The sequence below is a fragment of the Anabaena sp. FACHB-1237 genome (genome assembly GCF_014696225.1).
Taxonomy (GTDB): domain Bacteria; phylum Cyanobacteriota; class Cyanobacteriia; order Cyanobacteriales; family Nostocaceae; genus FACHB-1237.
The window spans coordinates 1-57,671 of the sequence record NZ_JACJPV010000019.1; the positions used below are offsets into that span (position 1 = coordinate 1).

The following is a 57,671-nucleotide window of genomic DNA, read 5'->3' on the forward strand; positions in this document are numbered from 1 at the left end:
CTAGAAGATACTCGGCAATAAACAACCACTTTTCGTTTTGACTCTATAGGTTTTAACCCTTGAGTAATCAATAAATCATCTTAGGTGTAAAAACGATGCCCCGACAAAGTCCTCTTGGCTGGAAGTTCCCCTTCTACATCCCATCTCTGCAAGGTCTTAACTGAAACTCCAATCTTTTTAGCAAATTCATGAGGCTTAAACATAAAATCACCCCTAGGTTTGTCTATGAGTGTACAGGTTTGCCTATTAAATTGTCAACTTAGGACAATCTCATTCGATGGATTGTCTTGATTACTTCTTGTTAATAAGTACCTAGCTGCTGCTGGTGCTTGACTTTCTTTTAAAGTCGTCAGTACCATTAACCCTACCCAGACAGGTAATTGTTGAATATCTGTACTTCGCAGAAATAAACTGTACCAGGACTGTGATTTTCTGGAGGTAAAAACACCCCATCAATTTCAAATTTAGGTTCTTTAACTGCTACAGAATCAAATCTATAAGCATCTGCATTTTTCGGCGGTTTATCTAATAGTTGAAATAATACAAATGGATATTGTTGAAAGAGTTTATAAAAAATAGAATCTCTACGCATTTAGCACCCCCTATCAAGTGAAAAATAGTGAAAAATCAACAATTATAAATCAATTTTCACCAATTCATCTGCAAGCTGAATATTTTCTAAAGTCTCATGTAAAATTACTAATGCTATTATTACAATATCCCCAATCTACAATTTTTATTTTACAACAAATTGCCAGGGTAAAATAACAATTTTCCCTGTATCTTCATCATCGAAAATTTGCTTATTTACTTTATACTGTGTAATATACCCTAATATATTGGATAGCTATGTTCCATGATTATCTACTACTTCTAACAAACTACGTAACATCCAATAAGCAGATGTACCTCCAGGATCCTGATGCCCTATACTGCGATCGCCTAAATAACTGGCTCTCCCCTTTTTTGCTACCATTGGGATAGTATCTTTAAGTCCCTGTTCTGCTGCCGCTACAGCTAATCTCAAAGCTCCCACAGTATCTATATTATTTTCCACACCTTGCTCAAAAGCAACCATCGCAGGATACAATACATCCACCATTGTTTTATCGCCTAAGTTGGTCTTACCACGTTCCATAACCCCTTCTAATCCTGCTTTAAATAAAGCTGATATATCTTCATTTATTAATATTTGTTTATTTGTAGTAATAGCACTAGCTCTTAAAAACCATGTTCCATATAAAGGCCCACTTGCTCCTCCAATACTAGAAATTAACGTCATACTTACATTTTTAAAAATACTACTAATATCTTTATTAGTGAAACTTTGTAGCAGAGTAGTAATTTTCTTAAAACCGCGATCCATATTAATACCATGATCTGCATCGCCAATAGCTGCATCTAATTCTGTTAATTGATCTTTATGATGTTCTATGACATGGGCAAATACTTCCAGCCATGCAATAATTTGTCCTTGAGTGATCATGCTATACTCCCCAACGTAAACTAGCAGTTTTAACGGGTTCATCCCACAGTCGCAACATTTCCTCATCTAATTTTAGTAGCGTAATAGAGCAACCTTGCATTTCTAAAGATGTCATATATGGACCTATGAGATTTCTCACTATTTCCAGTCCCTCTCTGTGACAAATTTCTGCTAGTTTGCGGTAGATGAGATAAAGTTCCGATATTGGTGTCCCCCCCATACTATTAACATAGGCTAGTAAGCGATCGCCTTTTTGCCAGGGTTTATTTAATAGTTCTACATCTTGCCATTTTCCCTGTGCTTGATCCCATTCTCGCAACGGACGCTGATACGGTGTATCATAAATGATAGCATTGGCTAAAATTTCCGTAATTTCATCACCTGACTTGATAGTAACTCGTTCTCTACCAGGTTCACCATGTATGCCAATTCCTAATTCTACTTCATTATCTCCTAAAATAAAGGTTGGTGTTCCTTTTGCTGGTACGGTACAGGAGGTTAATGCTATTCCCATACTACGGCCATTTTGATTCACTTTTTTACACAATTCTTTTAATTGTTGTAAACTATAACCTTTTTCGGCGGCTGCACCACAGATTTTTTCCGCTAATACAGTTGTACCTACCCCTCTACGTCCTTGAGTATATAAACTATCTTTTACAGCTACATCATCATCTATAATAATACTTTGAATATTGATTCCTTCTAAATGGGCAAATTCCACAGCCATTTCAAAATTCATTACATCGCCACTATAGTTTTTAACGATATATAATATTCCTGCACTACTATCTATTTTTTTAGCAGCTGCTAACATCTGATCAGGTGTAGGTGAGGTGAATACTTCTCCTGGACAAGCGGCATCTAACATACCTCTACCCACAAAACCGACGTGGAGAGGTTCATGGCCACTACCACCACCAGAAATTATACCGACTTTTCCCTCTTGAGGTGCATCAGCACGGTAAATAAAAGTTGGTTCATAATTAATTTTAATGATATCACTATGGGCTAATATCATTCCTTGTAAACTTTCTTTGGTAAAGTCTTCTGGTTTATTTATCAGTTTTTTCATAACTAATACTATGTTTGAGGTTTATTTTAACTCAATGGTAGAACTTACTCAAGTGGAATATTGGTAGGTTGTATCAGATATTAACAATCTGTTTCTTTTCATAGTTGATGCAGTAGGACAAATTTTAGTAGCATACCGTTTTCAATCATATTAATCATCATTTATTTTTTGCCGTTGCATTTTTCTGAATTGCTGATATATTGCTGGTAAATGATTGTAAATAGCTGCAACCTTCAAATAAACTTTATGAGCTACTGCTGGTGTACCTGAAACCACTTCTCCCGGTGCAACATCCTTATGAATGCCTGTTTGTGCAGAAGCCATCGCTCCATCTCCAATTTCTACCTGATTAGCAATACCCACTTGTCCAGCTAATATGACCCGATTTCCGATTTTTACCCCTCCAGCTAGTCCTGCTTGACCTGCTATGGCGCAACCAGAGCCTATTTTACAGCCATGTCCTATCTGTACTAAATTATCAATTTTTGTATTTTTCCCTATTCTTGTTTCTCCCACCGCAGGACGATCCACCGCACTGTTACAACCTATTTCTACACTATCTTCTAACACTGTATAACCTGATTGGTGCATTTTCAACCATCCCGTGGGAGTGGGAACAAAACCAAAACCTTCCGCACCGATAACAGCACCACTATGAATTACACAATCTGCACCAATTTGACTACGTTCATGAATAGTACAATTAGCGTGTAAAGTGGTGCGATCGCCTATTTTCACATCTGGATAAATCACTACATTGGGATGTATAATCACATCATTACCAATTTCCACACCTTGTTCAATGACTACATGGGCACCAATAGCAGCATTATTGCCTATTTTTGCTGTAGTATGAATTACCGCACTAGGATGAATAGATGGTTGAGGAGAATAGGGCTGATAAAATAAACCAATAGTTTGAGCAAATACTAATCTGGGGTTAGTAGTTGCTATCCAAGCTATACCCCTATTTGTTGCCTTAGCTTGTAAATTCTCATCATTAGGTAAAATCAAAGCAGTGGCATTTGTAGAATCAATAGATGTGGTAAATTTCGGACTTTCTATATAACTAATATTACCTGCGATCGCTTCATCCACAGCCGCTACTCCATTAATTTCTGGATCTGTATCTAAGTTACTATAAGCAGTGACCACATTACCTAATTGATGTGTAATTTCACTAAATTTGATCATTAATTTCATAGTCATATTTTCCCTGATTTTTTCCTAATTACGACTTACGCAAGTGTCACACTAAAAAATCTGTTGAGTGGGTGCGTCAGATATCAACAATTTGGTTATTTGCATGATTTATACTGTCTGATGCACCCTACCAATGTACCAGTTGCGTAAGTCCTGCTAATTTGATTTTCTTGTTTTTACCACATCTGAGTCAATTTAGATCGCTATTATTCATCAAATAACAATCATACTATAGACTTTCCTGCTATATAAGCTGTAGTCCAAGCACTTTGAAAATTAAAACCACCTGTAATACCATCAATATCTAATATTTCTCCAGCAAAAAACAACCCTGGAGTAATTTTACTTTCCATTGTTTGAAAATTTACTTCTTTAAGATTAATTCCTCCACAGGTTACAAATTCATCTTTAAAAACTCCTTTACCGTTAATTACGTATTCTCCCTGAGAAATTTCTTGTACTAGCTGATTTAATTTACTTTTAGATATTTCTGCCCATCGGTCTTGAGTATTAATATTGACACGATTAATCATATATTGCCAAAGACGATGAGGTAAGTCTACACCACGATGGAGAGCGATCGCTTTTTTACCCCATTGTTCTTTGACAGCTAAAAGCTGTTCTTTGACTTGTTGTTGTGTTAAACTTGGCAACCAGTTAATCAACAATTTACATTGATAGTTATTTTTATGTAAAACTCTTGCACCCCAAGCAGAAAGTTTTAATACTCCAGGTCCACTTATTCCCCAATGGGTAATTAATAATGGTCCTGTTTGTTGTAATGGGGTTTCTTTAGGTAACAATAACTTCAGATTTACATTACTTACACTAATTCCCGATAAATTTCGCAAATTAGCATCTGCTATATTAAAAGTAAATAGCGATGGTACAGGTGCTTCGATAGTATGACCTAGTTTTTCAGCTATTTTATAACCAATTCTACTACTACCTGTGGCCAAAAGTAAGCGATCGCACTCTAAACTTTCTCCTGACTTGAGAATAACTGAAAAACATTGACTTTGTTTTTCTACGCCAACTACAGATTTACCCAAACTCAGATTAACACCTACATCCGCCGCCGTCTTAATTAAACATTCCACAATAGTTTCCGAATGATCCGTAATAGGGAACATTCTTCCATCCGCTTCCGTTTTCAACCTTACACCTTTAGATGCAAACCAAGCAACGGTATCTTGGGGCTGAAAACGACTAAAAGAACCTCGCAAGGCTTTAGCACCTCTAGGATAATTATGTACTAATTCCGATGGTATAAAACAAGCATGAGTAACATTACAACGTCCACCGCCAGAAATTAAAACCTTTGCTAAAGGTGTACGTCCAGCTTCAATTAGTGTAACTTGTGTCCCAGGATAATATTCAGCACAAGCTATCGCGCCAAAAAAACCTGCTGCACCACCACCAATAACTATAACTTTCATAAATAAGTTGATCCGAGTCAGGAGTTATCTACAAACTTGATAAATTATCTAATATCGCCACCAAGTTCTTTGTATATAATTAAATATTAAAGTACCAATTGCCCCAAAAAATAATAACAGAATCACACCTCCAGGTAAAAATGTCACAATACCAAAACCTCTGAGTACATATAGAGAAATAGTCATACCCAGCAGTACACCAAAAGACTGGGTTAATTTCCTGCTTAATGAAGATTGACTCACTTTTTTACCTCAAAAATAATCACTCAATGATATAATCACTGATCTTAATATATATCTATATCCAGCAACAAGATCCTCGACTTCTTGAAGAATACATTGGTAGGGTGCGTCAGATATGAACAATTTGGTTATTTACACAATTTATGCTGTCTGACGCACCCTACAACTAGCAACTGTCAATTATCAATTAATTATCAATTTATGGACTCTATACATTTAACAGGAATTGCTTGCTATGGTTATATTGGTTTGTTACCACAAGAAAAGGTTTTAGGCCAATGGTTTGAAGTGGATTTAAAATTGTTCCTGGATCTACACAGTGCTAGTAAAACGGATAATATTCAAGATACAGTAGATTATCGTGCTATTATTAGTTTAGTACAAGACTTAGTGAAAAACTCTCAATTTGACCTATTAGAAAGATTAGCAGGAGCGATCGCTGATACCATCCTCAAACATAGTCCCCAAATTTCTCAAATACAAGTAGTAGTTATTAAACCTAACGCTCCTATCCCTGATTTTAGCGGTAAGATTAGTATTGCCATTACTCGCAGTCGTGATTGAATCTCAATATGATAAACAATGCAACTCCTACTGCTATGGCATGATCAGTAAATATTGCCAGGAAAAATGGGAGTGGGGGACAGGGGACAGTTTTAGCTATCTGTCATGGGCAAATTTTCTGATTTCTTCAACCCAGAATATAGGCTTTTTGAGGTATCCCCTGAAAAACCCTGGCACTTTTTGCGTGTTGATCAGCCTGTAACCTTTGATATATCTATGTTTTAGGTTTTACATTTATTCAGCAAGTCCTACTTAGGATTTATCTTCTCACGAGTATCCTTGATTTTACCATCATCTCCCACAGTCCACACATCATAAATACCAAGTACATCACCATTAGCATCTATATCCACATCACCGCTTGCACCTTGATAATTAATCTTTTTACCCTCTCTTAACAGCTTTAGACCTTCACACACATCACTAACAGGAATACCATCACCACCAGCAACTCCCCGCAAGTTCTTAGCAATACCTACCCCTGTATTTTCCTTAGCCGCTTGAGCGGATAAAACCAACAAAGCGGTAGCATCCCAGGCTTGAGGCGCGTACTCTCCTGGTGTGCCTCCTTTTTTCTCCTTCCATAACTTATTAAATGCTTCTAAACCTGGACCACTAGAACCAGGTACAGTACCAATAGCACCAGATAGTAAATATTTACCATCAGGACCTTTACCAACTTGGGTAGGGAAAGTATCAGATTTTACGCCATCAGTCAGCAGAATTTGTACACCCTTAGCTAAACCTTGTTGATAAGCAGCCTTGAGGAATAAACTACCTGTCTCTGCATACATCACAGCAACTACAGCATCAGGCTTACCAGCAAAAGTAGCATTAGCTTCTGTATCAAAAGTTTGAGCCTTAGGATCATAACGTACAGGTTTATCTTTATTAACTACAGTTCCGCCTAATTTCTCAAAACTTTCCACAAATACTTTTTCAAAACCTACACCATAATCATTATTGATCACAACTGTAGCAACTCTTTTAAATCCTTTTGTTTTAGCCAATTGGGCTAAAGCTAAGGCTTGATATGTGTCTGGAGGTGCGGTACGCGCCCAATAACCTTGAAATTCGCCTTTTTTTGCTTTCTCAGTAAATACTGGACTTGTGCTACCAGGAGAAATTAACATCACCTTATTCGGTACAGCTACGGAAACCGCCGCAGTGGAAACACTACTGGCAAAAGAACCTACCACACCTGCAACTTTATCTAAAGTAGCTAATTTTGTCATTCCTGCTGCACCAGCTTTAGGATCAGTTTGATCATCTACTTGTATTAATGTCACTTTTTCACCGTTGACACCGCCACAAGCGTTGACAGTATCTACTAATAAGGGTACTGAACCCACCATTTGTTGTCCAATAGAGGCTAAGTCACCAGTATTAGGTGATAAACTACCTATTTTTAAGCCTTTAGTGTTAGCAGTGGTAGAAGTAGCTGCTGGGGTAGTGGTGCTTTCTGTCGTGGACGTAGTATTTTCACAAGATGCTAAAAACAAACTACTGGCTAAAGAAACTATGGTGAAAGTCAGGGATATACGCAGTTTAGACATGACAATTTTCACTCCTCAAGTATAGACAAACTAAGTTTTTCAGACTTCGATGATAGCCTATGTTGTCAGTAATCTAATATATAAATTTTTATTATATAGCAATCCTAATTCATCCGTGAGAGTTTAATAAGCATCCAATGCTTATAAAACAAGGATTTTTATTTAGGTGTTTTCTCGCAATTGGCCTAGGATTGCTATAGTGGTTTTACTTATGATAAGTGATCAGGTGTTATGTTGTCAATTTGGATCAGGAATACAAGCAAGATGCTTGCGCTACCTTTTGGATCAGGATCACAAGCAAGATGCTTGCGCTACCTTAATTTAAGGTAATTTTTTCACCTGGTATGGGAGTTAATACTTTGGTGTTTAAGTTATTTTGTGACAGTAATGTTTGTAATTCTGTTGCTGTTCCTTTTGCTTGCAAAAACTTGGCTATTATTCCTGTAAAGGTAATATCTCCTCCCGCAGCAGTGGGTAATATAAATTGTGGTTTGACATTTTTGGCTAATTCTAAAGTATTATTCATCCCTTGAATAATGTTACCTAATAATGGTAATCCTAAATCAATTGTGGGTGTAATTACCACATCTATAGATGGAATTTCTTTAATGGCAGCCGAATGATAACCATGAGGTTCATAATAAATGCTATAATTGCTGATGATATCTTTGATTAAATAGGCATTTTCCGTTAAGGTAGGACCTATGGGAGAACCAGGAAATGCGGTAATTAATAATTGATTTTTCAATGTGAATTGTTGACCATGTTCTAAAGTAATAATTTCTCGATATCCTAATTGTTGAACTACTTTAGTTGCATTTGGTGAAGCAATAACAGGAATATTTTTATCTAGTTGTTTTAACGTTGGTGGATGGGCGTGATCTTCTAATCCTTGAGATAGGATAATTAAGTCTATATTGTCGGGAATGACGCGATCTTTTACGCGAGAACCTTTAAATAACCAGTCTATATTATTAAAGGTTAAGTCACCAATTAACCAAGGATCAATTAATATTTTGGTGTTGTTTGTAGTGCTAGTTTCTAGTAACCAACTGTTACTATCTAGCCAGGTAAGGTTGATCATATTTACAGATTTTTAGGGTAAATTAGGTATATTTTAACCTGTTTGGAAATAAATTGCCAGAAATAAATTGCCAGTTTCATAAGGTTTTTTTGTCATTTTTACGCCTCCAATGTTTGTTTACGTTCTAAGGCTAAATCTAATTGTATTATTTAATTCCGCTTCTCCATCTTTAATTAAAACTTGCTCACAATATTCACCAACCATTTCCTATTGCGCCCCTAGCATTTGCAGTATTTTATCTACATTATCCAAATTTCCCACTATTCTCTTAATAGGATGTGGCCACACTTTCACTAAAGTTGGAGTTGCAGAAACTTGATTAATTTCTGCTTGTTCAGGATGGGTTAATACATCAATTACTTTTAAAGTATAAGGATATTTTAGCGATCGCTCTAAAGATGTATGTAAATTATGTAATATTTTTTCTGTGGAGGTACTATGGCCTGCAATAAATAATCTTAAAACATAACCCTGAGCATTATCCCTTGATAGTTGTGTTGTGATGATTTGATGCTCAACTGTTGTATCATTCACATCTATTCTCACCACTAAATCATGATCTTCCCATAATTGGGGAAATGAAGCACGATAGGTTGATAATACCAGGCGATCGCATACTCCCTCTTGCCAAGGCGCTGGTTGCCATACTAAGTTACCCATCCCAAAAATTGTATTTAGTACGGCTTGATGACGCATTACTGCTGGATAAGCCTCAGCAAATACCTGTACTTTTTGAGTACGTGGATTCAACCAATGATCAATAGTAGCTGTATAACAAGGAACTAAAAAATGTGGTGGTTCGGATAGGTTTAAAATCTCTTGTAAAGCCACACATAAATGTAAATGCCATCGTCCTTGTTTACTAGGATCGAGACAGTAAATTAAATCTCCTCCCGGCGTAAACAAAGCAATACCTTTGAATAATTTAGGTTTAGACAAGTTCAATGTAGTACGGTAATTGGTGATTAGCGATTCGGTACAATTTCGGTAAAATATATTTATCCTGCTCCCTGCTCCTTAAGATCCAATATTAATTAAACACGACCTCGTAAGAATTGTGCCATTTCATTTGGAGTTGGTGACATTTCCAAAGCAATTTCTTCGGTAATTCTTCCTTCTTGATAGAGATTAAATAAAGATTGATTCATCGTAACCATGCCATCAAAACTAGTTTGTTTCATCAAATCCTCAATTTCATCATATTTACCATGTTTAATCCATTCTTTAATCGCTTCTGTATTGATCAAGATATCGTGGAAAGCCGCCCGTTTAGCATCAGTAGTTTTACACAAACCTTGAGCAATAATACAAACTAATGCCTCCGCCAATGCTACCCTTATGGCAGCTTGTTCTTCCCCAGAATACAAGTTTAATATCCGTTCAATGGTTTTTACCGCACTATTTGTGTGCAGTGTTCCCATGACTAAGTGACCTGTTTGCGCTGCTTTGAGAGCAGTATTTACAGTTTCCTTATCCCGAATTTCACCCACTAGAATCAAATCTGGATCTTCCCGTAAAGCTGCTTTTAAGGCATTATCAAATTTACGAGTGTGCATCCCTACTTCCCGTTGTCTAACTAAGGACTTACGGCTTTGGTGAACAAATTCTACTGGGTCTTCAATTGTAATAATATGTTTAGCCATTTCTCGATTGATATAATCAATCATCGCAGCTATTGTAGTGGATTTACCTGAACCTGTAGGACCTGTGACTAAAATTAAACCTTTATCAACATGACACAGATCACGGAAAACTGGCGGTAATCTTAACTGATCTATAGAAAGAATATTGATAGGAATTAACCGCAATACCATAGCATATCCTTTAAAAGAGTCAAAAACGTTAATCCGCACACGGGCAAATTCATATTGAGTTGCACCGTCAAATTCTAATTCTTCTTGAAATCTTTGAATTTGTGCATTTGTAAGAATTTCCGTTAACCAACTCATAAAAGTAGCTTTATCAGTTTCAGGATAATCTGTCATTTGTATTTCGCCCCGATATCGGAAACGAGGAGATTCTCCTACTCCTAAGTGAACATCGGAATAACTGTTATCAAAGGCTTCTTTTACGAGTTGGGCTAAAGTTATACCTGAAGTATTACTTTGTGGTGCTACTGGAGTAGCTAACATTACCGGAGGTGATGCTACTGGAGGACGGTTTCCCGCTACTGGTATAGTCATAGTGGGAAATGTTGGTGGGTTTGTCCAAGGAGTATTTAGTTGTGTCGAATCATCCAGTGGTTTTGTTACTTGACGTTGACTTGCCCCTGTGGTTAATGGAGGTGGAGGCATGGGAGGAGCTTGACGTGGTTGTGGTTCCGTCATATATTTTACTCTTGATTACTCTTAATCACTAACACTTAATTATTTTATGTCTAGTACAGCTTGGCGGAAATAAACCAACTATTCTAAATCGTTAAAAAGCCTATAATGTCTTAGTTTTGACTTTTCAAGGCATGACTTCCGCTTTGCGGTACTAGTTTGCCTAAGCTATATTATCAGTTCTGAGTCACCAAAACAAAAATATCAAAATATTCCAGGTAACAATATCTATTATGTACCTACTGACAGTATTTTGCCAGTGTTGTAAATATTTATTAAAACAGCAGTCAGGTCTAAGATCCAGAGTGCGGGAGTTGGGAGAGGGGCGAACGGAAAAATACATTTTATCCAATTACCAATCACCTTTCTGGTTCTTTAACAAACATTAATGGAATTAACCCTAGAAAGCGCAGAATTGACGAAATAGCGAATAATCCTATTAAACCGCCCAAATAGGGAATTTGTGTGATAAAACCGCCTATGGTTGTACCTAAGGCTCCGCTAACTCCAGCTACAGCAGCAGCGATCGCAAAATAAATAGATTGATTTCTCGTCGGGGCAATAGTTAAATACATATTAGTTGTACAAATGTCAATTCCTCCCCAAGTTATTCCTGCAAAAATATGCAGCAATGGTAACCATAACCAAATATCTAATTCTCTATTACTAATTCCTATCCATAATAATGGTGTAATGGCTACCAACAAACCTACAAATATTAGAATATAACGATTACCAATCTTATCAGCTAATTTTCCCCAAAAAATCAACATTAATAAATTTGCCCCTGTTTGTAAACTACTATAAATGGTTACTAAACTTACATCTAAATTTAAGGTATCTAATAAGTAAAGATTGAAAAATGGGGCACTCAAATGTACTGCTAACATCCAAATACTAAAGTAGAGAAGAAAGATTAAAAAGTTAGTATTTTGACAAAGACTACTAATGATGCTACTTTCTTGGGTGCTGTTATTACTATTAGCTGGGCTATGATTATTTTCAGTGGGAGAAAATTCTGTTAATTGATGATTTTGGATTTGAGGGTTAATATCTACTTGAAAATATTGACATCCTAAAGCCATTATCCCAAAAATAATACTGATCAATACAACTAAACCATAACCTTGAATTGATCCACTATACCAATGTGAGATCATTATTCCTGCTAAAGGCACACATAGTAAATTAGTCAGATTAGCAGCACTAGTACGTAAACCAAAATATCTCCCTCTTAATTTACTAGGAATTATCATAGCTAACCAACTTAACCAAGACGGCGCTCCCAGTGCTGCTAATAAGTTACTGCCAAGTAAAATTATTAATGTTAATATTATTAGTTTTTGATTATTTAACAAGTTTTGGCTATGAGCAGTAATTCCTATTAATAAACTAATCCACAATAAACGAGAAGCACCAAAGGTAACTAGGGAATATTGAAATCTACTGTGGGTTTTTTCTGATATGTAAGCCCCTATTGGTTGAATAAAATTTACTATCATGGGGATGGATGATAACATCCCAAATATTACTGGAGTGGCATTTAATTCTACTAAAAAGTTACTCAGTAAAACTCCTCCTGTTCCTAAGGAAAAGACGGAGGCAAAAATAGCATCTATTGTAGAAGCTCTTAAACTATTACGAATTAGTTTTTTAGCAAATCTTGTACGAATTTTTCCAGGAAATTGTTGATTGTTGCCAATGTCCAGAATTTCTGAATTTGATTCTGAATCTAAAATTATATCCATGTAAGGAGAATTCATAGCTGATAAATATGAATCAATAATTATGTTGTCAATCTCAATATAGCCATTTCCATTCAAGTGAAGTACAACCAGTAATAATGGAACGCAGATGGAAGCATAGTAATGCAGATAATTTTGTACTTGATTAGACTGGGGAACGCGATAAATTTATCTCATAACCTCATCTCATAAACTAAAGAGATGTGATACTGTAGGGTTTTGTGGGTATAAGTTATAGGATGCTGTTCTGTCACTTTTTAAGTAAGTTCAGAGTTAATTGATTAGTTGATACAATCAAAAACAGGAAGTTAAGGATGCTTATTTTCTCTATTTGTATAAGTGACAATAGCTAATTCAGCTTGTTCTAGTTTTGATCAGGAATATTAAAATGATTAATAAGCGAGAAATAACTCTCCTATTAATTATTTTACCAAAAAGTCCAGTAATTAAATTATTTGATGATTTATGAAAATAGTGGTTTATCTTTATACAGATCCTCTCTTAGAGACTATGAGTGATATTAATGAATGGGGTTGGGATGTGGACAAAATTTATCAAGACGTGGGAGAACGTACCCACCTAGAACAGCTTTTGAGAGACTGTGAATATGAGGGGGTAAAATATGTATTATTGCGTCGTTTGTGTGAGTTAGGAGATACTGTTGCACAGGTAAATGAACGACGAAACCAATTAGAAATGATGGGAGTAATAATCATTGCTACAGAGCAATCTTATACATCAAATTCTCGTCAGGTTTGTGACCAATTACTAGAGTTATTACAGGAAATACAATATGAACAACGCAGTCGTCGTATTCGTCAAGGCCATGCTATTAATCGTTTAGAAGGTTCTCCTCCTCCGGGAAAAAGTCCCTATGGTTATCGTCGAGGACAAAATAAGTATATCATTGATCGCACTACTGCACCTGTCGTTAAGGATTTTTTTGAAAATTTTTTGTTATATGGTTCTTTACGAGGTTCTGTTAAATATATAGGGAAAAAATACAATAAAAATATTTCTGTGACTACTGCTAAAAGATGGTTGACTAATCCTGTTTATCGTGGTGATACGATGTATCACAATGGGGAAGTTATTAGTAATACTCATACAGGAATTATTTCTAGGGAAGAAGGGGCGCAAATTGATAGATTATTAGCCAGAAATAGTCGTTTACCTGCTCGTAGTGCCAGTGTACCCCGTTCTTTAGCTGGCTTGGTATTTTGTAATCAATGTCAGTTACAAATGACTATTTCTCGTGTAACTCAACGTTACCAAAATCAGGAGTATTTGTATTTACGGAATGTTAAATGTCCTCTGAAACCAAAATGTGCTGCTCTTGCTTATGAAGAGGTTTTAGAAAAAACTATTCATCAGGTTTGTCAAGATTTACCTGTGGCTGTGGCAAGGGTCAATTTTCCGCCTGTAGATGTTATGAAAACTAGCTTAGAAAATGCGATCGCTCGTCAACAACAAATTTTAGCTCAATTACCAAGTTTAGTAGAAACTGGTATTTTAGATGGGGAAACTGCTAATTTAAGGGTCTATAAAATTCGCACAGAAATTTCTCAATTTCAATCTAAATTAGCTGCACTTCCACCTGTTAATTTATTATCTGTGGCGCAAACTGTTTCTCTTCCTCAGTTTTGGTTAGATTTATCTGAGGTGGAAAGAAGGTTTTATTTGCGGGAATTTATTCGCAAAATTATGATTATCCGAGAAGGTAAGGAATGGTATTTACAAATAATTTTCATTTTCTGATTTTTCTCCCTGCAAGATACCCGACTTCTTTAAGAAGTCGGGTATCTTTAACTATCTTGTTTAGCAGTGGTAGATTTCTTACCAGCATTACGTACATTCATCACTTTACCCAGTAATTCAAACCAAAAAGGTGCGCCCATGGCAATAGCTAAACCACTAACTGCCCAACCTGCAATCATGGTCAATATACTAGTAATTTTTTTGGGATGACTATCATTTTCAGATGATAGTTGATGTTTTAAGTTATTTTCTCCCCAACCAATGGGTAAATAAACATCCTTTAATAATTGATTTTTGTCTATATTTTTGGGATCAAGATTATTAGAAGATTGTGGTGATATTTCCGCGGCTTTATAAACTATTGCTGTTCGCAATAAAGAATCTTTAGATAAGCGATTAACAATATTAAATGTATCAGTATTTGTGGATACTGCTAAAGTTATACCAATTAAAATTGCCACTCCTTTAGCATTGCGTTTATACACTCCTCCCGCTCTTTCCATAGAACTATCAAAAGTCTGTTCAATTTCTTGACGTAGGAGATACATTCCTTCTTCAACACTTTGCGCTCTCATTTGGGCGCGTTTAGCCATAGTTTCAATACTGGATACTACAGAATCAGGTAAACTTTGAATTATTTCATGAACTTGTTTATAAATTTCACTGTCTTTATCTTGAATACTGTTGATAATTTTTTGGTTGATTTCAGTTCCTTGCTTAAAAGTTTGCACAATATCGTTAATATTCGGGTTTAAACCGCCAATAATAATGGCAGTTTCTACATTAGCAAAGATATCTTGTTTCATAAACTGTAATTCACGCAAAGGTTTATCTAAAATATATTCATTTCCTGGCATCATGATTTGAAAGTTTTGAATATATTTATCTAAACTGGAAATCATGCGTTGCACAGTCATTCTGATGTTATATTTATCTCGACAAAAATCATTAGTAATATTATTGTATTCTAGTTCTAATTGGCAAAATTCTGCGGCGATAATTTTGGTAAATTCGCTGGATATAGTTTGTTCATTGATATATATTTGTAGTTGCAAAAGTATTTGTCTAATTTGATTCAATCTTTCTTCTTTAAAATTCTCTAATCTCATTTCTGTGAGTTTTTTCACTACTATTGGTAATTTCAGGGTATCCATAAAGGTATCCGCAAAGGTTTTACTACCAATATAAGAGGGCGCACTGTGTTTTTGATCACCAAAAATAGTTTCTTTTTTAAATCGAGAATCTGATTTTCTAAAATTTTTGAAAAATGATGCTAATGCCCAGGTAATTTTCCGAGGTAAGGTAGAAATTAATCCTTTAGATTCTTGATTGATGCTTTGAATTAAGGGATTATTATAGATCTTATTTGTTAGTTGTATTACTTGACTATTTTCTGATGCTTCCGCGTCACCTGCTAAGAGAATTTCAATTGATTTGCGTAGATGATCTGCTCGCCATTGTAGTACAGTAGCAATCAGTTCTTGAATTTCGGACGCTAGTAAACTTAAAATTAGGTAAATAAAAATTAGCCCTAGCGCTACATCTAAAATAAGGGGTAAACCCATGGACGTTCTCCTGGTAAAAAATTAACGACTAAAGAATTGTATTCTTTATATCATTGAAAAGTCAAAAATCTTGTAAACTTCTTGGAATAACTATATAAGAAATCTTGTCCAAAAAATTATCTCTGTTTTGGAGAATCTGAGTTAATTTGGAGTTTAGCCTGAGAAAACATTTTCTCGCAGGCCACATCAGAGATACGCTTTAATCTCTACAAAATCAACTTAAACAGTAGCAGTAATTAGCATAGAATATGCAAGAAGGAAGTTTTATTTGGAGTTATGTAGAACAACAGCATCGTGCAGTTGACAAACGTAATGATTCACTATGGTTAGTATTTTTACTATTAGCATCAGTAATTTTATTTACTGTTAATCTTGGAGGTTTACCACTACAGGATGGAGATGAGGGTATTGTGGCTACAGTAGCGCGGGAAATATTACAAGCACCTAGTGATTCTCTGCGTTGGCTTTATCCCACTTTAGCAGGTGAACCCTACCATGATAAGCCTCCTTTGATACATTGGTTGGTGGCTGGGGCTTATGCTATGGGTGGTATCAATGAATGGACTACTCGCTTACCTGGGGCTTTATTAATGGCTATTTCTGTACCTTTACTGTATTGTATTGGTAGGGAAATTTTTAGACAGCGTTGGGCAGCTATTTATAGTGCTTTAATTTATTTGACTATGTTGCCTGTGGTACGTTATGGTAGATTGGCAATTATGGAGGGGGCGATCGCTTGTTTTTTAATGACGATGATCTTATGTTTATTAAGATCACGTCGAGATTTGCGTTACTGTTTGGGTGTGGGTATTAGTTTTGGATTAATTTGTTTAACTCATGGTAAAATTGGTCTGTGTTTAGGTGTGGTAACGTTAATATTTCTATATTGGGATACACCAAGATTATTGACTTGTTATTATTTTTGGTTAGCCATTTTGATTGGTTGCATTCCTGTGGGTTGTTGGTATGGTTTACAAGTATTACAATATGGTTATTCTTTTACGGAAATGGATACGAAAATATCTTTGATAACTGTAAAAAGCATTAGTAATAGTCATGGAAAATTACCTTGGTATTATCTCATGGAAATTGCTAAATGGACATGGCCGTGGTTAATATTTTTGCCAGCCACTTTCCGCATTACTTGGGAAAATAATAATTTCAGTTGGGCAAAATTGTTAATTGTCTGGTTTGGTGTTTATTTATTATTAATATCTTTAATTTCTATTAAGTTACCCTGGTATATCTTACCTATTTATCCTAGTTTGGCTTTAGCTTTTGGATATCAATTAACTCAAATAGAAAATTTACCACTGTTTTCTGGTTATCCGCGTATTTGGGTAACAAGTTTAGCAATTTTAGCTGTATTAGCATCTACCGCAAGTATTTATTTTAGTTGTAGAAGTACCAGCAAAATAGAGTTACAAATTATCTTTGCATCTGTAGCTTTAACTATGACTTTAGCAGCGATTTTAGCAGAAAGGGGAGATAGACAATTTTTGAAAATATTAGTATGGGGAAGTTATCTTTCTCTGCTATTGTTAATGAAATCTAATTTTTGGATTTGGGAGTTAAATACTCTGTATCCTGTGAAACCAGTAGCAGCGATGATTAGTAGATTAAATCCAGAAGTTACGGAAGTTTATACTTCTTTTCCTTATCATCGGCCATCATTGGATTTTTATAGCGATCGCACAATTATTCCTATGTCAGTTAATCAGTTACAATCTTATTGGGGATATCATCAAAAACCTTATTTTCTAGTGAATAAACCAACTTTAGAGAATCTACAATTAAAATCCGTTAGGATTTTAGATCAGGCTGAAGATTGGCAATTAATTACTAAGGATAATAATTAATCAGCTAATTTACAGTTAAACTATATAACCAAAAAACCTAAAATTACATTGTAGAGACGTTCTATAGAACGTCTCTACAATCATTTTCACTAAGACACTAAGACCAAGAATCTAAATCTAAAGATTGCATTCCTTGATCCTTAACATAATCTAATAACCCCCCTAATTGCCACCAAATAAATAAACAAGTACCTAAACTTAAAGGTAGGCCAACTCCTATAGCTAAGGGAGACGGAAAACCAAATATTTGTAAACCACAGGACATAAACAAAGAAACACCAGCAGTAATACCAACAAATGGTAATAATAATTGTTGATAAAAAGTGCGTTTTTTGCTATCTTTTGCATTTGGACTATTTGCTGGCCATTTTTTGACAATTACTTTTAAAGTTCCAGATAATGCTATACCAGAAGTTACCGCCATCAGAAAACCTATTAGCAATAAAATGTAAGGTGGTTGCAGAGGATAATAATACATGAAAACTCCTGATATCAATGAAATTTTATTATCTTGGTTGACAACAATGGCAGATCAATATTGCCAAAAATATCATAAACTTGCCAGCAAGATACAGCACATTCCATCTACATGAGGTACACTATGAACACAGCAAGATGCCTGTGTTACAAGGGTTTTATCATTAACATCTGTACCTCATAATAACGGAAACTGCTGTATTTTACATATTTTATCATTAATTTCAGAGTTTTTACACTTTTCCATATCTCATAAGTGAAAAATTTGTTTATTATCTATTATTGAATAATTCACCTGATGTATTGTGGCACCAGGGGGTGCGGAATGTGGGTTATATTTAATTAATCTGGGTTAGGTTGACGGACGAAACCCAGGATTTGTCTACAAGGTTATAAGTATTTTAGTTTTGGCGATCGCTCTACCTAACCCACTATGGACATTTTTATATAGGAATAATAACATCTATTTCCCTTGAATTTTTTTTAACAGGGAGGCAATACTTAGAGATTTACCATTAGTTTTATTATTATCTTCAATTTGCAATATTCTGGCCTGTCTTATAGCTAATTTGTCTTGAGGATTTAATTTTAAGGCTTGCCGGATATAAACTTTGGCCATGGCTACAAACTGCTGTTCAAGATATACTACTCCTAATAAAGCATAATAATCACTATTTCCAGGTTCTAGTTTGATGGCATCTCTCAATTCTAAAGTGGCTAAATTCCATTGTTTTTGTTTAGTATATTGTACTGCTCTCTCATAGTGTTTATGAGCATAATTGATGCTATCTGATGATGTATTTGTTTGACTAATATTGCCTGAATGCTGATTTATTATTGTTTTTTCTCTCTCGGGAGTAATTGGTTTTTGTTGATCACTATATTGATTGTCTTCTGTGTGAAATGATAAATATACCATGTTTATAGCATGCAATTGTTCTGTAACTTGATAAGATTGATACAATGAATGATATTGTGCATTAGAATAGGATTTAATAGCATCTTCATAAAATAATTGTGCTTCTGTGCCAGTCATGGTTGCCATTGATTGAATTATAGACATTTGTATCCCAACTGGTTGATTTGTATCTACGGCTATGGATTGAGCGCGTAGTTTAGCTATAGTATTTAATCTTTTATTTGAATGCTTGATCTGTTCATGAGCAGGATTAATCAATTGTGTAAAAACTAATCTCGCTAATTCCTGATCTTCTGGATTGGTATGGACATAATGATCAGGGTGTAACTGTTTTGCTAAAATATGATATCTTTTGTTGATCTGACGATCATGAGCATTAACTGATACTCCTAGAACAGCATAAGGATCAGCCAGTAGATTTAACCATTGTTTTGTAAGGATATTATCTGACATTGTTGTATAAATAGCGAATAACTAGTAACTATTTTAGTCCTTTTTTACTGTTTCAGTGCAATTACCTAAAAATAATTTCAGGGTTAATTGACTGAAAATAAGAATTATGTATTTGATTATGGTTTTAATTGGTGTAAATTCGCTTATAATATTACTTATGGGTAATATATTTTTTGGGTTATTCCTGAAATTTGGTGTTGATTGAATTTTATCATGAGATATCTGGTGGTAATTCAATGTCTACCTGCCTGTGGGCAGACAAGTGATTTGAAACCCCTTCTATGGAAAATTCATGAATTGTCCCTACATTCATGTTCACTCTTATGTCTATTGCTTGATCTTTTAAGATATGCTTGAGAAATTAAAAAAATATGTTAACTAAACGTAAAAGTCGAACTATAGCTATTATTCTAGCTTTTTCTGGTACAGTAACAATTTCTGGGTTACATAAATTTTATTTGGGACAACCTCTATGGGGAGTTTTGTATGTTTTGTTATCTTGGACACCTATACCAAAGGTAGCAAGTGCTATTGAGGCAGTTTGGTATTTAACTTTGGATGAAGATAGGTTTGATGCTAATTTTAATTTGGGTGATGTGGAGCAATCAATGGGTAGGTTATCCCAACCTGTGACTAATCAGGTAGAATTACTGAGTAATGCTTTAAGGGAGTTGGATCGTCTCCGTGAAGATGGATTGATTTCTGAGTATGAGTTTGAACAAAAACGTCGTCAACTTGTGGATAAAATGTAGATCAGGTGGCGAGAATATATTTATGAACTGGCTACTTAGAAGTTTAAGATTACAAAAATTACGAGCAAAATTGTTAAGTGATCCTTATTATCGCTTGCAGTCTGCTGAAGATGTACAGATGGCGATAGAATTGGGAATACAGATTGATGTGAATCAAGCGACGGTGGATGATTGGCTGCGTTTGCCAGGGTTATCTATTCATCAGGGGCGATCGCTGGTAGAACTTTCTCGTAGTGGTGTAGTGTTTTATTGTGTTGAGGATCTAGCTGCTGCTTTAGGTATGCCTTTACAAAGGTTATTTCCTCTTAAACCTTTGCTGAATTTCAGTTATTATGATGAGCAATCTTTAGATTCAGTAAAGAGAATAAATATAAACACTGCTTCTGTAGTGAGTTTGATGAAAGTTCCATTAATAGATTCATCTTTAGCTGAATTGGTGGTAGAAAATCGTGAGTTATTTGGTAATTATCGAAATTTATTGGACTTACAAAAACGGTTGCAACTTTCTGGAGATGAGATCGCCCAATTAATGTATTATTTACAATTTTAATGGTGATTGGTGATATTAATTATGTAAATTATTGAATCCTGTAAATCTTGATTTGTGACAATTATACCCAGTCCCCTAAATTAGTCCCCTAAATTATCCCCAAACGATCCAGTGGCCAAAAGCGAAAAGTAGCTCGGCCAATAACGTTTTTACTTGGTACAAAACCCCAATAACGCGAGTCGTTACTATCATTACGATTATCCCCCATGACAAAGAATGAATCTGGGGGAATTTTAATGGTAGGAAATGGGCGATTTGGCGGTTCAGCAATGTATTCTTCTGTTAAAGGTTGATCGTTAATATAAACTTTTCCTTGGGATATTTTAATTGTTTCTCCTGGTTTACCAATTATTCGTTTGATGAAAGCTTGGTTTGCTGGATAACCTCGTCTTTGTAGTTCTGGTGGTGATTTAAAAACGACTATATCACCAGTTTTGGGATGATGAAAATTATAGGAAATTTTTTCTATGACTAAGCGATCGCCTGTGTGTAAGGTTGGATACATTGATTCTGAAGGAATTAGTCGAGGTTCGGCAATAAATGTTCTAATTAATAATGCTAAAGATAGGGCAATGGTAATTAAAACAATATTTTCTTGCCAACCGCACCATTTTTTGGTTTCTGGAGATGTTTCTTTTTGATCACTTTTGTTAATAGTCATAGAAGTTGTTACTGGTGATAATGACACTGAATGATTGTGAGAATTGTTAACAGTTAACTGTCAGTTTATATATTTTCTGTTAATGTTTGCGGGGGAGAAAATGGTGGTGATTTGGCAGTAATTACTTCCGGAGGACGGATAAATTTTTCTTGCCATTGGAATCCGCGACGAACAATTTTAGTAATTGTTTGATCTGCCAGATCCTTTGTTTCTTCCCGATCTAAAACACAACAGACATTAAAATCTGGTTCTCTACCTATTTCTAATTCTATGGTAAAAACTTCACGTTTTCCTAAAATGTTCAGAAATTTTCTATAGGGAAGATGGCTACCCTGCTATTTTATTTAATTAATTGAGATTTTGATAAAGATTTCTAGTGTTGCTGATTATAGAGTATGATTTTGTTGCAAGCACGAGAGGCACGCAGTTGCACAGAGTAAGCATTTGATTTGAAATCATTGATTTTTTAATTTCATACTTCAGTTCCCCAAGGCCTTAATTTATTTTCCTGTTCTAATTGTTCGGCTTATTGCAATGCAGATTCATCTGTTTTTTATTCATAAACGTGAATTTCTGCTTTAGCGATCGCCATTTTTACAGAATGATTATATAATTTTAATGCTGCATTATAATTAGCGATCGCCTGCTTAAAAAAAACCATTTTATAACTGTACATTTCCTTAATAATACTCATGGTTTTTTACCTTTGCAAGTAGGAGGAATTTTTAACACCTGATCTATCTTTAATTGATTTTCGCGCTTTTGTAATTCTGGGTTCACTGCAACTATTAAAAGCCAGTCGGTAGGTTTGCTACACAATTTTCCCGCAATACCGCTTAAAGTATCACCTGATTTCACACTATAGGTTATGGATGGTGGTGTAGTGGGAACCACAGGTTTAATCGGAACAGATAGAATAGGAGAAGTAGTAACAGTAGGATTAGTAGGATTAGTAGAATTTCTAGTTTTACTGGAATTATTAGTATGATCAGTATTAAAACTATATAAATTTTGTAAAGCGAAAAAACTTGCTCCTACACCAATAGTAATCCCAATTATTAACATGAGAATTGCTATTCCTGTACTCCACAATTTATCTTTTATATCTGGTTCTAACCCTTGTAGGGAACGAATTAAAAATACATCTGTTTGACAATTAGGACAAATATCAGTTTCAATTCCTTGATAACCACAAACAGGACAATTAATTTTAGTATTCATCTTGTTGGTATTCATCTTATCAATCCTGTAATAATATTATTAGTTGGTAATTCTTGACTTAACCAATGTTGCACATCTGGCAATAATTATCGCCATAATTGCACCGCTTCATATTTATCATGAATTTTGCCAGCATTCAACATTTGTGAAAGTTTTTCTGACATAGCATTTGCCTGAGTAGGTGCAATTAGTTTAGCCTGTTTGATCGCTAAAATACAACCTTGAATTAACTGGACGACTGAATGAGGTAAGTTCCGTAATTCTCGTTTACATTCTTCTTGATGATATTCCATACTGTAAAGATTATGACTCTTGATAGCTAGTTTTAACTCTTGACTGAGATTTTGTAATCTTTCTTGTTGTAACTCATGAATGATGAAATCACATAATTTCAGTATGCGATCGCACTCATTAATTAAAGACTCTGTTTCTAACTTGATGGGCGACATATAGACCTGGAATTTCTGCAAACTTTCCTCAGTACGTTCTAAAATATCCAGATGTTCTTCTGCAGTGACAGGATTTTTAATGAAATTAGCTGATTGTACCACTGGTACAGCCAATTTTAAATCCTTGACATAACGTTGTTGTTTAGCTCACGCAGAGTCGCAGAGTTACAGAGAGTTTGATTTTTAGTTTGATACTTTATGTTAGGTTGGATGTTATGTTTAAATGTAAGTAAAAATACGGTTTATTTTCGGAATTTGTAGGTGATTCAGATATCAAGAATCTGTTTATTTACATCATTTATGCAGTCTCAAGTACCCTACATCAGTGTATTTTCTACTTCCTGTAATATATTTCCTTTCACATACTTACAAATGGCTTTATTCATTAAAATCATTTGTCCCACATGAAAGGATGGGGGTATTAAACTATGAATACGATGATCTAAACCATCGTGCATCACGTCTGTGGCTAATTCTGAATGATCTAAGCCTAATGTATGTCCTATTTCGTGGGTAATAGTATTAGCAATTAAATTAGATAATTGACTTAAATTAAGATTGGCTATCTCTGCTGTGCGTAAAATTTGATCTATCCGCACACCAGCTATATTTGTCACTTCTCCTGGATTGAAACTAGCAATTCCTAAGTAATCTACTGGTTGTTGATCTATAAATATATAAACGTGAGTATATCTGTTACCCCATTCTTTTGGATCTGGTTGATCTGATGTTAAAAATACTTGGATACTTCTAAAAGCACTAAATACCTTAGCCAGTGCGTCCGTGATGACTTCGATAATAGTGGTATTATTTGTATGATTATTTAGCATTCCTGAAAGATCAATCCAAACGCAATGGCGAATTTGCTCATCTTGAATATTATGTAATAATGTTCCACAAGAAGGACATATTCGCCAATTAGTTTGAATGAGGGAACGACAACCTCGACAGCGTGGACGAGGAGGTCGTTGCAGGTTAATGCGTTCCCAAATGGGAACTTGTGATTTTTGCTGCTGGTTTTTTTTAGGTGGCCTAGTTAAATTTAGGCGATCATAAAGTGACATTACATTGTTTAACAATCATCTAACAATAGGTTTTAGCTAATTCTCCTAAACCATTTACAGTTACACCATTGCCAATAGCAGCCATTTTCCACTCATTATTATGGCGATAAACTTCTGCTAATACCATTCCTGTCATTCCATTATACTCTGTTCCTGAAAGATTGTATCTAGCTAATTCTTGATTATTTGCCATGTTGACTAACCGCACAAAGGCATTTTCAATTTGACCAAAGTTTTGTTTACGGGCTAAACAGTCGTAAATATTAATCACAAAAACTAATTTGCTAATGTCCGCAGGAATTTTAGGTAAATCAATGATAATTACTTCATCATCTCCATCTCCTGCACCTGTTAAATTATCTCCTGTGTGGGTAATGGCTCCTGATATATGTTGGAGATTTCCAAAGTAAACTATATTCTCTTTGGCTGTTAATTTGCCATTGCTATCTAAACAAATTACAGAAGCATCTAAATCATATTCATGACCACCTTTACCAAAGTTGCTAAACAATCCTCCTCCTGATTTTTTAGCAATGTCCCAACCTAAACCACACATTAATTTAGTTAAACCAGGAGCTTCTTTAGCAAGTGATATTCTTTGTCCTTTTTGTAAATTAATCGCCATTTTTTTTGCTCCTATTTGCTCCTAGCTAAAACGATCTAATAATGCTTTTAATCCACCTTGATAGCCTGAACCAACGGCATTTAAACGCCATTCTCCATCTTTCCGGTATAGTTCAGCCATAATTAATGCAGTTTCAATGGAATAGTCTTCTACAAGGTCATAACGAATTACTTCTTGTTCATTTTGTAAGTTGACAACTCTCACAAAGGCATTCTGTACTTGGCCAAAGTTTTGTCTTCTTTCTGCTGCTTCATGAATAGTGACAGTAATAACTATTTTTTGGACATCCGCAGGAACTTTTTGCAGGTTAATTTTGATTACTTCATCATCTCCATCTCCTACACCTGTCAGATTATCTCCAGTATGTTCTATTGATTTTGCTGGATCTGGACTAGTTAAATTGTTGTAGAAAATAAAGTGGTTGTCAGATATTAATTTATCATTTTTTCCTAATAAGAAGGCTGATGCATCTAGGTCAAAGTCAAATCCAGTATCCATGACTTTAACATCCCATCCTAAACCTACAAATATTTCTGTTAACCCAGGAGCAACTTTGTCTAGTGATACTCGTTGTCCTTTGCTTAATGAAATTGCCATGTTTTACTCCATTTTTTCAATTCTCTTTTTGGTTTTCTTCATGTTAATTCATCATTAATAAGTAGAATTAATGGGAAGAAATTTGATAATTAATAGGAAATTATTAACACACTAAAAAATATTATATAACCAGAAAGCCGAGTTTTGACATCATTGAACATCAATTAAGATCCAGCATAACATAAAAATACAATAAAACAAGTAGAGTCCCTTATTTTTAGTTTTGTTTTTTTGTGCCGGTTGTTTCTTTTACATATTAAGTAGCTTTAATAAAAATCAGTATCAGTATTTTGTCGGAATTTACTGCAAAATTGTATGAGTATATTTATAGAGAGGTTGATGTAGATTGTTGAATGTATGCCATTCTTTACACTAAGTGTTTTTAATAATGTGATGTAAGTTAATATATGTTAATTATTTTTAGCTGTATTGTAACAATTTTGATACTTATGGAAATAATTGCGTTTATGTGCGTATGATGTTAAGTTTAAATATACTTAATAATACTGTTTATTCCCGCAGATGGTGGAGTGGTAAGGTTAAAAATATTCGTTTAAAGTTAATTTTCCAAGTTTAGGGAAATTTGAGGTACTATGGGTAACTTTATTATTGTATGATTAAAGTCATAGTACAGGGTAATAATTGTGGGAGTAGTTTTTATAGGCGATCGCGCTACGGGAAAAACACATTTAGCAATGGAGTTAACTAACCCCAAACATGAGTATGTAAAAGTTATTAATCAAGATTATGAAATGCTTAAAGCAAACCTGAAATTTGATGAAGTTTCTGGCGTGATGCAAGCAACAGATGTAATCTTAGATAGATTATTAGATATTGAAGTGCGATTACCCACTGGTAATAAGCAAGTATTAGTAGATTGGATAGATACACCTGGGGAGGTATGGCGCAAAAGTTGGCAACAAGACAACCAAAAGGAATGGAGCAAACTTTTACAGACCATCCGCGATAGTGAAGGAATATTTCTCGTACTTCCACCCCATCGCGGCTTAACTTTTCAAGCTGGTGTGGATGTGGATGAATTTATGAGTACACAACAATGGTGTGCTAGATTTGAGCGGTGGGTGGACTTTTTTCGTACGGATTGTCCGAAAGCAAGACATATAGTTATATGTTTAAATAAGGCTGATCTATTTTGTAATTTATCCCAGGAAAGTTCACAGTTAGCTTATCATCCTAATGGTGGAGCGATGAATTGGCAACAACGCCATTTATACAGTATGCAACGTTACTTTAGACCGATTCAATCACAGTTAGCAGAAATTAACAAAAGTGTTTCTGGTTTATCAGTACGTTGTTTTATTACATCGGTTTATGATCGTTCTTTATTGGAACTTCCTTGGATATATTTGGGTAGTTTTCTAGCTAAGTAGAGACTAAGATACCGGACTTCTTAAAGAAGTCCGGTATCTGAAACAGATACAATATCAATAGGATAGAAAAATGGCGATCGCGGTTCTGGAAAAACAAGCCAGAATAAATTCCCTGTCTGAAAGCTAAAATCGGTTTTAACCGATTATTTGTAGATGAGATGATTTGTATTATTTCCACCGTCTTTTACAAAGAAAATTTAAATTCTAGGTAATAAATAAGGTAAAATCAGTTTTAACTGATTGTTTGTATTATTTTCAACCTAATTGACAAATGATAGTACGTTTTAACGTAATTTAGCTATGAGAGGGGGAATTAATTGCCCTGCGGATATGGATACTAACCAATAAGATATGAATAGGATAGAAAAATATGGGGAATATTCGCGTTATTGGTCCACGTAGTTCTGGTAAAACCACTTATTTAGCCGCTTTAGCTTATCAACCAGCGAGAAATCATCATCAAAATCAAAACTTTCAAGTTCATACTCTTAATGATGATACAAAACAGTTAGCAGAAAAAGCGGAAAATATTATCATGGAGGGTGCATCATTAGAACCTACTAATAATTACGTTACAACCATTGATGATTTACGAGTTTATTCATTTCAAATAGAAGTTAAAAAAGGTTTTTCTCAAGACAAAATTAACCTGGTTGTGAGAGACTATCCAGGTGAAATATTTGAGGAATTAGAACATGGTTCATCTAACCCATTACATCAAGAATTTATGGATGAATGTTTAGCCAAAGATGTGACTGGTTGTTTAATATTATTAACTGAGTGGAAACAAGGTACTGATAGGACTTATAGCCGAGTTTTAAAACGTTTTATTGACCAAATGGATAAACATGAACGTTCTCAAGATTTACGTTTAGCTGTGGTGATGAGTAAATGTGAAAGAGGAGAATTATGGCCGGGTAGGTTAGATCCAGAAATTGATTTGTTTGATGTCCATTTACCAGAAACAAAAAAGACTTTACAAGATGCAATTCCTAGTAAAAATCTGAACTTTTATGCTTTATCCACCTTTGGTGTTTTAGGTCGTAATAACCCTCGTCCTAACCGTGTAGAGGAAATGGGAGCAGATGGCAAAAATTCATTTTTAAGAGAAACAAACCGATGGCGACCCTACGGTTTAATTTCCCCTCTCTATTGGTTAAGTACAGGTAAAAGGATAAAATATGAAAGTTAGTACCTTAGCAAATAAGAAAGAACCGTTACAAAGTAGTGCAGTGGTGCGCGTGATAGGCGATCGCGGTTCTGGAAAAACAGCCTATATGGCTTCCTTAGCACGGTGGCCTAATGCTGATCCAAACGGAGCAGTAAAAACTGTCATTCCTGTGGGAGATGCTGCAAAATATTTAGTGGAACAAGCACAAAATATATTAGAACAGGGGTTACAATTACCACAAACTGGCTTAAACGCTAATCCAGATGAGGTTAAAGATTATACATTACAAATTACCATTACTAGACAATTTTCGTGGAAAAATCTGATAAATAGCCTGACCTCACCATTATTAAACTTAAACGTTAGTTGTAAAGATTACGGCGGAGAGTTTTTTATTGATCTATTGCAACAAGCTGGTAAAAAAATCTTACAAGATTATATGGAAGATTGTTCCCAATCTACAGGTATAATGTTGTTAATAGATGGTACTAGCAGAAGGAAGGATCAAGAATATGCAGTAGCTTTAGATCGGTTTTTTGCTGCCCTTGATCGTACAGATGTTAATGTAGGGAAAAGAAGAATTGCTTTAGTTTTAACCAAGTGTGAACAATCTGACCTGTGGGTAAATCGTCATAAACCCGATTTTATCGCTCCCGCAGCTTTTCCCCAGGTATGTAAAAAATTATCTACTTGGCAACAAATGGGAGGAGGTGACGTAAATTACTTTACTGCTTCCGCTTTTGGAATGTTAGGTACTAAATATCCTGAACCTAATATTACCTTATTAACTCGTGGCCGTGATGGAGTAACAGCAGTGATCAAAAACCCCAAAAGCTGGCGGCCATTTGGTTTAGTTGCTCCCATATATTGGTTATGTACAGGCGATCGCCATAAACTATTAGAGAATGGTTAATTATCAGGAATAAAGCTATGAATCAATTAAATCGATCTACCATAGAAATTCACGAATTTAGTACAGGTATTAGACCACAGGCAATAGCTACGGGTGCTTGGGTATCATTAGGCTTCACTGGACAATATATGAATAATACTATTGATCCGATTCCTGAAGTTGTAGAGCGTTCTATTGCTAACCGTGAATTTGCGGTAGCTGAAGGTGCTTCTAGTGACCAACCCGCAATTATTGGCCGGGTAGTAGGAACAGGTGATGATACTTGGTCTGTAGTAGCAATAGTTACTAAGGGAAGGGATGAAAAAGGACGTGGTGCTTCCATGTATCGTTTTTTTCTCACTCAGGGAAGGGAAAAAGACGGGTTTCAAAATTTACGGTTAATATTAACTTGGTGGGAAAATCAAGAAAGACCAATATTTCATCCTTTTGATATTCAAGAAGTAGATAAACCTCATATATGTGATGTTGAGGAAATTTCGGCTAAATTTCATCAAGTATCACAAGAAGCTGTAGCAATTCCTGTTAATATTAATGAACCAATATTACTCACACCACAACAGGAATACGACTTACAAACCATCAATGTTTTAGCATTGAAAAAATATAATACTAATGTGAAATATGATAATTATCAACCTTTTTCTTGGGCGTATAATGTAGAAGCATTAGAAAAACCAGAGCGTTTTTTAGTAATTCATGCTGCTTCAGAAAAAGCCTATCAATTATTAGAAAGAGCGATTAATAAAGCACCAAGATTATTAATATCTTCGGCTGTTACAGATGAGGAAGCTATTAAGTCAGCGATACGCGGTTTAACAACTAATTCTCAAATTAAACCAGATAATGTAAAAGTGATAGTAGAGGCTTTACAAAATAATCAACTTACTTCAGACTATTGGCATAGTTTATTTGATGCACAGGGAGCAACAACGGCAATTAGTCAAAAAATTTATAGTCCACAAATGGTAAGATTGATTACTTTGAGGGCGATCGTAATTCCAGATACAATGTTAGAATTTTTGAGTTTTTTAAATATTAAACCTGGTCAAAAACCTGACGAAAATCAAGCTATTTCTTTAGAATTTCAAAAGGCTATTCGGCGTGATTTACCTAAAGATAAACTGGCAAATAGTATTAAATCTTTGTTACCGGAATTGTTAAAGAAATCGTCAAAAATTACGCCAGAAGGTGTTAAATGGTTATTGGTAAGTAATGATAGTGTTTGGGCATCTGGATGTAAACAATTTATTGAAGATATTGTAGCTGATTTGCAGTTAATTTTCAGTCATTTAAAACATAATACTCCTCCTTCATCTGAGTTATATAAATGTCCTCCTAAAACTTGGGAAATTTTAATCAAAAATCGCAAATATATCTACTCAAAATCATATAGTATTAAGCAAGAAGAATACAGTTCTTTTGCTAAGTTATTTGAGAGTTTGGAATACTATTCACTTGCTGCTTATTTTTATCAAGTTAGTGAAGGTATAGTACCTAAAGATGTATTTGAGGGACTTCCACATAGACGTAATTCTCCTGTGGAAATTTTAGGTTTGTGTATTGAAAGAGAAACCACTTTTTTTGAAAGTATTATTATTTTTTTATTACAGGAGTATATTGTGCCAATTCAATTTGTTATTACCTTATCAATTTTCCTCTCACTTTTGTCTTTTACAGGTGGTGTACTGGTAGGTAGATTAAATAATCCAAAGATTGCAGAAACAGTCGTATCATCATCACCAACAAATACAAATGGTGATCAAACTGAAATAACTAATGAATTAAAATCAAAAGCAAGTAACGAGTTCCAAAAAACCCAGGACGCAATTAATGAAATTATCAACAATATCAAGAAGGCAAAAAAGAATGCACAACAAAGTGAAATTATAAAACAGATTATAGAGGTTCTAAAGTTACCAGAAAATTTTGAATATGACACAACACAGTACGCAGGACAAAAAAGAAATGAATTTATAGAAGCAATATATAAATATCAACAAAACAATGGTTTTAACAACTGCGACGGAATTATTTCACCAAAAGGAGAAACAGCTACAAAATTAGAACAAGATGTAACTAAAAAAATACAAGATGTAACTAAAAAAACAAAAGCAAATCCTAAACGAATAAACAACCCATGAGAATCTACCTTTACATCCTAGCAGGAATCACATCAGCTTTAATAGGCTGGAACATCGGGCAATTTTTCCTCACCGATATAGGACTATTCAAAGAATATCCAGAAATCACCTTATTTCCTTGTATAGCCATTGCCCTAGCTTGTGGAATGGTCATCAACGAAATATTTATTAGCAACCCCACAAGGCCAAAACTCAGCTTGAGAATAGCCAAAACACCCCTATTAATTGCCCTGGGTTTAGGCACATTAGCTGGGTTAATTTCAGGAGTCATATCTCAAATATTATTCCTGCCACAAATTCACTTTCCTGCCCCTATAGTTAGAATCATTGGTTGGCTATTAATAGGCGTTTCTGTGGGGCTTGCAGAAGGCTTAACTTGGCGCTGGCATAGTATGGAAGCAGGTGATCCCAAACGCTTTTGGCACAGATTTAAAATTAGTGTATTTGGTGCTAGTACAGCTAGTTTATTTGCTGCGGCAATATTTGAAATTATCCGCACCATAGGAGAAGTAACATCAGATTTTAAAGGAATTGAAGACCCTTTAGGATTTTCCATTTTAGGTTTATTACTAGGTTTAACATTTAGTATTACCAACTCTCCCAGTTATTTAGGTGCTTTAAGGGCTGGTACTGGCTTTGAATACACAGGAGAAAATTATGCAGATTTTGACCCTAACGCCCCAATTTCTAATCAAAAAATTCCCTGTATTGATAAATCAATTCTCCGATTTGTTAATGATGGCAATGCTTATGAAATTGAAGAAGGTTTATCAATTCAATTACCCAGTAATGGTATAATTAGAATAGGTTCTTCTGTGCAAAAATCAAATATTTATATTCCTGATTTACCCCTTCATGTAGCTGATTTAGTCATCGAAAAACGTGATGCTATCTTAACTCCTAACCCAGTGGCTTATAAGTTCATTGAAGTTAATGGTCAAAGATTGACTTCTCGTGATAGTATTCGCCTCAAACATAATTACGTATTAACCTTTTATCCAGATCCAACAACTCAAAATACAACTACCAATGTCACAACTACTCAACTCAAAACTCAAAATGTTAATCAAACCCAACAACCGCAACAAAGACCCCAAAAAATCTACCGCTTTGTTTACTATAATCGCTTCCTTGACCCCCAGGCTTAGTTGGAGACTCATTTTATCATTTTTGATGATTACTGGCTTGATTTCGCCTATTTTTGCCCAAACAAATTCAGCAACAAAATTAGCGGAAATAGTGGGAAATCCTGAAGTTAATGATGATAAAATCACTGTGAGAATGAAAATTAAAAATAAAGATGAAAGACCTATAATGGGTTTACAAGATACAGATTTCAAATTATTTGTAAATGACAAAGAACTGTCATTTAAAAGTCAAGATTGGAAAAGTCCCGATGAAAGTGTACCACCTCCAGCGTGGATTGTCGTATTATTAGATTTTAGTGGTAGTATGAATAAACCAGACAGTCTAGGAGGTAAAAAAATTACTGGTGCAATTAACGCTATTCGCAGCTTTAGAAAAATTTCCAGTGAGAGAGGAGGAAGCACTAATATTGCGATAGTTCCCTTTGGAAAATCTGGTCCTAATTGTGAAGGTTATACAGTCAATAAAGATACTCTTGATAAATTCTTTTTAGCAAATGACTTTAAATTACAAAATTCCCTGGACTATTTAGCAAGTATCAAACCTTGTGCTTCTACCGATTTATATCAACCCTTAACTCAAGCAGTGAGGTTTTTAGGAAATACTAAAGATCCTCGTTTTTATCCAAAGGATAATTTTCTTAATACTCAACCCAGACTGGCAATTATTTTGCTATCAGACGGTTATCATAATGCGTCTAATGAAGCAGAAGATTTTGCCACTCTTAGTACTTTATTAAAACGCAATACTAATATTACTGTACATACTTTGGGTTATGGTTTAACACCACAAGAATTAGGAAGAAAATATAAGTTGGGTAGGCCAGCAGCTCGTCAGGATATTGGTACAGGAAATAAAAAAGTTCCTGAAGATGAATTTGTAGATCAAAAAAGGTTAGCAGAAATTGCCAAATTAACAGGAGGAATTGCCGAATTTTCAGGAAATGCGGAAGCTATTGCAGAAAATTTGAAATTATTTATGAATGCTTTATTAGGAGAGTATGAAATTAGTTATATTCAACCTAATGCGGAACGTGGTTCTCAACACAATGTCAGAGTACAAGTGAAGACTCCCATAGGTTTATTAAAGTCAGAAAAAAAGAGTTATAGAATCAGAGGTATTGGGCGATCTTTACCCTTAGAAAATCGCTTAATTATGATTTTTTGCATCCTCTTCTTAACAGGAATTGGTGGAGTATTACCCTTTTATTACTGGGGTAAATATTTAAAACAAGAAGCATTTAGGGATTAATTATAGATAGAGGTTAAATATGATGAATAATTTGATGAAAAATCACAGTGTAAATAATATCTCACTAATACCAATTATCTCAATTATCTTATTAATGGGAGGCTGTAACTATATACCACAGACTAATTCTTCTTGTACAAGTCAACCTACTGGTTCATTAGATAGTAAAAACGTGAAAAATATTCAACTTTCATCTCAAGTTATCACAGAAACAGGACAAGTAAGTACAAATCAATATGTCGGATATACATTTACAGCTAAACCTGGGGATAAGTTAAATTACCAAACTCAGGATAATATTTGTATTTGGGTTTATGCACCTAATAATCAATTAATTACCACTAAAGATTTATCACAAACAGGTAAATATATTATTCAAGTTTCTGCACTACAAGGAGTTACTACATTTTCCCTAGCAATGAATATAGAAAATCAAATAAATGCAACAAAAATAACTCGTTCTGTATCATCAACTCCTCCTGTATTATCTTCTGTAAAATCTCAAGATAATAAAGACATGAATATAGAAAATCAAATAAATGCAACAAAAATAACTCGTCCTGTATCATCAACTCCTCCTGTATTATCTTCTGTAAAATCTCAAGATAATAAAGACACAGATACAGAAGAAACTAAAAATAATTCTGTAGATAAATCTGAGAAAGTTGATAATAATAACAATCAAACTGATACTAATAGTGATAGTACTAATAGTGATAGAATTTCTCCAGTACAAGCCGTACAAAACTACTATAATAATCTTAATAAATCTGATTATGAAAATGCTTGGAATATTCTAAGTTACAGAATGCAAACAGATACAGAAGCTCATCCTAATGGATATGATTCATATTTAGAATGGTGGAAACAAGTGGATAATATAGATACTCGATTATTAAGAACTAAAAATAATGGAGATAATGCTACAGTTACCATTAGATGTAAATACACTTTAGCTTCTGGGAGAAAAATTAGTTCAAGAGTTAAATATTACCTCATTTGGAATAGTGACAATAACAACTGGAAAATCAATCATGTAGAACGTATTTAATTAAGTATTAAATCAAGTAATTAAATCAAGTAATTAAATCAAGTAATTAAATCAAGTAATTAAATCAAGTAATTAAATTAAACTTCATGGTTAAATAGTATGATAATAAAAATCAGAAAAATATTATGTATAGGAATACTAATCAATATGTTAATTAGCGGATGTATTCCAAACAATTCTACTAGTAAATGTCCAGATAAACCAGTAGGTTCATTAGATAGTAAAAATGTGAAAAATATTCAACTTTCATCTCAAATTACCACAGAAACAGGACAAGTAAGACAAGATAAATATGTAGGATATACATTTACCGCAAATGCTGGACAAAAATTAACTTATCAAACTAATGATGATATTTGTATTTGGGTTTATGCACCAAATAATGATATTATTAATAGTAAAGATTTGTCACAAACTGGTAAATATACTATTCAAATTGCTGCACCTCAAGGAGTGAGAAATTTTGAATTTAAGTTAGGTTTAGATATTATTCAACCATTAGCTAGTAATGCAGAAATACCCAAACCAATAAGGAAAACTAAACCAGAAATAACTACAGAACCAACACCAGAAACCACTACAGAACCAACCCCAAAAATAACTACAGAACCAACCCCAGAAATAACTACAGAAAATAGAATAGAACCTGAAAAATTTGTGAGAGATCATTATATATCATTAAATAACCGAGAATACAATCAAACATGGCATAATCTTTCTCAAAGGTTTCAAAATGAAGTCGGTAGTTATTCTCAATATGAAGAATGGTGGAATAAAGTTAGAGAAATTAGAATTGGTAATATCACAAGTATCAAACAAAGTAAAAATACAGCTATAGTAGATGCTGATTTATGGTATTTTATGAATGATGGTAAAGATTTTAAAGATACTAATAATCGTATTTATTTAATTTGGAGTTATGATAGTAAAACTTGGTTATTTTATCGCAAATCACCAGCTTAATTATAAGATTTATTAAAAATTTAGTTTAAAGATCATCAAACAACAGAAAATAAAATGAAAAAAATCTCCTCTTTCTCACTTTTATTAACTATGACTACAGCATCTACTATTCTATATGGATGTAATAGTTCTGAGACTTCATCCCAAAAATCATCATCTGCAATTAACTCTATCATTAAACCTGCAACTTGTCCAAAACAACCTAATATCGCTTTACAAGCAAAAAATGTGGAAGAAATTACCCTTAGTGATACAATATTAAATAAATCAGGTAATGTGAGTGATAATCAAGCTATTGGTTATAAATTTACTGCCCAAAAAGGAGAAAGAATAAGTTTATCTACAAGTAATAGTAATATTTGTATATGGGTTTATAGTCCTGATAATCAAATTATCTCAGGAGGGAAATTACCAACCACAGGAAAATATATTATGCAAATTTCTGCATTACAAGGACAACAAAATTTTGATATACAATTACAATTATTAGATATTGTTTTAACACAAGATATGGCTTTAAATATCGTGCAAAAATGGTACAGTGCTAAACCTAAAATATTTGCACCTCCCTTTGATACTAGTCTTGCGGAAGGCATAACTACAGGTAATTTCTATCAAAATTTAATTAGTGATGAAGGTTCAGTCGCTTGGTTAAAAAAGTATGATAGTTATTATGAATATAAAGAATCTAAAATAGTGCAAGTGAGGAATTTTAGAAGTAATGAAGATTCGGGTTTGATTAATGTTCAAGTGGTAGAAGAACTTTATCTTCATGGACCAAAAGGAATTGATCAAAAAAATTCAGGAAGATTTATAATCAATGGTACATATTATTTTATCAGAGATAATGGAGTATGGAAAATTAGTGATGTTAAAAAAATATAAAACTTATTAAAATTTATGGTAAAATCATGAGGTGCAATTATGGTAAAATATTCATTTACTCTCACAGTCAAAGATACCAAGGAACAATACACTTATGCGTTAGACTTAAATTATCAACAAGAAAATTCTCCTGAAGATATTTTTATTCCCCAAGTTCGGGAAAACCTGAGAAGCGCGTTACAAAATCAAAGTCAATGTGCCATCAGAAATAATCATCTAAACCACATTATCCAAACTTGGATACAAGACATCAAAGAAGGTTTTAGAAATAGTGGACTTACTCTCAGTTTACCTTTATTAAGTGAAACAAATATGGAAGATTTACATGAAACTGGTTATCAAGATTTACCCGTGATCATTCCTCCTAATTTATCAAAATTAGAACCAGAAATGGGGATGTTACCACCTTTGAATTTTTGTTAAATTTGTTAAATTTGTTAAGCCATGACAATTATTAATTAAATTAAGGATGATAAAAATGAGTAATGAATTAAATGTTAGTATTGCACCACATCGGGAATTTATGCCAGCAGATACAGATAATCAAAAACTGTTTTTGATGCTAAAATTAAAACCTACAAAAAGTATTGCCGCAACTCGTCCTCCCACAAGTTTTGTATTTGTCATAGATACCAGTGGTTCAATGTATGAAGAAGTGGGAGGAGGAAAAATTAAAATAGATATTGTCATTGAGTCTTTATTAACATTAATTCGTTCGGGAAGATTAGGAGAAAAAGATCACATTGCTATCGTTCAATTTGATGATAAAGCATCTCAAATAATTGGGTTAACCAGTGCTACTAAAATTAGTGAATTGGAAAATGCGATCGCTAAATTGCGTAAATTTTCCGGTGGTACTTGCATGGGTTTAGGTTTAGATACTGCATTACAAAGCTTATCTAACCAAGATATGACAGTAAAGCGGATATTATTATTTACAGATGGACAAACCTTTGATGAAGATCAATGTCGAGCGATCGCTCCTAAAATGTCCACTAATAACATTCCCATTACCGCTTTAGGAGTAGGCGACTTTAACGAAGACCTACTTACTTATTTAAGCGACACAACAGGAGGAAGTTTATTATATATAGTACCTGGACAAGCCCAGGGAACACAGGTATCTATCACAGACTTACCAAAAAAGATTATAGAAGAATATAGTCAAGCACAACAGGAGGTAATCACCAACTTAGCATTAAGAGTTAAAACAGTTCAAGGCGTAGAATTAAACCGCATAGTTCGGGCATATCCCACACAATCAGAATTTCCCTTAACACAACCACCTTATCCCATTGGTAACGCAGCAGCTAATGATCAAACCATCTTGATTTTAGAACTTACTATGACTAGTCGTCCCGCGTCCCGTGTACGTTTAGCCCAAATTGGCTTAACCTACGATATTCCTGGACAAAACTTCAGAGGGGAATTTCCGCCGCAAAATTTAGTGGTACAATTTGTAACAGGAGAAGCAGGAGCAGTACAAGTGAATCAAGAAGTGATGGATTACTTGCAACAGTGTAATATTTCTAACCTTGTTGGTCAAGCCACCAAAATAGCAGATCGAGATCCCCAGAAAGCGGGAGAACTGCTAGAAACCGCTAGACGCATGACCTTGAGACTGGGTAACGACGAAATGACAGCATCATTAAATAACGCCCAAGAGGAATTACGTAAAACTCGCAAAATATCCGATACCACTCGTAAAACCGTCAAAATAGGAGCGAAAGGTAAAACCGTGAAAATTGGTACGGATATTAACGATGAGTTCTTAGAATAAACCAACATCAACTAAAATATAGACATCACAACCTACCAAAAAACTCCATAAAACTCCCTTTTCTTCGCTTCCTTCGCTTATTCGTGGTATAACACATAACATAATTAAAAAGGAGATATATCAATGATTACCTGTTCAGCGTGCGGTTATGAAAATCAAGACAATTCAGAATTTTGTGATGCTTGTGGTTCAGAACTACAACCAGTCATTAATAAGCTATATTCCCCTGAAGCACCTACAGTAGTACAAGCAGAAATAATACAACCACTAATAGCAGCACCAATTCAAAAAAATCAACCTATTTATCCGCCTCAAAATATTACACAACCTACATTTCCATCCTTTCCATCCTTTCCTAGTACCACCACTACCGCACGACTGATATCTAAACAACCTAATCCACCAGTAGCAGAATTTACTTTAGAACCTAGTAATCTTATTGGGATATTCGATCCAGATATGGGACCTGTGGAAATTGATTTAGAAGTATTTTTAGGTAGTGATACTGTATCCCGTCGTCATGGAGAAATTTACTTAGAATCAGGAGTTTGGAAAATTAAAGATACTGGTTCTACCAACGGTATATTTATCAAACCTGCTGGACAAGCCCGTTTTAATGCGAGAATTACCACACCTGAAACGCTTAATCCAGGAGATGAAGTAGCGTTTGCAAAAGTGCGGTTTGTGTTTCAAAGTCCTTAAAACTCCAGATCCCCGACTTCTTGTGTTTCAAAGTCCTTAAAACTCCAGATCCCCGACTTCTTGAAGAAGTCCGGGATCTAAATCTGTACAAATCAGTATATAAATTATGAACTTACTAACTGAAAACACCAACGATCATTTAGGTATTGAACCTTTAATCATTGCCGAAAATAATATTATTAATATCGCCAATTTTCAAGTAAAAATTGGACAATATTTGGGGCAATTGACCACTGATATTTATTATTTTCAAGTCAATATTTTAAGTGAAGATAGTAATACTAATAAACTGGGTTTATTGCGAGTAGGAACATTAACAAGTGGACTAAAAAGAGAAATAGAAATTAGAGAAGCGATCGCAGATTATAAATTAATTAGTCCCTTATTAACCCATACACAAATTGATTGTGTTATTATTCATCTTCCCTCATCTAATAATCAAGAATATCCAGACAATGCGCCTATTACAGAAGAAATTACTACCGAACAAACGGCAAATGAAGCAACAACCAATGAACTAGAAAATGAATCAGAATATTTAGCAGAAGAATATTATCAACAAGAGGAAATTAACCCTAATATATCACCAGAAAAACTCATCTTACTTAGTTATCTTCCCGAATCTAACGAAACCTTAGAAACCTGGTTAACCCAAGAAACATCCTTAGAAGAATCCATATTTATAGTTACACAAATATGTCAAGTTTCCCGTTATTTACATCAACATAATTGGTGTATAATCAACATCTTACCCCAATTTATTCAAATGACAACTCCCATCCAAATATATGATCTTACCAATGTTTATCCCGTCAATGAAACCCTAAATACAGGACTATTAGGAAAATATTGCGCTCCCGAATTAGCATCACAAAAAAATCCCATCAACGAATTAATGAATAGTTATACAGTGACAGCATTACTATATCATAAAATTCACCAAAAACCCATAAATATAGAACAATTAATAGACATCAAAATTAACCCCATACCGCGCATTTATCAAATTCTCAAAATTAACCTATCACTCATTCCCGAAGAAAGATTTTCCTTATCTCAACTATTAGCAAACTTAGTAGAAACTCGTCAATCACTAACAGCACCTAAAATTACATGGCAAATTGCTAATAATTCTACCTTGGGTTTATCCACCAAAAGATTACAAAATGAAGACAATTATGGAGTAAAACAACAACAATTAAGCAATACAGAAACCATGATTTTAGGAGTAGTTGCTGATGGTATGGGAGGAATGTCCCAAGGAGAATTAGCTAGTAAAATAGCAGTACAAACCGTATTATCAGAACCTATACCTAGTAACTTTAAAACCTTAGAACAAAGACAAGCATGGTTAAAATTACTATTTGAAAAAGCCAATGAAAATGTTAATCATCATGTTAAAGATGGAGGAACTACACTAAGTGTAATTTTAGCCATTGGTAAACAATTAATAATTGCCCATGTGGGAGATAGTAGAATATATTTAATCAGCAAAGGAGAAATTAGGCAAATTAGCGAAGATCATTCATTAGTTGCTTTATTAGTGGCCAGTGGAGAAATTACCCTAGAAGAAAGTTTAACCCATCCAGATCGCAATGTGTTAACTAAATCTATCGGTTCAAAAAATAGACTTAGTGCAGGATATATTCAAGATTTAAGCACCACAAATCAAGAATTATCCATCAACTTAGAACATCAAGATATATTATTACTTTGTTCCGATGGAATTTGGGATTTAGTACCAAATCATGAATTATTAGAACTTTTTAATCAAACCGAAAATTTACAATCTAGTATTAATCAAACCATTAATAATGTACTAGAAAGAGGAGCATCCGATAACGCCACAATTTTAGCTTTACAATGTCAAATGGAGAAATAGGAGAAATAAAACAATGTCTATGTCTATTCAATGTCCCAGTTGCTTATCAACAAATACTGCTAATACTGTTCACTGTATTTACTGTGGTACTTTCCTAAATACCATTCAAAATACTACTCAAAATCCAATTTATAATAAAGTTCCTCATACTAGTAATCAAAATGCCATCAATTACCTAGCATTAACATCAGGAACATTGCTAGGAAAAAGTAAATATCAAAAACCAATATATGAAATAGAAAAATATTTAGGACAAGGAGGTTTTGGTATTACTTATCAAGCTATTTATCTCCAAAATAACACATCTGTGGCCATTAAAGAATTGTGGCCAGAAGGAGGTTATAGACAAGGAACAACCGTATGTTGGCCGCATTCCATTAAACCCCAAGATAGACACAAACAGCTGCAAAAATTTCAGGAAGAAGCTAGTAATTTACAAAAATGTATTCATCCGCATATTGTGCAAGTTTATGATTGGTTTTTAGAAAATGATACAGCATACATGGTTATGGAATTACTTTCTGGTAAATCCTTAGATAAGATATTATTAGAAGAAGGTATTTTAAGCGAAGATAGAGTTAAACATTATTTTTTACAAATCGCAGAATCATTAAAAGTAATTCATGGCAATTCTCTATTACATCGAGATATTAAACCAGAAAATATTATCATTGTTCCTCCCGAAAGAGCAGTATTAATTGATTTTGGTGCAGCAAGAGAATTTATTGCTGGCCAAACTGGAGATATGACAAGAATTTTAACCCCAGGATATGCTCCCTATGAACAATATCGAGCGCGAAATCAACCTTTACCTGCTACAGATTTTTATGCTTTATCAGCATCAATGTATCAATTATTAACGGGAGAATTACCCGCAGCTTCCGCAGAAAGAGCAGGTAATTTAGCGAGTAAAAATAATCCTTCAGATCCTTATATTTCCCCACGTAAATTAAATAGTAAACTCAGTTATTTAATGGAACAAATTATTAATACTGGTTTACAATTTGATGCGGAGGATCGATTTCAAACTGCAGATGACTTAATTGATGCTTTAAATGATAAATTTATTTCTCCTACTCATAAAAAAGCCCAAGAATTAGTTAAGCAGGGAAAATTAAAAGATGCGATTATCTCTTATGAAAAATTACTTAATTATGAAATAAATAATGGTAAAGCTACGGTTGAATTAGCCTTAGTACAAAGTTATGTAGATATTAAAAAAGCAGAAATAACTGCCCAAAAAGCCATTAAATTAGAACCGCATGATGGTAGAGGATATGGAGTTTTAGGACTAGTTAATTGTCATCATCAGAACTGGAAACAAGCTGTTAAATATTTAGAACAAGCTGCTAATTTATGTCCCCAAGAAATATGGATACAAAGTAATTTGGCTTGGGCATTAGGAAAATGTGACAATTGGCAACAAGCTGAAAATGTCATCAATAAAGTATTATTATTAGATGGTAATTGTATCTTTGCATTAAGTTTGCAAGCATGGATATATACAAAACAAAAACAATGGAAATCCGCAGTTCGTTCTGCTGCCCAAGCTGTTTTTAAGTTAAAACAAACACCATTCAGTAATAGTAAAGAAACGATATTATGGGTTTATCCCTATTTAATTATAGCTTTGGAAAAAGTAGTTATTACCCAACAAGCGAACGATGTGGAAAGACGTATTCAAGAATTTATTGCCCAAGTACCCGAAAATTCCGTAGCATGGGGTTTACAAGGTTGGGAAAAAGCCAAAAATGGTTTATGGAATGATGCTATTTATAGTTTTGAACAAGCTAGTCAGAAGAAAGATGTGAGTAGTTGGATATTAATAAATTATGGTATTAGCTATGAACATTTACAAAATTATGCAGCAGCTATTCAAGTTTATGAACTGCACAATCAAAAATTTCCTCCTCATGCCTTTATTTGTTTTCGTTTAGGGACTTTATATGGTAAATTAGGACAATGGAATGAAGCTAAAAAACATTTAGAAAAAGCAATTCAATTAAATCGCAACTATGCCCAAGCCTATCATAATTTAGGTTGGGTTTTATTAAATATTACAGATGCCTATGGCAAAATTGAAACCCCTCGTCAGGTTTTATTCAATTATCGCAAAGCAGTGGAACTTTATCAACAGCAACAAAAACCTACCTTAGCAGCAGATATTCAACAGAGTTTTCAATTAGTTGGTATTAATATCTAGTGGAGCAGGCATCCTGCCTGTTATTAATATCCCCGACTGCTTAAAGAAGTCGGGGATCTTGTTCTTAAGCTGTTGTGCCTTTAACTTGAATAATTAATACAAGCAAGATGCTTGTGCTACTGTAACTTCAGGTTTTTTAATTATACAGTGAGTGCTGCACATTAGCTTAACCTGTTATCAATATAAATAAGTTTCCATTGTGACAATCAAATTTTTAGAAATTGATATATAAATATATAAGTATATAAATCAAGGTAACACAGCTAATAAAATAGGAGACAACTAACCCTAAGATGATTTTTTCATCTCAAGAAGCAACAGTTGACAAAGTTCCAATTTCTGAGAAATTATTAAAAAATAATAATTTTCCTGAAATAATTCTGATATTTTTCAAAAATCTTGATCAAGATACTTGCATTACTTAAATAATACAAGTAATATCCTTGCATTATTTTAATTAAGGATGCAAGCAAGATGCTTGCACTACTTTTTCTACTCCGTAAATTTTCATGGGTGCAATCTTGAAGGTGAATAAAAATTGTACTAGAAAAGTGAGAATTAGACTATGAAATACTTTTTTCTAGCCGAAGGATGGAAAATTGGTAGAGTATGGGCTTCTGATGGTTTATGGCAAATGACAGCTTGGCGTAGACAACCAGAAATAAAGCAGTTAAATGTTTGTTTAATGGAAAATGAAGATTTATTATGGCTATATTCTGTAGAAGCAGATATTGTTACCATAGAAGTTAAACCAGTAACACCAGAATTGGTACCAGATGCAATTGGTAAAGTAGTTCTTAAAAGATTAATGAGCGCTGAACAAGTAATCGAAAAATTAGCCACTGCCCAGGCCAAGTGTCATCTACATGATATACAATTGGTAATTAGGTAGTAGTAAGGTAGGTTGGGTTGAACGAAGTGAAACCTAACCTACCTCCGAAAATGTTGGGTTTTTCAACCCAACCTACATAATTTAAGGGTGTTGTATAGCAATTACCCAGCACCAAACCTCTATTATCCAAGAATTAGGAAAATACCTACTTGCAAAGCGTCCCGTCAATAGTTACACTTTTTTAAACATACTCTTTTTTACTGGGCGATCGCTATTTGCTAACTAGAGGTAATTTTCGCCCCTGTGAAAAAACCCTAGAAAGTTAATCAATATCGTCAAAACACAGAGGAATCTGTGTTAAAACTCAAAACTAGCAATAAAAAAACACAGAGAATTTTCTGATTTTCAGAACCTCAGTTACAAATTGCTTTGTAAACATAACTAAATTGCGGAGGCTCCTAGTCAATGGGACTACCTTGGTATCGAGTACATACAGTAGTTCTGAATGATCCAGGACGGCTGATTTCTGTACACTTAATGCACACAGCCTTAGTTGCTGGCTGGGCTGGTTCAATGGCTCTCTATGAACTAGCTGTTTATAACCCCAGTGATCCAGTTCTTAACCCTATGTGGCGACAAGGGATGTTTGTACTTCCCTTTATGGCACGCTTGGGCGTAACCGAATCTTGGGGTGGCTGGAGCGTTACAGGTGGCACAGCAGTTAATCCTGGCTTCTGGTCATTTGAAGGTGTAGCTGCGGCTCACATCGTGCTTTCTGGCTTATTATTCCTAGCAGCCGTATGGCACTGGGTTTTCTGGGACTTGGAACTGTTTAGAGATCCTCGCACTGGTGAACCTGCTTTAGATTTACCAAAAATGTTTGGTATTCACCTGTTCTTATCTGGTCTACTTTGCTTCGGTTTCGGTGCTTTCCACTTAACAGGCTTATTTGGACCTGGAATGTGGGTTTCCGATGCCTTTGGTGTCAATGGTAGTGTTCAACCCGTTGCTCCAGAATGGGGTCCTGCTGGTTTTAACCCCTTTAACCCCGGTGGTATTGTGGCTCACCACATTGCCGCAGGTATCGTGGGTATTATCGCTGGTTTATTCCACCTGGCTGTTAGACCACCCGAAAGGCTGTATAAAGCCCTTCGTATGGGTAATATCGAAACCGTACTTTCTAGCAGTATCGCGGCTGTATTCTTTGCAGCTTTCGTAGTGGCTGGTACTATGTGGTACGGTAACGCGGCTACTCCCATCGAGTTATTTGGACCTACCCGTTATCAATGGGATCAAGGTTACTTCCGTCAAGAAATTCAGCGTCGTGTGCAAACTAGCGTGGCTCAAGGCGCTTCTTTGTCCGAGGCTTGGTCACAAATTCCTGAAAAACTCGCTTTCTATGATTATGTCGGTAATAGCCCCGCTAAAGGTGGTTTATTCCGTACTGGTGCAATGGATAAGGGTGATGGAATTGCCCAATCTTGGCAAGGTCACGCAGTATTTACTGATTCTGAAGGTCGGGAGTTAACTGTACGTCGCTTACCTAACTTCTTTGAAACTTTCCCTGTAATCTTAACCGATAAAGATGGTGTTGTCCGCGCTGACATCCCCTTCCGTCGGGCAGAATCTAAATACAGTTTTGAACAAACTGGTGTTACCGTTAGCTTCTACGGTGGGAATCTCAACGGTAAAACCTTTACTAACCCTGCTGATGTGAAGCAATTTGCTCGCAGAGCGCAAGGTGGAGAAATATTTGAATTTGACCGCGAAACTTTAAACTCTGATGGTGTATTCCGTACATCTCCTAGAGGTTGGTTTACCTTCGGTCATGCTGTATTTGCTCTGTTATTCTTCTTTGGACACCTGTGGCACGGTTCACGTACTATCTACCGTGATGTATTCGCTGGTGTGGAAATTGAAGAAGAACAAGTGGAGTGGGGTCTGTTCCAAAAAGTTGGAGACAAAACCACTCGCGTTAAAAAGGAAGCCTAAATTTTGGCTAAAGTATGAAGTACATAGTTAATCTTGTACTTCATACTTTTCTTATCACAGTATATCCCAGTATTCAGTGGTCAGTAATTAGTTATCAGCTTGCTAATACTGATTAACTCAAGATTACTAAAGCTGAATACTTGTCACAATAATCTCCCAATAAAAGTAATTACTGCTTAGGCAGAACTAATAATATGGAAAGTGTAGCTTACATCTTGATTTTAACTTTAGCGATCGGCGTGCTATTTTTTGCGATCGCCTTCCGCGAACCTCCCCGCTTCGACAGAAAACCTAAGAAAGACTAAGTTCTGAAGCTATCAGCTAAAAATTAAAAAGCTGACTGGATGACATTAGCCAGGGAATTAATTCCCTGTCTAAAATCTAAAGTCGGTTTTAACCGGCTAAGTTAAATAATTTTACTAAACTCAATACTAACCCCTCGATCTCCTAAATATTTCTCTCTAATCATTAAATTTTAGGATATAATAGTCTATCTGGAAGTTAATATGTTTTAAAACTAGCTTTATAGGCTAGGATAAACAAATCAATAACTCTGCCCACTGTAAACCCTAACTTTCTTATTTCCTAAGAAACTACTGACAGTCGGTAATTAATGTATCACTTTTACTAGACCGCGATCGCTCACTCCCAGGATCACTGTTTCTCAAATCCCACAACAGTTAGCAATCAAGTCTAAGCAAATCTAGGTTTTATAAAATCGGTGTAAGTATCTCATATTTACATATAAGCAAAACCTATGAAAAAAAACCTCTACGGAGACTAAAACCAGGAACACATTAGCATGGTCAATCAGAATTTAACCGCCACTACAGAGATAGGATTTACTCACGAAGATTTCGCTGCTCTACTTGATAAGTATGATTATCATTTTAGCCCTGGAGATGTCGTACCAGGGACAGTTTTTAGCATAGAGCCGCGCGGCGCTCTGATTGACATAGGTGCGAAAACCGCAGCATATATACCCATACAGGAAATGTCTATTAACCGGGTGGATAGCCCGGAAGAAGTCTTACAATCAAACGAAACACGGGAATTTTTCATTCTTACAGATGAAAATGAAGATGGTCAGCTTACCCTTTCAATTCGTCGGATTGAATATATGCGGGCTTGGGAGCGGGTTCGGCAGTTGCAAGCAGAAGATGCGACTGTTCGTTCTGGCGTTTTCGCAACCAATCGAGGCGGAGCATTAGTGCGAATTGAAGGACTACGCGGCTTTATCCCCGGTTCTCATATTAGCACTCGCAAACCCAAGGAAGATTTAGTAGGTGAAGAACTTCCTTTGAAATTTTTGGAAGTAGATGAAGAGCGTAACCGTTTAGTTCTATCTCATCGTCGCGCTTTAGTAGAACGCAAGATGAACCGTTTGGAAGTAGGCGAAGTAGTGATTGGTACTGTACGCGGTATCAAACCTTATGGTGCGTTTATTGATATCGGTGGTGTAAGCGGATTATTACACATATCAGAAATTTCCCATGAACATATAGATACACCTCATAGCGTATTTAATGTCAATGATGAAGTTAAAGTAATGATCATTGATTTGGATGCAGAAAGAGGAAGAATCTCACTGTCTACTAAACAGTTAGAACCCGAACCAGGGGATATGATCAAAAACCGTGATGTGGTGTATGATAAAGCTGAAGAAATGGCAGCTAAATATCGGGAACAATTGCTGGCTAAACAACAAGGTGTAACTGCACCAGCAGAAGTGGTAGCTGAACAAGCATCCACAGTAGTTGAGGAAGAAATTCCTCAAGCATCAGATATTGAGGAAGATATTCCCCCAGCTATTGAAGAATAATTGTAGTGCATTCATTTGGACTGCGATCGCTCTCTTAAAATATTACCGGGAAGATCCTAGTCTTATGTTAAACTAACATTAGCTGATTAAATAAGCATATAAGAGGGTAAAATCCCTCTTTTTTGATATTTAGGAGTAACACATTTTGATTACTATTCAATGCAAAGATACTGTTTTTACCAATATTCAAGGGATTTTATTTGATAAAAATGGCACATTAGAAGATTCTCAAACATTTTTGCGGAATTTAGGACAAAAAACTGCCAGAATCATAGATGCACAAATTCCTGGAATTGGTGAACCATTATTAATGGCTTTTGGTATAAATGGCGATCGCTTAGATCCGGCTGGTTTAATATCTGTAGCGACTCGTAGAGAAACAGAAGTAGCTGCTGCTGCTTACATTGCAGAAACTGGTAGAGGTTGGTTTGCTAGTTTAAAAATCGCTTGTACAGCTTTGTCTCAAGCTCAAGAATATGCAAGTAAACAACCTGCTCCCTTATTTCCAGGTACAGTAGAACTTTTAAAATCCCTTGCTAGTACAGAATTAAAATTAGGTATTCTTTCTGCTGCTTCTACCGACAGCGTGAAAAATTTTATAGAAATACATCAGTTAAATGATTATTTTCACTTAGGGATGGGAGTAGACTTTGGACTAGGTAAACCAGATCCAGCATTTTTTATTCAAGCCTGTACTGCTTTGGGAGTAAATCCACAATATACATTAATGGTTGGTGATTCTGTTGGAGATATGCAGATGGCACGTAACGCCAAAGCAGCAGGATGTATAGGAATTAGTTGGATTAATCACGCTGATCACGTAAAAGGTGCAGATGTGATGATTAATAGTCTTGATGAGATTCGGGTAATGTAGCTTCTGATCCTGTATACCTGAGCAATTAGATAGTAATTGTAATATTGAACAAGTCAGGGCTATTATTGAACCATTATTTGATTCTGTCTCAGAAAACATTGCAGAACTTCGTTATAATGTAGATTCAAAAAATCCTTTTGAGGAATTAACAATTTGTGTGAGTAGATAATGTGTTAAAAAATGCTTTTTTCCCTGTTAAAATTATCATTGCGAACAGATGATATTTAATGATAAGCTAATTGCAATCACAATTTACAAGATTCAATGGTGTAAACAATGATCATCTTATCTAGTGATTATTGTACTGTTTTTAAATTTACTGTGTAATCAAAACAATTTTGTTGTGATCATTCTCGTAGTTATTATTACCTACAAATTAGTCAATATTCTCAATTTTGATACAAAAATTTAGAAATTTAGAATTATTAAATATCAGGGAAATTTTCGGAAAATCAACTATTTAGATACCCTCTGCAAGCATAATCTAAATATTGTTGACCTTGACTTTATCGGAAGTAGGTGGAATAGTATTATCTAGTGGGTAGCCTAATTTTAATTCATGAAAGCTGAATTGAAAGCGGAGGAACCAATGTTTGGGGCGAATCTTAATTGAGAGACACCTTCCAGTCTTAGCCCGTCAGCTAACTCCGTCGGCAATGGAAAGAACCTCCAAATCTTAGCTGTTCTATCAGTTCTTATTGGGGTTTTCTTAATCAATTACAGATTGTAAATTGATGATTTTAGACTGCAAATAAATCTAAAATATCATATCTACCATCTCAAATTGATATCCCTGCTTCTCATTAATTGCTCATTTCAAGGGAGAGAAGTTAAAGCTGTGAAAGTTAAGCCATTGTTAGCAAGATTACAAAATACCATTGGTCGTTATGATCTCGTTGATCAAATGGTATTATTGCCTGAATCTATAAACTCTGTTGATCAACAAGATTCATCTAAAAAGTCCATCAATTTAATTGTGGGCTATAATGCTTCTCCTAATAGTCACACGGCGTTAGATATAGCTTTTTGTATTGCCCATCAAACCCATTTAGCTACTAATATTCAAGTGAATGTTCAGGCTGTTTATGTATCAGAAGAAAATCTAGTTTCTCATGATTATCATAACTTGAATTATCTTAAAAATCAGCTTGTTAGTGAAAATCCAGTTTGTGATTTATCTATTTCAAAATTAAGGGTATTAACTCCGTTAAAACCTGAGTTAGTAAACACATCTATTTCTGCTAAGGCCGATAGAATTATTTGGCAAGCTAAAACTTTGGCTCAAGAATGGCAAAGTTATTTTAAGTCTCATTTGCGATTTGGTAATCTATCTAGTGAGTTGAGAAAAGTAGCAGAATTAGAAGCTGCTGATGCCTTGTTTTTAGGTTGTCAATCTGCGGATCATCCTTTGATTGATAGTTTAGGCGGTAATTTTCCTTGCACTGTTTTAGGTATTCCTAATTGTCTTGATTAATTCTCAAAAATTTGATACACTTAAAAATCATACATAGTAGATGTTTTAAGTCACCTAAACAATTAGGTGGCTTTTCCATTGGTAGTAGGTAGCTAAGCTGTTGTGCCTTTAACTTGAATAATTAATACAAGCAAGATGCTTGTGCTACTCTAACTTCAGGTTTTTTAATTATACAGTGAGTGCTGCACATTAGCTTAAATTGGGAAAATTTGGCATAATATGGTAGTTTTTTTAAAATGACTTTACAAGTCACTTTACAAAAGTAATTATTTTTAACTATATGAGCGGTAAATTGATTGTTTTTGAAGGGGTAGAAGGTTGTGGTAAATCTACACAAATACAGTGTTGTTATCAATGGCTAACTGATTTGGGTAGATCAGCAATAATCACTCGTGAACCAGGAGGTACAGAATTAGGCCAGCATTTACGCCATTTGTTATTGCAAAAATCAGAAAATTACGTAATTTCTGAGTTGACAGAATTACTATTATATGCTGCGGATAGGGCACAACATATAGCACAGATGTTAAAACCGGAATTATTAGCAGGAAAGTATATTTTATGCGATCGCTATATTCATTCTACCATTGCCTATCAAGGTTATGGTAGAGGTTTGAATATGGCGATTATCAATGGCCTAAATGACATGGCTATTCAAGGTTTAAAAAGTGATTTAACTATTTGGTTGGATGTGGATGTTACTATTGGTTTAGCCAGGAAAAAAGGGGGAGAAATGGTATTAGATAGAATTGAACAGGAAACTATCGCTTTTCACCGTCGAGTACAACAAGGATATACAGAATTAGCTACATTATTTCCTGATGAAATTGTGAGAATAGATGGTAATTTAGATAAACATATCATAGAAAGTATGATCAAAAAAATTGTCAGCGATCGCTTTTTTTCATAGCCTAAAATATCCCCAACTTCTTTAAGAAGTTGGCAGGCTGAAACCTCTGACTCCTTGATCTCCTTAAAATATCATGTTTTCACCATTAGTAGGACAAACACAAGCAGTAGAATTATTAACCCAAGCCGTTAAATGTCATCGCATTGCACCAGCTTATTTATTTGTTGGGGCTGATGGTATTGGTAAAAGTTTAGCAGCAAAATGTTTTATTGAATTAATCTTTTCTAGTAATATAGAAACCAGTCAACTTCCCACTTTACAAAAACGCATTCAACAAAGAAACCATCCAGCCTTATTATGGGTAGAACCAACTTATCAATATCAAGGACAAAGATTAACCGCAGTAGAAGCAGCAGAAAAAGGTGTAAAACGCAAAACTCCCCCAGTAATTCGTTTAGAACAAATTAGAGGAATTACTGAATTTCTCTCTCGTCCCCCCTTAGAAGCACCACGAAATATAGTAGTATTAGAACAAGCAGAAACCATGGCCGAATCTGCGGCTAATGCGTTATTGAAAACATTAGAAGAACCGGGAAAAGCCACATTAATATTATTAGCACCTTCCCCCGAATCTATCTTAACAACATTAGTATCTCGTTGTCAAAAAATCCCATTTTATCGCCTAGATAGTCAAGGAATGCAACAGATATTAACCAACACCAATCATCGAGAAATTTTAGCACATCCAGAAATATTGCAAATAGCCGCAGGAAGTCCAGGAAATGCGATCGCTGCTTTTAAACAACTACAAAATATTTCCAGCGAACTACTAACCCAACTCAAAAAATTACCCACAAATTATCGTCAAGCACTAGAACTAGGAAAAAAAATTGATAAAGAACTAGACAGCGAATCTCAACTATGGTTAATTGACTATTTACAACAATGTTACTGGCAAGAATATCATCAAACCACAATCATTGAACAACTAGAAAAAACCAGAAAACAACTACTTTGTTATGCACAACCTCGACTAGTTTGGGAATGCACATTTTTAGAATTAAGTAAACTACAAAAGTAAGTTACCAGATCCCCGACTTCTTCAACAAGCCGGGGATCTTTTAGTTAAGGGATCTAAAATGTCACTTATGTGAGAAAATGATAAAGTTAATCTTCAACAACCTTAATCCAGGAATTTTCAAAAATGTGGCGAAAAATTACCCTAATTTTATTATTAGTATTTAGTTTCAGTTTTACTAACCCTGATATCGCTATGGCTGCGGGATTAAAAAGTTTTGTAGATACTGCCGATGGTTATCAATTTTCCTATCCTAATGGCTGGGTACAAGTTAAACTTGCTAATGGTCCAGATGTGGTATTTCATGATTTAATTGAAGTATCAGAAAATGTTTCTGTTGTGATTAGTCCTGTACCTGAAAATAAAACCTTAACAGAATTAGGAACTCCCAGCGAAGTAGGCTATAAATTAGGAAAAGCTGCACTCGCCCCCGTAGACTCAGGAAGAACAGCAGAATTAATTAATGCTGGCAAAAAAGAAGTTGATGGTAAAATCTATTATTTATTAGAGTATGAAGTACAACTTCCTAATCAGCAACAACGCCATAATGTTGCTAGTGTAGCAGTAAGTCGTGGCAAACTTTTTACCTTTAATGCTTCTGTTCCTGAAAAAAGATGGAAAAAATTACAACGCAGTATTGATGAAATAGTTAATTCCTTTACTGTCTATTAACAAAAGTAGTGCAAGCATCTTGCTTGCATTCCTATAATAAACATCTTCTTTGCATTCCTATAATAAACATCTTCTTTGCATTCCTATAATAACCATCTTCTTTGCATTCTTATAATCTAATTCCTACCTCCCATTTTTGCCCATTTTGTTGAACTTGTAAAGAACCACAAGACTGTAAAAACTTGACAAAACTACCATTAATTTGTAACTCTTTAAGCTGTTGAGTAATAGCTTTACCATATTCTTGACAAAATTTACTACTTAAAATTCCAATATCAATATAAATATTAGCTTGATTATTAGTTAAATTAGCCATAATTTTCTGCAAAGATTTTTCTAAATCACTTGATGAATTAATCATAGTATCTGGTAAATTATTCATCATCTTCTGGTGGTTTTGATGATCTAAATTAGCAATATTAGCAATATTAGAAATACTAGAAATATGAGAAATATTTTTATCAAAAATAGTTATATATAATTCTGACTTCTCATCAATTTGATGAACTACAAAATCTGCGGGATATTGCATAAATACATCACTAGATTTTTTATCAGGAAAATAGTAAGCTACCACTTGGGTAATAGTGATATGATATTTAGACTTAAATAATTTAGAAACAACAGATAATTTAATCCAATAATGACCAGTTTGTTTCTGTTGATTTCTAATAATATCTTTTAATTGGACAATAAACTTATCTAAAGATGGTAAATCAGGAATATTTTTAATAGTATGAATTTTACTTTCTCCTGTATAACTGTTCAATAAAACGATTTTATCACCATGTTGACTTACTTGATATACTAAAATGCCATTTTGTTGCAAGATATTACACAAATTTGTCATCACTTTATCTGAAGAACAAACAAATACTTCTCTCACATTGTGATAACGTTCATGAATTGATGAACCTACCGCAATCATTTTCCCATCTGCATTATCTCTCCCTACAGGAACATGAATTAAATCATATCCGCGTTCATGTAATTCTACATCTAATTTACCTCTATTTGACCAATTAGCAAAGGCAATTTTAATCTGTAATGGACAATGACAAATAGTAGTTAAAAACTTTTCTGTATTCGCATTCAGTTGTAAATTTTCTGCATCTAATAATAAAGCAGCAATACCATTAATAATTCTTGGAGGTAAATTTCTATAGTTGAAAATCCATTTTTCCTCATTTACCTCCTCATTTATTTCTCCACTTGTTTGTTTATTTAATAATTCCACAGCACTGAAAAAATCCAATAAAATTGGTAATTTAAAAGCTGGAGGTTTCACAAGTGCTTTTAAAGAAAATTCTAGCTTATGTAATAATTCATCCCAATTTTCCGCTTGACTCAGTATAGTGATAATTTTTTTACTTAAAGCCGATTGGTTTACTGATGTTTGCCAGTTAATTTTTTTGTATTTGTCAGCTAATAATTCTGGTTGTTGTTGTTGAATAGAAATAATGGTTTGACAAACAAGGGTAGAAATTTGATTTAACACTGGAGAATCATGATAAGACATAACTGATGAGAAGTCAGAAGTGTGAGGAGTGAGAAAAGAAAACAATTTTGATATTTACAGGTACACTATGAACACAGCAAGATGAGTGTGTTACAAGAGTTTTATCATTAACATCTGTACCTCATAATAACGGAAACTGCTGTATAATATATTTGAGGACGACTACAGCATATTAATATCATAAAATCAAGATCATATTTTTTAACTTGTTCTTCACTGGTTTTTATTATTTAGCCATCAGTAGTCAATTTCTATGATATGGATAATAATTTCATTGGATATTTCAGCAAATAAGCAAATAATTTATCAATTCCATATCAAATAAATATCAAATTAAATGTAGATTACATCATCTAAATTGACAATTATGAGGTTGAATATTTTAATCATTTATCCTACTGATTATTCTCACGTTTGTATCACTTCTATTAATTTCTGAATATGTAATATTTCATGAGTGGCCATTAAAGATATTCTAATCCTACTGGTGGGAACTGTGGGAGGGCGAATTGCAGGGGCAAATATCCCTGCTTTTTTTAGCCGTCGACTCATTTCTAATGCTGTATTGGGGTTAGGTAGTGTAAAACAGATTATCGCTGATTCACTCGGTAATATTTCTAACTTTAATACATCATCTCTAATTAATTCTCGCAAGTAGGTAACATTTCGCCAAAGTTTTTGACGACGTTCTGGTTCACTTTGCACTATATTAATAGCTGCTAAGGCTGCTGCTGTATCTGCCGGTGATAATGCAGTTGTATAAATCCAGGTTGAGGCACGATTACGCAAAAAATCAATGAGTTGGGTACTACCAGCTACATATCCCCCTAAACTACCTAATGCTTTACTCAATGTACCAATTTGAATGATTTCTTTACCTGTACAGTTAAAGTGTTCTACAGTACCAGCACCGCTTTTTCCGAAAATGCCAGTAGCATGAGCTTCATCTACTAGTAACATACAGTTAAACTGCTCTGCTAGGTCTATAATGTCAAGCAAGGGGCATAAATCGCCGTCCATGCTAAAAACGCTATCTGTGATGATTAAACACCTTCTATGGTCATTACGGTGGTGCTGGAGGATGGTTTTGAGAATATCTGTATTGTTGTGGGGGTACTCTCTAACAGTTCCCCCACTTAAAATAGCTCCTTTTTTCAAGCTGGAATGGTTATATTCATCAGAAAGGATTAAGTCTCGTTTACCCACTATGGCACTAATTGTACCAAGATTGGCTAGATAACCAGAACTAAATACTATAGCGTCTTGAGTTTGTTTTAATGAGGCGATCGCCTGTTCTAGTTCTCTATGTAGTTGACGATGACCACTTAGTAAACGAGATCCGGTACTTCCTGTCCCAAACTCTTGAATAGCGTTAATTGCTGCTATTTTTAATCTCTCGTCTTCTGCTAATCCTAAGTAGTCATTACTAGCGAAATTAATCACTTCTTGTCCTGCTATGGTAACTATTGCACCAGGAAGACTACTAATTGTTTGTGGCGAACGATACCAATTAGCCCGATGTATAGTCTCTAAAGATTTATCTATCCAATCATAAGGATTATTCATAGTATTAGTGTTTATAAGACTCTAGTTCACTTTTACTTAGATAAGCAATTGCCTGTTTAATCCAATCCTCTACATAAGCATTTTTTGGCAAACCAATATCTTCAGAGATAGTGTGTAAAGCATGACTAACTTCTTGCGCTGTATATCCCAAAGCAAACAGAGTCATTTGTACTTCTTCTAAAATACCCGGTGCTGGACCCCCTGTAGCTACAAAGAAACCTGCTGATTTCCGCCATTCTATCAGTTTGCTTTTCAATTCTAAACAAATGCGTTCGGCGGTTTTTTTACCAATTCCCGGTGCTTGAATGAGAATATTTATATTACTAGCAATAATAGCCTGTACTAATTCAGCTAATTCTACAGTATCTATGAGAGCGATCGCTAAAGAAGCACCAATACCACTAACAGACAACAAATGACGAAATAAATCCCGTTCCGCAGGGGAAGAAAATCCGTATAATAGAGGTATTTCGTCCCGTAGTTGGTAAAAAGTAAACACTTGCACAATTTCCCCAGCATCACTTAACTGGTTTGCTAACCTTTGGGGAATTTGTAAATCATAACCTATACCATTCACTTCTAAGGTAAGAATGAGGCGGTTAGGTGTAACTTTTTGGATAGCAGCAACAATACCTTTAAGATAACTAATCATATTAGGGAACCAATGTATTTTAACTTTTATATAATCGCATCTGCAAGTTTATCCTAAAAAATTTCTACTTTTCCATAAAAACTGCATTGCTTGACTTTATTACTTTTTAACGGTAAAATGTCAAGGTGGATAATCACTACCATGCAAAACTTTACATTTATTTACATTAAACTTAAATTTTCCTTAAAATTTCTCAAATTCTTACCATAATCATGGTATACGAAACTTGAATAACCATAAAAAGTCAAATAATTATTTAATGAGAATAATGAGCGATCGCATTATTTATTAGACTGCATAGATATACAATGCAATGATCACTAATTATATCCCTGAATCATAACATAAAGCTCCCCGAATTAGGTACGAATTGAATATCTGGATAGAAAACAGTTGATAATTGGACATTGCTAATTCTTGAGATGAAAACAACTGGGCAATTTTGCATATATTCAAAACCCAACTAGAGACGTTCTATGAAACGTCTCTATGCTCAAAAAACATCCCGCACTTATGCAACGCCGATAATTGAAAATTACAACTTGTGCATATTATGAACAATGGGATCAAAACCTTTGGGAAACTTGGTACTATCATCATAATACGCACCATGAAAATTAGCCCCATAAATTTTAGTATGCTGTAATTTAGTACCACGTAAATTAGCTTCAGTAAAGTTCACACCACATAAATTAGCTTTAGTTAAATTTGCATTAGCTAGATTAGAACTACCGAAATTTGCACCCCAAAGTCTTGCTTTATCCAAATTAGCCTCGCTTAAATCCGCTCCCCAAAGATTAATTCCTGGTAAATAAGCATTCATTAATTTAGCTTTAGATAGTTTTGCTGCGGGAAAATGTCTTTCCCCAGCAGAATAACGCTGTGTAAGTTCCTCAATATCCATATTCTTGCAGTTATTCAAGTGATAAAATGTCTATTTCCAGAATAGTTCTTTGTTTATGAGGAAATTTATAATTCTCAAAAATCTTAATTATTATCTTTCATAGATATTTATTATCTATTCTGGCAATTTCATAAGCAATAGTAATAAGTATCAGATAGTGTTATATAGTAAACAACTACTTAAATGTGCGTTGCTGAACTCAGGTATGAAATTGAGAAATTCAAAATTTGAAACTTTGCGTCTAACGCAAGTGCTTCCCTTAGCTGATGCGCTAAATAAATATCATAC

Annotated in this window: 53 protein-coding genes, 2 pseudogenes and 1 riboswitch; of the genes and pseudogenes, 28 read left to right on the plus strand and 27 right to left on the minus strand. The window is 34.5% G+C overall.

What is annotated here, in order from left to right; all coding sequences use genetic code 11:
- Window positions 1–80: 80 nt before the first annotated feature.
- From H6F32_RS20540 to H6F32_RS11305, 7 genes and pseudogenes are all read right to left on the minus strand, one after another.
- Complete coding sequence (locus H6F32_RS20540) at window positions 81–203, minus strand: MerR family DNA-binding transcriptional regulator (RefSeq protein ID WP_242031107.1); 123 nt, start codon at window positions 201–203, stop codon at window positions 81–83.
- A gap of 69 nt (window positions 204–272) precedes the next feature.
- A pseudogene (locus H6F32_RS11280) lies at window positions 273–592 on the minus strand (DUF2887 domain-containing protein); the annotation flags it as partial.
- 255 nt (window positions 593–847) lie between these two features.
- A complete protein-coding gene (dhaL, locus tag H6F32_RS11285; protein WP_190369431.1) occupies window positions 848–1,486 on the minus strand; it encodes a dihydroxyacetone kinase subunit DhaL in 639 nt (212 codons plus the stop codon).
- A 1-nt stretch (window position 1,487) separates the two neighbouring features.
- On the minus strand, window positions 1,488–2,561 hold the full coding sequence (gene dhaK, locus H6F32_RS11290; RefSeq protein WP_190369432.1) for a dihydroxyacetone kinase subunit DhaK: 1,074 nt from the start codon (window positions 2,559–2,561) through the stop codon (window positions 1,488–1,490).
- Between the two features lie 150 nt (window positions 2,562–2,711).
- Window positions 2,712–3,752, minus strand: a complete 1,041-nt coding sequence (gene lpxD / locus H6F32_RS11295) for a UDP-3-O-(3-hydroxymyristoyl)glucosamine N-acyltransferase (protein ID WP_190369493.1) — start codon at window positions 3,750–3,752, stop codon at window positions 2,712–2,714.
- Between the two features lie 236 nt (window positions 3,753–3,988).
- Window positions 3,989–5,203: an NAD(P)/FAD-dependent oxidoreductase gene (locus tag H6F32_RS11300; protein WP_190369433.1), complete on the minus strand. Its 1,215-nt coding sequence runs from the start codon at window positions 5,201–5,203 to the stop codon at window positions 3,989–3,991.
- A 48-nt stretch (window positions 5,204–5,251) separates the two neighbouring features.
- Window positions 5,252–5,446, minus strand: a complete 195-nt coding sequence (locus H6F32_RS11305) for a hypothetical protein (protein ID WP_190369434.1) — start codon at window positions 5,444–5,446, stop codon at window positions 5,252–5,254.
- Window positions 5,447–5,647: 201 nt separating this feature from the next.
- Here H6F32_RS11305 and folB point away from each other — a divergent pair, with 201 nt between their 5' ends.
- Window positions 5,648–6,010 carry a dihydroneopterin aldolase gene (gene folB, locus H6F32_RS11310; protein WP_190369435.1) on the plus strand — a complete coding sequence of 121 codons (363 nt, stop codon included), beginning with the start codon at window positions 5,648–5,650 and terminating at the stop codon, window positions 6,008–6,010.
- A 248-nt stretch (window positions 6,011–6,258) separates the two neighbouring features.
- Here folB and H6F32_RS11315 read toward each other — a convergent pair whose 3' ends face one another.
- From H6F32_RS11315 to H6F32_RS11335, 5 genes are all read right to left on the minus strand, one after another.
- Window positions 6,259–7,566 carry an ABC transporter substrate-binding protein gene (locus H6F32_RS11315; RefSeq protein ID WP_190369436.1) on the minus strand — a complete coding sequence of 436 codons (1,308 nt, stop codon included), beginning with the start codon at window positions 7,564–7,566 and terminating at the stop codon, window positions 6,259–6,261.
- Between the two features lie 316 nt (window positions 7,567–7,882).
- Window positions 7,883–8,647: an MBL fold metallo-hydrolase gene (locus H6F32_RS11320; RefSeq protein ID WP_190369494.1), complete on the minus strand. Its 765-nt coding sequence runs from the start codon at window positions 8,645–8,647 to the stop codon at window positions 7,883–7,885.
- Window positions 8,648–8,857: 210 nt separating this feature from the next.
- Window positions 8,858–9,589 carry a circadian clock KaiB family protein gene (locus tag H6F32_RS11325; RefSeq protein ID WP_242031109.1) on the minus strand — a complete coding sequence of 244 codons (732 nt, stop codon included), beginning with the start codon at window positions 9,587–9,589 and terminating at the stop codon, window positions 8,858–8,860.
- 95 nt (window positions 9,590–9,684) lie between these two features.
- The gene (locus tag H6F32_RS11330; RefSeq protein WP_190369438.1) at window positions 9,685–10,977 is read right to left on the minus strand and encodes a type IV pilus twitching motility protein PilT; all 1,293 of its coding nucleotides are present in this window, start codon (window positions 10,975–10,977) and stop codon (window positions 9,685–9,687) included.
- Between the two features lie 356 nt (window positions 10,978–11,333).
- The gene (locus H6F32_RS11335; RefSeq protein ID WP_242031110.1) at window positions 11,334–12,737 is read right to left on the minus strand and encodes an MFS transporter; all 1,404 of its coding nucleotides are present in this window, start codon (window positions 12,735–12,737) and stop codon (window positions 11,334–11,336) included.
- 447 nt (window positions 12,738–13,184) lie between these two features.
- Between H6F32_RS11335 and H6F32_RS11340 the strand changes: the two genes are divergently transcribed.
- Window positions 13,185–14,477, plus strand: coding sequence for a recombinase family protein (locus H6F32_RS11340; protein ID WP_190369439.1), 1,293 nt, complete (start codon window positions 13,185–13,187; stop codon window positions 14,475–14,477).
- 47 nt (window positions 14,478–14,524) lie between these two features.
- Here the strand turns inward: H6F32_RS11340 and H6F32_RS11345 are convergent, their stop codons facing one another.
- Window positions 14,525–16,042, minus strand: a complete 1,518-nt coding sequence (locus tag H6F32_RS11345) for a hypothetical protein (RefSeq protein ID WP_190369440.1) — start codon at window positions 16,040–16,042, stop codon at window positions 14,525–14,527.
- Window positions 16,043–16,290: 248 nt separating this feature from the next.
- Between H6F32_RS11345 and H6F32_RS11350 the strand changes: the two genes are divergently transcribed.
- On the plus strand, window positions 16,291–17,901 hold the full coding sequence (locus tag H6F32_RS11350; RefSeq protein ID WP_190369441.1) for a glycosyltransferase family 39 protein: 1,611 nt from the start codon (window positions 16,291–16,293) through the stop codon (window positions 17,899–17,901).
- A gap of 97 nt (window positions 17,902–17,998) precedes the next feature.
- On the opposite strand, the gene H6F32_RS11355 is transcribed toward H6F32_RS11350, so the two are convergent.
- A complete protein-coding gene (locus H6F32_RS11355; protein WP_190369442.1) occupies window positions 17,999–18,379 on the minus strand; it encodes a hypothetical protein in 381 nt (126 codons plus the stop codon).
- Window positions 18,380–18,841: 462 nt separating this feature from the next.
- Entirely contained in the window at window positions 18,842–19,750 is a 909-nt protein-coding gene (locus H6F32_RS11360) for a DnaJ domain-containing protein (protein ID WP_190369443.1), read from the minus strand.
- A gap of 371 nt (window positions 19,751–20,121) precedes the next feature.
- Between H6F32_RS11360 and H6F32_RS11365 the strand changes: the two genes are divergently transcribed.
- Both H6F32_RS11365 and H6F32_RS11370 read left to right on the plus strand, forming a co-directional pair.
- The gene (locus H6F32_RS11365; protein WP_190369444.1) at window positions 20,122–20,502 is read left to right on the plus strand and encodes an NINE protein; all 381 of its coding nucleotides are present in this window, start codon (window positions 20,122–20,124) and stop codon (window positions 20,500–20,502) included.
- A 22-nt stretch (window positions 20,503–20,524) separates the two neighbouring features.
- Window positions 20,525–21,052, plus strand: a complete 528-nt coding sequence (locus H6F32_RS11370; RefSeq protein WP_190369445.1) for a ComEA family DNA-binding protein — start codon at window positions 20,525–20,527, stop codon at window positions 21,050–21,052.
- Window positions 21,053–21,140: 88 nt separating this feature from the next.
- Here H6F32_RS11370 and lepB read toward each other — a convergent pair whose 3' ends face one another.
- From lepB to H6F32_RS11410, 8 genes and pseudogenes are all read right to left on the minus strand, one after another.
- Window positions 21,141–21,713, minus strand: a complete 573-nt coding sequence (lepB, locus tag H6F32_RS11375) for a signal peptidase I (protein ID WP_190369446.1) — start codon at window positions 21,711–21,713, stop codon at window positions 21,141–21,143.
- Window positions 21,714–21,778: 65 nt separating this feature from the next.
- Window positions 21,779–22,033 (minus strand): annotated as a pseudogene (locus H6F32_RS11380) (nucleotide exchange factor GrpE); the annotation flags it as partial.
- Window positions 22,034–22,266: 233 nt separating this feature from the next.
- Window positions 22,267–22,407 carry a hypothetical protein gene (locus H6F32_RS11385; RefSeq protein WP_190369447.1) on the minus strand — a complete coding sequence of 47 codons (141 nt, stop codon included), beginning with the start codon at window positions 22,405–22,407 and terminating at the stop codon, window positions 22,267–22,269.
- On the minus strand, window positions 22,404–22,949 hold the full coding sequence (locus H6F32_RS11390; RefSeq protein ID WP_242031111.1) for a LysM peptidoglycan-binding domain-containing protein: 546 nt from the start codon (window positions 22,947–22,949) through the stop codon (window positions 22,404–22,406). Before H6F32_RS11390 ends, H6F32_RS11385 begins: the two co-directional genes overlap by 4 nt.
- A 71-nt stretch (window positions 22,950–23,020) precedes the next feature.
- On the minus strand, window positions 23,021–23,497 hold the full coding sequence (locus H6F32_RS11395) for a hypothetical protein (RefSeq protein WP_190369448.1): 477 nt from the start codon (window positions 23,495–23,497) through the stop codon (window positions 23,021–23,023).
- 203 nt (window positions 23,498–23,700) lie between these two features.
- Window positions 23,701–24,447: a matrixin family metalloprotease gene (locus H6F32_RS11400; protein ID WP_190369449.1), complete on the minus strand. Its 747-nt coding sequence runs from the start codon at window positions 24,445–24,447 to the stop codon at window positions 23,701–23,703.
- A gap of 19 nt (window positions 24,448–24,466) precedes the next feature.
- Window positions 24,467–25,072: a TerD family protein gene (locus H6F32_RS11405; RefSeq protein WP_190369450.1), complete on the minus strand. Its 606-nt coding sequence runs from the start codon at window positions 25,070–25,072 to the stop codon at window positions 24,467–24,469.
- A gap of 21 nt (window positions 25,073–25,093) precedes the next feature.
- Window positions 25,094–25,669, minus strand: a complete 576-nt coding sequence (locus H6F32_RS11410; protein WP_190369451.1) for a TerD family protein — start codon at window positions 25,667–25,669, stop codon at window positions 25,094–25,096.
- A gap of 644 nt (window positions 25,670–26,313) precedes the next feature.
- Here H6F32_RS11410 and H6F32_RS11415 point away from each other — a divergent pair.
- From H6F32_RS11415 to psbP, 23 genes are all read left to right on the plus strand, one after another.
- The gene (locus H6F32_RS11415) at window positions 26,314–27,060 is read left to right on the plus strand and encodes a GTPase domain-containing protein (RefSeq protein WP_190369452.1); all 747 of its coding nucleotides are present in this window, start codon (window positions 26,314–26,316) and stop codon (window positions 27,058–27,060) included.
- A 370-nt stretch (window positions 27,061–27,430) separates the two neighbouring features.
- Entirely contained in the window at window positions 27,431–28,252 is an 822-nt protein-coding gene (locus H6F32_RS11420; RefSeq protein ID WP_190369453.1) for a TRAFAC clade GTPase domain-containing protein, read from the plus strand.
- A complete protein-coding gene (locus H6F32_RS11425; RefSeq protein WP_190369454.1) occupies window positions 28,242–29,144 on the plus strand; it encodes a hypothetical protein in 903 nt (300 codons plus the stop codon). The genes H6F32_RS11420 and H6F32_RS11425 overlap by 11 nt, the downstream gene beginning before the upstream one ends.
- Window positions 29,145–29,161: 17 nt before the next feature.
- A complete protein-coding gene (locus tag H6F32_RS11430) occupies window positions 29,162–31,285 on the plus strand; it encodes a hypothetical protein (RefSeq protein ID WP_190369455.1) in 2,124 nt (707 codons plus the stop codon).
- Complete coding sequence (locus H6F32_RS11435) at window positions 31,282–32,433, plus strand: hypothetical protein (RefSeq protein WP_190369456.1); 1,152 nt, start codon at window positions 31,282–31,284, stop codon at window positions 32,431–32,433. Before H6F32_RS11430 ends, H6F32_RS11435 begins: the two co-directional genes overlap by 4 nt.
- Window positions 32,434–32,458: 25 nt before the next feature.
- On the plus strand, window positions 32,459–33,682 hold the full coding sequence (locus tag H6F32_RS11440) for a vWA domain-containing protein (RefSeq protein WP_190369457.1): 1,224 nt from the start codon (window positions 32,459–32,461) through the stop codon (window positions 33,680–33,682).
- Between the two features lie 19 nt (window positions 33,683–33,701).
- Window positions 33,702–34,733 carry a hypothetical protein gene (locus H6F32_RS11445; protein WP_190369458.1) on the plus strand — a complete coding sequence of 344 codons (1,032 nt, stop codon included), beginning with the start codon at window positions 33,702–33,704 and terminating at the stop codon, window positions 34,731–34,733.
- Window positions 34,734–34,880: 147 nt separating this feature from the next.
- Window positions 34,881–35,696, plus strand: coding sequence for a hypothetical protein (locus H6F32_RS11450; RefSeq protein ID WP_190369459.1), 816 nt, complete (start codon window positions 34,881–34,883; stop codon window positions 35,694–35,696).
- Between the two features lie 54 nt (window positions 35,697–35,750).
- On the plus strand, window positions 35,751–36,581 hold the full coding sequence (locus H6F32_RS11455) for an ARC6/PARC6 family protein (protein ID WP_242031112.1): 831 nt from the start codon (window positions 35,751–35,753) through the stop codon (window positions 36,579–36,581).
- A gap of 39 nt (window positions 36,582–36,620) precedes the next feature.
- Window positions 36,621–37,004, plus strand: coding sequence for a hypothetical protein (locus tag H6F32_RS11460; RefSeq protein WP_190369460.1), 384 nt, complete (start codon window positions 36,621–36,623; stop codon window positions 37,002–37,004).
- 55 nt (window positions 37,005–37,059) lie between these two features.
- On the plus strand, window positions 37,060–38,361 hold the full coding sequence (locus tag H6F32_RS11465; RefSeq protein ID WP_190369461.1) for a VWA domain-containing protein: 1,302 nt from the start codon (window positions 37,060–37,062) through the stop codon (window positions 38,359–38,361).
- Between the two features lie 123 nt (window positions 38,362–38,484).
- Window positions 38,485–39,063 (plus strand): FHA domain-containing protein, encoded by a 579-nt coding sequence (locus H6F32_RS11470; protein WP_190369462.1) that lies wholly within the window; start codon window positions 38,485–38,487, stop codon window positions 39,061–39,063.
- Window positions 39,064–39,169: 106 nt separating this feature from the next.
- Window positions 39,170–40,945: a protein phosphatase 2C domain-containing protein gene (locus H6F32_RS11475; protein WP_190369463.1), complete on the plus strand. Its 1,776-nt coding sequence runs from the start codon at window positions 39,170–39,172 to the stop codon at window positions 40,943–40,945.
- Between the two features lie 13 nt (window positions 40,946–40,958).
- Window positions 40,959–43,148 carry a serine/threonine-protein kinase gene (locus H6F32_RS11480; RefSeq protein ID WP_242031113.1) on the plus strand — a complete coding sequence of 730 codons (2,190 nt, stop codon included), beginning with the start codon at window positions 40,959–40,961 and terminating at the stop codon, window positions 43,146–43,148.
- A gap of 565 nt (window positions 43,149–43,713) precedes the next feature.
- Complete coding sequence (locus H6F32_RS11485) at window positions 43,714–44,040, plus strand: hypothetical protein (protein WP_190369464.1); 327 nt, start codon at window positions 43,714–43,716, stop codon at window positions 44,038–44,040.
- Between the two features lie 405 nt (window positions 44,041–44,445).
- Window positions 44,446–45,972: a photosystem II chlorophyll-binding protein CP47 gene (gene psbB / locus H6F32_RS11490; protein WP_190369465.1), complete on the plus strand. Its 1,527-nt coding sequence runs from the start codon at window positions 44,446–44,448 to the stop codon at window positions 45,970–45,972.
- A 194-nt stretch (window positions 45,973–46,166) separates the two neighbouring features.
- Window positions 46,167–46,277 carry a photosystem II reaction center protein T gene (locus H6F32_RS11495; RefSeq protein ID WP_190369466.1) on the plus strand — a complete coding sequence of 37 codons (111 nt, stop codon included), beginning with the start codon at window positions 46,167–46,169 and terminating at the stop codon, window positions 46,275–46,277.
- A 497-nt stretch (window positions 46,278–46,774) separates the two neighbouring features.
- Window positions 46,775–47,794, plus strand: a complete 1,020-nt coding sequence (locus H6F32_RS11500; RefSeq protein ID WP_190369467.1) for a 30S ribosomal protein S1 — start codon at window positions 46,775–46,777, stop codon at window positions 47,792–47,794.
- 145 nt (window positions 47,795–47,939) lie between these two features.
- Window positions 47,940–48,668, plus strand: coding sequence for an HAD family hydrolase (locus tag H6F32_RS11505; RefSeq protein WP_190369468.1), 729 nt, complete (start codon window positions 47,940–47,942; stop codon window positions 48,666–48,668).
- 533 nt (window positions 48,669–49,201) lie between these two features.
- Window positions 49,202–49,337: riboswitch (cyclic di-AMP (ydaO/yuaA leader) on the plus strand.
- A gap of 169 nt (window positions 49,338–49,506) precedes the next feature.
- Window positions 49,507–50,142, plus strand: a complete 636-nt coding sequence (locus H6F32_RS11510) for a universal stress protein (RefSeq protein ID WP_313926628.1) — start codon at window positions 49,507–49,509, stop codon at window positions 50,140–50,142.
- 280 nt (window positions 50,143–50,422) lie between these two features.
- Complete coding sequence (gene tmk, locus H6F32_RS11515) at window positions 50,423–51,052, plus strand: dTMP kinase (RefSeq protein WP_190369469.1); 630 nt, start codon at window positions 50,423–50,425, stop codon at window positions 51,050–51,052.
- Between the two features lie 73 nt (window positions 51,053–51,125).
- Window positions 51,126–52,073, plus strand: a complete 948-nt coding sequence (locus H6F32_RS11520; protein ID WP_190369470.1) for a DNA polymerase III subunit delta' — start codon at window positions 51,126–51,128, stop codon at window positions 52,071–52,073.
- Between the two features lie 123 nt (window positions 52,074–52,196).
- Complete coding sequence (gene psbP / locus H6F32_RS11525; protein ID WP_190369471.1) at window positions 52,197–52,742, plus strand: photosystem II reaction center PsbP; 546 nt, start codon at window positions 52,197–52,199, stop codon at window positions 52,740–52,742.
- A 109-nt stretch (window positions 52,743–52,851) separates the two neighbouring features.
- Here psbP and H6F32_RS11530 read toward each other — a convergent pair whose 3' ends face one another.
- From H6F32_RS11530 to H6F32_RS11545, 4 genes are all read right to left on the minus strand, one after another.
- Window positions 52,852–54,261, minus strand: coding sequence for an NYN domain-containing protein (locus H6F32_RS11530; protein ID WP_190369472.1), 1,410 nt, complete (start codon window positions 54,259–54,261; stop codon window positions 52,852–52,854).
- A 408-nt stretch (window positions 54,262–54,669) separates the two neighbouring features.
- Complete coding sequence (gene bioF, locus H6F32_RS11535; RefSeq protein ID WP_190369473.1) at window positions 54,670–55,827, minus strand: 8-amino-7-oxononanoate synthase; 1,158 nt, start codon at window positions 55,825–55,827, stop codon at window positions 54,670–54,672.
- 4 nt (window positions 55,828–55,831) lie between these two features.
- Window positions 55,832–56,479, minus strand: a complete 648-nt coding sequence (ruvA, locus tag H6F32_RS11540; protein ID WP_190369474.1) for a Holliday junction branch migration protein RuvA — start codon at window positions 56,477–56,479, stop codon at window positions 55,832–55,834.
- A gap of 535 nt (window positions 56,480–57,014) precedes the next feature.
- Window positions 57,015–57,383: a pentapeptide repeat-containing protein gene (locus tag H6F32_RS11545; protein ID WP_190369475.1), complete on the minus strand. Its 369-nt coding sequence runs from the start codon at window positions 57,381–57,383 to the stop codon at window positions 57,015–57,017.
- Window positions 57,384–57,671: the final 288 nt, after the last annotated feature.

Excerpts from the sequence above, each read along its gene's own strand:
- H6F32_RS20540 (WP_242031107.1), bottom strand. The coding sequence starts at position 203 with ATGTTTAAGCCTCATGAATTTGCTAAAAAGATTGGAGTTTCAGTTAAG.
- dhaL (WP_190369431.1), bottom strand. The coding sequence starts at position 1,486 with ATGATCACTCAAGGACAAATTATTGCATGGCTGGAAGTATTTGCCCAT.
- dhaK (WP_190369432.1), bottom strand. The coding sequence starts at position 2,561 with ATGAAAAAACTGATAAATAAACCAGAAGACTTTACCAAAGAAAGTTTA.
- H6F32_RS11300 (WP_190369433.1), bottom strand. The coding sequence starts at position 5,203 with ATGAAAGTTATAGTTATTGGTGGTGGTGCAGCAGGTTTTTTTGGCGCG.
- folB (WP_190369435.1), top strand. The coding sequence starts at position 5,648 with ATGGACTCTATACATTTAACAGGAATTGCTTGCTATGGTTATATTGGT.
- H6F32_RS11315 (WP_190369436.1), bottom strand. The coding sequence starts at position 7,566 with ATGTCTAAACTGCGTATATCCCTGACTTTCACCATAGTTTCTTTAGCC.
- H6F32_RS11330 (WP_190369438.1), bottom strand. The coding sequence starts at position 10,977 with ATGACGGAACCACAACCACGTCAAGCTCCTCCCATGCCTCCACCTCCA.
- H6F32_RS11335 (WP_242031110.1), bottom strand. The coding sequence starts at position 12,737 with ATGAATTCTCCTTACATGGATATAATTTTAGATTCAGAATCAAATTCA.
- H6F32_RS11340 (WP_190369439.1), top strand. The coding sequence starts at position 13,185 with ATGAAAATAGTGGTTTATCTTTATACAGATCCTCTCTTAGAGACTATG.
- H6F32_RS11345 (WP_190369440.1), bottom strand. The coding sequence starts at position 16,042 with ATGGGTTTACCCCTTATTTTAGATGTAGCGCTAGGGCTAATTTTTATT.
- H6F32_RS11350 (WP_190369441.1), top strand. The coding sequence starts at position 16,291 with ATGCAAGAAGGAAGTTTTATTTGGAGTTATGTAGAACAACAGCATCGT.
- H6F32_RS11355 (WP_190369442.1), bottom strand. The coding sequence starts at position 18,379 with ATGTATTATTATCCTCTGCAACCACCTTACATTTTATTGCTAATAGGT.
- H6F32_RS11360 (WP_190369443.1), bottom strand. The coding sequence starts at position 19,750 with ATGTCAGATAATATCCTTACAAAACAATGGTTAAATCTACTGGCTGAT.
- H6F32_RS11365 (WP_190369444.1), top strand. The coding sequence starts at position 20,122 with ATGTTAACTAAACGTAAAAGTCGAACTATAGCTATTATTCTAGCTTTT.
- H6F32_RS11370 (WP_190369445.1), top strand. The coding sequence starts at position 20,525 with ATGAACTGGCTACTTAGAAGTTTAAGATTACAAAAATTACGAGCAAAA.
- lepB (WP_190369446.1), bottom strand. The coding sequence starts at position 21,713 with ATGACTATTAACAAAAGTGATCAAAAAGAAACATCTCCAGAAACCAAA.
- H6F32_RS11385 (WP_190369447.1), bottom strand. The coding sequence starts at position 22,407 with ATGAGTATTATTAAGGAAATGTACAGTTATAAAATGGTTTTTTTTAAG.
- H6F32_RS11390 (WP_242031111.1), bottom strand. The coding sequence starts at position 22,949 with ATGAATACCAACAAGATGAATACTAAAATTAATTGTCCTGTTTGTGGT.
- H6F32_RS11400 (WP_190369449.1), bottom strand. The coding sequence starts at position 24,447 with ATGTCACTTTATGATCGCCTAAATTTAACTAGGCCACCTAAAAAAAAC.
- H6F32_RS11405 (WP_190369450.1), bottom strand. The coding sequence starts at position 25,072 with ATGGCGATTAATTTACAAAAAGGACAAAGAATATCACTTGCTAAAGAA.
- H6F32_RS11410 (WP_190369451.1), bottom strand. The coding sequence starts at position 25,669 with ATGGCAATTTCATTAAGCAAAGGACAACGAGTATCACTAGACAAAGTT.
- H6F32_RS11420 (WP_190369453.1), top strand. The coding sequence starts at position 27,431 with ATGGGGAATATTCGCGTTATTGGTCCACGTAGTTCTGGTAAAACCACT.
- H6F32_RS11425 (WP_190369454.1), top strand. The coding sequence starts at position 28,242 with ATGAAAGTTAGTACCTTAGCAAATAAGAAAGAACCGTTACAAAGTAGT.
- H6F32_RS11430 (WP_190369455.1), top strand. The coding sequence starts at position 29,162 with ATGAATCAATTAAATCGATCTACCATAGAAATTCACGAATTTAGTACA.
- H6F32_RS11435 (WP_190369456.1), top strand. The coding sequence starts at position 31,282 with ATGAGAATCTACCTTTACATCCTAGCAGGAATCACATCAGCTTTAATA.
- H6F32_RS11440 (WP_190369457.1), top strand. The coding sequence starts at position 32,459 with ATGATTACTGGCTTGATTTCGCCTATTTTTGCCCAAACAAATTCAGCA.
- H6F32_RS11445 (WP_190369458.1), top strand. The coding sequence starts at position 33,702 with ATGATGAATAATTTGATGAAAAATCACAGTGTAAATAATATCTCACTA.
- H6F32_RS11450 (WP_190369459.1), top strand. The coding sequence starts at position 34,881 with ATGTTAATTAGCGGATGTATTCCAAACAATTCTACTAGTAAATGTCCA.
- H6F32_RS11455 (WP_242031112.1), top strand. The coding sequence starts at position 35,751 with ATGAAAAAAATCTCCTCTTTCTCACTTTTATTAACTATGACTACAGCA.
- H6F32_RS11460 (WP_190369460.1), top strand. The coding sequence starts at position 36,621 with ATGGTAAAATATTCATTTACTCTCACAGTCAAAGATACCAAGGAACAA.
- H6F32_RS11465 (WP_190369461.1), top strand. The coding sequence starts at position 37,060 with ATGAGTAATGAATTAAATGTTAGTATTGCACCACATCGGGAATTTATG.
- H6F32_RS11470 (WP_190369462.1), top strand. The coding sequence starts at position 38,485 with ATGATTACCTGTTCAGCGTGCGGTTATGAAAATCAAGACAATTCAGAA.
- H6F32_RS11475 (WP_190369463.1), top strand. The coding sequence starts at position 39,170 with ATGAACTTACTAACTGAAAACACCAACGATCATTTAGGTATTGAACCT.
- H6F32_RS11480 (WP_242031113.1), top strand. The coding sequence starts at position 40,959 with ATGTCTATGTCTATTCAATGTCCCAGTTGCTTATCAACAAATACTGCT.
- H6F32_RS11485 (WP_190369464.1), top strand. The coding sequence starts at position 43,714 with ATGAAATACTTTTTTCTAGCCGAAGGATGGAAAATTGGTAGAGTATGG.
- psbB (WP_190369465.1), top strand. The coding sequence starts at position 44,446 with ATGGGACTACCTTGGTATCGAGTACATACAGTAGTTCTGAATGATCCA.
- H6F32_RS11495 (WP_190369466.1), top strand. The coding sequence starts at position 46,167 with ATGGAAAGTGTAGCTTACATCTTGATTTTAACTTTAGCGATCGGCGTG.
- H6F32_RS11500 (WP_190369467.1), top strand. The coding sequence starts at position 46,775 with ATGGTCAATCAGAATTTAACCGCCACTACAGAGATAGGATTTACTCAC.
- tmk (WP_190369469.1), top strand. The coding sequence starts at position 50,423 with ATGAGCGGTAAATTGATTGTTTTTGAAGGGGTAGAAGGTTGTGGTAAA.
- H6F32_RS11520 (WP_190369470.1), top strand. The coding sequence starts at position 51,126 with ATGTTTTCACCATTAGTAGGACAAACACAAGCAGTAGAATTATTAACC.
- psbP (WP_190369471.1), top strand. The coding sequence starts at position 52,197 with ATGTGGCGAAAAATTACCCTAATTTTATTATTAGTATTTAGTTTCAGT.
- H6F32_RS11530 (WP_190369472.1), bottom strand. The coding sequence starts at position 54,261 with ATGTCTTATCATGATTCTCCAGTGTTAAATCAAATTTCTACCCTTGTT.
- bioF (WP_190369473.1), bottom strand. The coding sequence starts at position 55,827 with ATGAATAATCCTTATGATTGGATAGATAAATCTTTAGAGACTATACAT.
- ruvA (WP_190369474.1), bottom strand. The coding sequence starts at position 56,479 with ATGATTAGTTATCTTAAAGGTATTGTTGCTGCTATCCAAAAAGTTACA.
- H6F32_RS11545 (WP_190369475.1), bottom strand. The coding sequence starts at position 57,383 with ATGGATATTGAGGAACTTACACAGCGTTATTCTGCTGGGGAAAGACAT.